Consider the following 57671-nt stretch of genomic DNA (forward strand, 5'->3'; position numbering starts at 1 on the left):
GTTTAGTTAGGGTTTAGTTAGGGTTAGTTTAGGTTTAGTATAGGTATAAGCTATACTAAACCTAACTTAAGGCTAAGCTATAGGTAAACAAAAACTAGATTAAGGGATAAGAGGGTAGTAACGCAAATCAACCGTACTTGGAGCGCAATGGCCTAGCGATGAAAGCAAAACCGAAAGGACATTATCCGAAACAGAAAAAGAAGCGACTATGCCATATAATCGAAGTTTGAATAATTGGTCATCGCAAGCGACTCGACTGCACGTACGAAAGTAAAAAATATGCCAGCGAAACCGTATATTCGTATAGTGATGATTAATCTTCTTACTCATTTTGAACGAACTTTTCAAAATCTATAAAATCGACGCCGATGAGGCACAACGTATTCAGCAATCCAAAAACGAAATACACCAGCATGATTTCGAGGAACTCATTATTGGCGTAGCGGGAAGGCTCGAACATTTTATTGACTTTAAAACGAAAACGTATACTGCCTCTTTTATAAGTTTTGTTACGCAGGGCAAAAACCACCGCGTAAAACCTCTTTTAAATAATAATCGTATTGAATTTTGGGTGATTCGTTTCAAGAGCGAATTTATTCCCGAAACTACCTTCCAACTCTACGCTCATTTTCATGAAAACGCAACATTGAGCTTCGCTAGCCCCTACTGCTTCGACAGGTTAACGATCTTGTGTCAGCTCATGCAGCAGGAAACGCTGCAGACGGCTATCGATTATGGTGTCATTAAGCAGCTGTTGAGTACGATTTTTACGATGATTGAATCTGAACGGAAAAGGCAATTTCCAGATGCACAGCAACAATTAAAAAATCAGGGAACAACTTTCAAGAATTTTCTATCGATCTTAGAAGAGAATTATCGACGACCGGAAGGCGTTAATTTTTATGCGGAGAAGCTTTTTATGTCTGCCCGAAACCTAAATTTAATTTGTCAGAGTATCTTACAACAAAGCGTTTCTGAGATTATTGAAACCAGGAAACTGATTGAAGCAAAAAATCTACTGTTGACAACGAATAAAACGATTTCGGAAATTGGCTTTGAACTGGGCTATCAAGAAAAAGCTTACTTTACCAATGTCTTCAAAAAGAAAGCTGGCATGACGCCTTCTGAATTCAGAAATGAAATTCAGAAGCTTATTTCCGAATAGTACAACAGTTTGACCAGATTATTATACCCCTGCCTCACCCCCAGCTTTTACCTTTGTACAGAAAATTGACGCTATTACAATATATTAAATGCGTAGAAAGGATTTTATTAAAATTATGGCAACATTACCTTTAGTTGGTGCAGCACACCATGTGAGCTCTTTATATAAATTTTCTGGCGAACTCGAAGCAACGGACAAATATCCGGTTCTATTTCTAGGCCATGGAAGTCCGATGAATGCCATCGAAGACAACGAATTTGTGCAGGGATTCAAAAAAATAGGCCAGACTTTCGAGAAGCCTAAGGCAATTCTCGTGGTCTCTGCACACTGGGAAACACGTGGAACATTTGTCACAGCGATGGAACATCCGGCCACCATACATGATTTTGGCGGCTTTCCTCAAGCTTTATTTGATGTGCAATATCCAGCCCCCGGAAGTCCGGCACTCGCTGCAGAAACGCAGCGTATTGTCAGCAAAGCGGATATTCACCTAGACGATAAATGGGGACTGGATCATGGATCTTGGTCAGTTGTTAAACATCTTTATCCCAATGCAGATGTACCCATTATTCAAATGAGCATCGATTATACGAAGCCGGCTGCATACCATTATGAGATTGCACAGCAATTAACCGAGCTACGGAAAAAAGGTGTTCTGATTATCGGCAGCGGAAATATGGTGCACAATCTGCGGATGGTGGCCTGGGACAAGCTGAATACAACTGGTTATGCCTTTGAGTGGGCTACAATAGCCAATGAAAAAATGAAAAAATTAATACAGGACGGCAACCACCAGGCTTTAATTGATTTTAGAAAACAGGGTAAAGAGTTTGACTTGGCAATTCCAACGCCTGAACATTACCTGCCATTAATCTATACGTTGGGCTTACAGGATAAAAATGAAGAACTCTTTCTTTTCAACGACAATTCTGTGGCAGGATCGCTAACGATGACGTCACTGAAAATTGGCTAAACTACCAAATGACAGCGTAACAATACCAAACAAATACAGGCTATTCCATATACCTACAAGCCATTCTGTTGAGCGCTTTGTCTGGATAATGGAATGGGCCTGTAGGTATATTAAAAAGCTGGAATTACGACAATCTCGAAATTTCTATGACAAAAATAGCTTTGATTCCAACAGTAGGATCAATAAATTTGTTTGAAACAAAACAATGTACCTCAACTTAACGCATGGCAACAAAACCTGTTATCGAAATTGAATATTGTCCAAAATGCAATTGGATGCTTCGCGCCGCCTATATGGCGCAGGAGTTGCTGAGTTCGTTTACGGAAGATATCCACGGGGTAATGCTCGTTCCCAGCGAAATTGCGGGACGTTATACCGTACGCGTGGCGGACAACGAGATCTTTGATCGAAAAAGAGCCGCTCGTTTCCCCGAGATAAAAGAGCTCAAACAACTGATCCGAGACATTGTCGCACCGGACAAGTCCTTGGGTCATTCAGACAAATCGACTTCATCCCACCTGTAATTTAGCATAAATCGGATTTTGTAGGCTTCTTCTTTTTAGCAACTTTGTATAAATTAAATGAACAATCATGACTATTCAACAAGAAGTGGATTTTCAACGTATCGCCAAGGCGATACATTTCTTACAGGAGAACTTTAAGATACAGCCTACATTGGGTCAGATTGCTTCACATGTTTATATGAGTGAAGCTCATTTTCAACGCATGTTTACCGCTTGGGCAGGAACGAGCCCCAAAAAATTTTTGCAATATGTAAGTATAAATCATGCGAAATCATTGCTCAAGGAAAGTACTATTGTCGAAACGACATTCCAGCTTGGTCTGTCCAGCAGCAGCAGACTTCATGAACTATTTATCAATATCGAGGGAATGACTCCGGCCGAATATAAAAATGAGGGCGCCAATCTTATTATATTGTACGATTATTATGAAAGCTTATTTGGTACCATGCTCATTGCGTCCACACCAAAAGGTGTTTGCCATATTGCCTATGCAGATGATCAGACTCAAGCCCTTGTATCGCTCCAGCAACGATTCCCCAAAGCAACCTATTTTCAACAGGGGAATGGCATGCACGATAGTGCCCTTAAGGCATTAAACCCTCAAAATAAAGATATCCGCCAGGTAAAATTACATTTAAAAGGAACTGACTTTCAATTGAAAGTTTGGGAAGCCTTGTTAAAAATTCCGATGGGTAACTTGAGCACTTATGGTGCTATTGCTTCTCAAATAGGTAACCCAAAAGCCTCCCGCGCCGTTGGTACTGCTATTGGAAGTAATCCTATTGCTTACCTTATCCCCTGCCACCGTGTGATACAAAACAGCGGTATGTTTGGTGGCTATCGATGGGATCCGATGCGAAAGACAGCGATGATCGGATGGGAGAGCTTTCATACAGCTGTTTAGAAAAAAAGATACTAATATGGAACTTTTCGACAATCTCTTCGATGGCAATAGAAATTTACTCCCTTACGACGGTACTGTCAATTATTATGGCAAAATATTATCTGTGCTGGAGGCAAACCGCTATTTTGATAGACTCATGGAGTCAATTGAATGGGTAAACGATCGGGCCGTTATTTTTGGAAATGAAATAATCACCAAACGAAAAGTGGCCTGGTATGGGGATGATGCGTTCGAATATAGTTATTCTAATACCACCAAAAAGGCGCTTCCGTGGACAAAGGAACTTCTTGAGCTGAAAAAAATAGCGGAAAAACAGACACTGGAAACATATAATTCCTGTCTGTTGAATCTTTATCATAATGGCGACGAAGGTATGGCCTGGCATAGTGACGCGGAGAAAGATCTTAAAAAAAATGGGGCAATTGCTTCGCTAAGCTTTGGTGCTGAACGCAAATTTGCTTTTAAGCATAAGACCAGTAAGGAAAAAATAGATATCATTCTAGGACATGGCAGTCTTTTGGTCATGAAAGATCTGACGCAAACCTATTGGCTGCATCGACTTCCACCTACAAAAAAGGCTTTCGGCGCACGGATTAATCTGACATTTAGAACCATCGATCAACCCTAACCCTCGTCGTTAATAATCGTACATACCAGTTACACGTGAGCACGCCCCCCTATTGGTTACATTGGACATAGGGCACAAAATTAGATTCTTCTATTGGGAATCAGGCATCAATCGCGTCAACCTTTTTGAAACATAAAAGCTGACACGAGCGACTGGACTACTATAAGTTGTCCAAACTATTATCTTTAGGGGTATAATCCATAAAAATACCTCCATCCAATGTAATATGCTTGGCTTGTTTAGCAGAGGACCAGGATATCGTTACCTGCTTTTCATTGGGCTGCCAAACCGCTGGTGTTTGATGTCTTGTTTCTATAGATCCATCTGTATAGGTTATCACTACATCAAATGGAATTGCAAATCCGCCCACATTGGAGACGGTGAGGGTATTTTTGCTGCTCAGTCGCTTAAAGCTATCTACCTTAAGATCGATGTAATGATTGCTGAAATACCAATTTTTCCAATACCAGTTTAAATTCTGTCCTGCTCCGGCATTAATGCTATAAAAGAAGTCCCAAGGCGTAGGATGTTTTCCATGCCATAGCCCCATATAATGGTGCAATGCCTTTTTAAACAATTCATCCCCAAGATAATCCCGTAGTGCAATGTAGGATAATGCCGCTTTAATATAGGCATTGTTACCGTAGCCTAAACCACTTAACTGAGAAGTCATGGTAATCAAGGGTTGGTCTTCTTCTGTAGCGGGGTCCAAAATATAGCGCTTTACGCGGGCATCCTTAAAAAGCGCTTTGTTTTTTTCGGCACCTATCTCTGCGTTCCCAATCCAGAATTCCAATGCCGTAGCCCAGCCTTCGTCCATATAACCATACCGCGTCTCATTGATACCCATGTAAAAAGGGAAATAAGTATGGGCAATTTCGTGGTCCGCCGTTTGTCGTGCATCCACAAGATTATCAGGTACGCTCGAATCGTTGATCATCATCGGATATTCCATATCGGCAAATCCCTGAACCGCCGTCATCGTTGGGTAGGGATAGGTGACTCCGGGCCAGTTTTTGGAGAACCAGTCGATACAGTATTGCTGCCAACCAATATAATGTTCAAAATCTGGCGTGCCGGCAACATAGCTGGACTGTACACTGACGCGTTTACTCCCCAGATCTACACTTCCCCCATCCCAGATGTAATTGTCACTCACGCTGAAACAAAAATCAGGGACATAGGTTGCTTTGAATTTCCACGTATTCCACGCTTGTTGTGCTGTCACTTTCCCCGATTTCATTTCCGCATCTGTCGCGATATGTATCGGGGTATCGCTGAGTTTAGATTTTTCGAAACGTTCCAAAACTGGTTTTTGTAGTACATCGGCAGCATTTGTCAATTCACCTGTCGCCCAAACGACAAAGTTCTTAGGAACGGATATCTCAAATTGGTAATCGTTGAACCCATTGTAGAATTCCTGCCGCCCATTGTGTTCCAGGAGATCCCAGCCATTGTAATCGTCATATACAGACACACGTGGATAGGAATAAGCGCAATAGAAGGTAGAGGCATTCAGCAGCCCTTCCCGGTCACTCTCTATAGAAAGCGGATATTCCCAGCTGATATCCAATGTTGCAGTAGTTCCCGGAAGGATTTTCTGTCCAAAATCGGCTAACTTTACGGTTCCCCAGTCTTTGCTGTTCACTTCATAGACTTGACCATTCAATTTAAACGACTTAATCTCCAGACCCGAAGTCAGGTAATCGTCCGAAGCGTACGCCGCACGCACTGCATTGGGTTTATGAACATTATTGACAAATCGAATCGCTATGCTTTTCAGTGTATCTGGACTATTATTGCTGTACAAGATGGTCTCTGTTCCACTTACTATCTTTGTGTCCGGGTCCAATTTTACCCGCACGTCATATTTCCCAAAATTTTGCCAATAATTTTTTCCCGGTAGCCCGGTCGTGGTTCGGGTTCCCTTTTCAATCGCTTGCTGAATATTTCTTGGTGTATACAACTCTTGGGCATGAGCCGCCCCTGTCAATAAAAGCAGGGACAATCCGTAATTAAATATCGTGCGTCCTATCATATCCTAATTTAAATAATCAAACTAAGATAAATTTGTTGTGATTTGCAAGTTTAATATTCCAGCTTGACAACAAAAATATCCCTATTGCCCCGTTGCTATTAACCATCGTTCACATGGCAAAAAGAAGACAGCTTTCAGCCGCTGGAAAACTTTTTATTTTTTTTAACGTTTATTTTTAAGATAAATTCAAAGGTATGCATCAACTTTTACGTTATAACGACTTCCTCCGACACGCTTTTTTAGGTATGCTTTTAATCTTAATCCCGACACTGCTTCGCGCTCAAACCGATACAAATACAGATTCTATTGCGCAGTATAAACATCAGCGCGACTCAGCTCTGGCGCGTCAATATGATATTTCTGATCTAATCGGAAGAATTATCCATCCCAAACGAAAGAAGGCCCATGCCAGCAAACGTTCGCCTATTACCTTAATGCCCAATATTGCATACAATCCGACCATTGGTGGTCAGATTGGCGTCAAGGCTGTCGCCGGGAAGATACTCGGAGATCCAAAAACAACGACCATGTCAATTGCCGCGACATCGGCCTCAATCACCACAAAAAATATTATGGTGTTCTATATCAGTCACAATGTGTTTACACCGAACAATAAGTTAAATTTCCAGGGTGCTTTTGCGCTTGTTAAAATGGTCGCTTTAGACGCTGGATTGGGTATGACTCCCCAGGGCAAATGGAACAATGCAGATGAGGAGATCCTTGCCAACCCAGAGCATAAGAAGTATGGGGCAAAATATAATGCATTTACATTTAATGAAAAAGTCTATAAGCGCATTGCCGACAATCTCTTTGTCGGGGCAGGACTGGCTTTTGACCTACGCCGTAAAATAACCAGTAGCGGTCCTAATGGCAACGTTACACCCAATACAATCTATACTGAAAAACACGGCTTCGAACCCGACAGTTACAATTCCAATGGACTCCTGCTCAATATGCAATATATGACAAGGGATAACCCCAATAGGCCTTATAAAGGAATCTATTCCGATATAGGTGTGCGATGGAATACAACGCTGCTGGGCAGTAGCAAAAGTGCTGTGCAGCTTACTACCGACTTCAGAAAGTACTTTAGCTTATCTCCCTCCGACCCTGCCCATGTCTTGGCTTTTTGGTATTGGGGTTCGTACAGACTTGGTGGCACACTTCCCTACTTTGACCTACCTGGAACAGGAAGGGACGTTGCTGTTAGAAGTGGCCGCGGTTATACCATTGGTTACTTCAAAGGAATTTCTTTCGGTTATGCTGAAACAGAATACCGGTTTCCAATTCTCAAGAATCGCTTTCTAAGCGGAGCTGCATTTTTTAACCTACAGACAGCCAGCGATGAACTGGGCACCAAACTTTTTGAACGGTGGCAGCCTGGTGGCGGTGCCGGATTGCGGGTGCTGTTTAATAAAGCAACACGCACAAATCTATGTCTGGATTATGCCTTTGGAAAATATGGCTCCCGAGGATTCTTTTTAGGGCTAAATGAAGCCTTCTAATCCGACCATGAGGGGTATCCTCATTTACCATAAAATAACTAAATTAGCCGATGTTTTTATTCTTTCCCTTCGCAAAGAGTGACTGAATAGGCTTTGACGGTACTTCATCATGAATTTAAAAATCTTTTTTCTATACATTCTATTATTATTGGGTCTTGTTTCGTGTCATCCGGTAAATAGGCCAACAACACTAAAAAGCGATGAAGGAAAGAAAGAACAAATAGCACCTGCTGTATCTCCAACACTTCGATTGGATACTTCAAGTTACGATAGCCCACTTTTTTCAGATAGAATAAAAGAACAAACGCAGCAGTTATTAAAAATGAACGACGACGGCATGTTTGATAAATTGCATCGGAAATTATCGGCGACACTAAAGGCGGATCAAAAGGATTATTTTCTTGGGCATCCTAACTTGGTTGTTTTAGCAATCGCTAAAGGGAATATTTTCGATAATGGCCCCGGTGACTTTGGCTATATATTGTACAACAAAGACAGTCACCGTATCGAAATAGTCCTTTTTAATCACAAGAATAAATCATTCGGTACTTTTTATAAGGAGTTAAAAGTTGTCAATACCCTTAAAAACCTGGATTGCTCATCCAGCTTGGCATCGCTCGATTATCTCGTTGCTTCAGAACTGATTTATCAAGAGGAGTATATTCGATTAAACAACTCCAATTACTTGATAGACGACAATTCCTTTACGGTAACTGATGTTTCTACGAATAAAAATTTTGATTTGCGGCGGGGCTGTCTCAACAAAGATTTTACAAAAGCCACGATGGCCAATAGTGTTTGTGTACCAACAAGCGCTGTTTATGCCAATTTTCGATGCCTAAAATACAATAAGAAAAAGCAGATTTTTGAAATTTATTTCAGTCAGGAATTTGCAGACTAAGCCGATCTAACAACGATGAAAAGATATTACATGTTCGCCGCCCTTGGTTTATGCGGAAAATTATATGCTCAGGAAGTAGATACAGCGACGAATAGGCTAGAACAGGTAGAGGTTAAAGCCTACTTCAATAAACAACCGCTACTACGACTGACCTCCTCGGCCGCTGTGCTGAGCCGCCAAATGATCCAATCCCAGCAATCTCCCAGCCTTGTATCGGCATTGAACAGGGTACCAGGATTACGGATGGAAGAACGCTCTCCTGGAAGTTATCGACTTGCACTCCGCGGCAGTATGATCCGTTCACCTTTTGGTGTTCGTAATGTCAAAATCTACTTGAACGACTTTCCTCTTACTGATGCTGGTGGAAATACCTATCTTAATTTGATCGATCCGTATGCATTGGGCCAGATCAATATCTTAAAAGGTCCCGATGGATCGATCTACGGTGCTAATTCGGGTGGTGTAGTCTCCTTATACAGTAAGGGATTCGACCAATCTTCCAAACCGGAAGTCAACCTGCAACTGACCGGCGGCTCTTATGGTCTTTTTCAAGAACAGCTTAACACCATATTACCCTTTAGCCAGACACAGCAGTTAGCCATCAATCAGAGCTGGACCCGAAGTGATGGATATAGACAAAATTCGGCTTTAAACAAAAAGAATATTCAGCTCAATTACAATTGGCAGTACGCCAAAACTTCCGAATTAAAATTCACCGGGTTTTATTCGGATCTTGGCTATCAGACTCCTGGGGGTCTCACCGCCGTACAAATGGAAACTGACCGCAGGCAGGCTAGGCCGAAGGGCGGGCCAAATCCTGGGTCTGTTGAGCAAAAAGCGGCTATCTACGATAAAACGTTCTTTGGTGGACTCAGCAACCAAACGCGTCTCAGCTCTAAAATGACCTTATTTGCCAGTATATTTGGTTCGTCAAATCAGATCAAAAATCCGTTCATCACCAATTACGAGAAACGAGACGAGAAAAACCTGGGAACGCGCTTATATCTATCTTATGCCGATCTATTGGGCAAGGATTTAAAATATGAGCTGCAGCTCGGCCTGGAAGCACAAAAAGGCTGGTATGCTGTTGACAACTATGATAATGAAAAAGGTGTCGCCACCAACCCGCAGGCTAAGGACAAGTTGGATAACAGCCAACAATCATTTTTTGCCCGCACCCAACTGGAATGGCTCGAGCGTCTTCAATTAGAGCTTTCGCTTGGATTAAATGAGAGTAAAATTGGCTACCGACAATATTTTCCTGTTGAACAGGAAGACAAAGCAAACATTGATTTTGGGAGTACATGGATGCCTAGAGCAGCTTTATCCTATTTAATTACCCCCATGTTTGCACTGAGAGCGTCAATCTCCAAAGGGTTCTCTACACCAACTGTTGCGGAGGTCCGTTCATCGGATAATTCAATTAATACGCTACTCAAGCCTGAAACGGGTACGAATCATGAACTGGGATTGCGCTTGCATTTGTGGAATCGCCGGGTCGTTTTAGATGCTGCGGCCTACACGTATCAAATGGACAACGCCATTATCAGACAGCTCAGGGAAAATGGTGCTGAATATTTCCAAAATGCGGGTAAAATAGACCAAAAGGGGTTAGAAGCATCAATACTGCTCTATTTGATCACACCGCAAGTGTCCGGTGTTGTCCGTAGCCTACAGTTCGCCAGTAATTTTTCCTTCAATGATTACAGTTTTAGAACCTATCAGGTGGGCGACAAAAATTATCAGGGTAATAAGCTTCCTGCGGTTCCGAAAACAGTATGGGTGAATTCATTGAATATACTTTTTCCGAATCAATTTCGATTCGACCTTTTGTCTAATCTAACCGCAGCAATACCATTGGATGATGCAAATTCTGTTTATGCCAAACGGTATCATCTTTTGCAGGGCAAATTATCTTGGACAAAATCTGTCGGATCCCGGTATCAAATCAGACTTTTTGGAGGTGCAGACAATCTGCTGAATGAAAAATATAGTCTTGGAAACGATATCAATGCCTTTGGGGGCCGCTATTTTAATCCTGCCCCCTTGCGTAATTATTATGGGGGTATGAGTTTTAACTTTTAATCAAGTCGTATGGAGTTTCATCAGCACGTATTGACCAATATTGATTTCAACAAAGTAAGCCGGCATTCTTATTTTCCTTGGATGGACTTGACACTCTCTCATTTCCATGTGAATGCACTGGAGATGGAGATCAATCAGGCAACGTTTAGTGTACAGGAAAATTATAACGACTTTGAGGTGATGATTATCCATACCGCTCCGGCGACAGCCGTATTCTGCAACTGTCTCCATACAGGATTTTGTCGTCATCAAAAGGCGGCTTTAAGTAAATTATTCATGCAGGAAAATTGGCTGGCATTCTTTGACGCCAATCGGTACAAAGATCTCCTGAAAAAAGTTGCGGCACAATATGGACTGGAAGATGAACCGGCTCTAGAAAATTATTTTTCTGCGCATATCAAAGCGGGTAAACTAGACTTCTCACTGAAAGACAAACAGTTAACATCCATTGATGACTTCGATCTGGTGGCGGAATCTCTTACCCCGAAAAGCAAATCTCCTATCGAACAGCTGCATTATTTTGTTGTATTAACACGCAATCGGTATTACAAAAATCTGCAGGTGCTCCTCTGTCAGGCTTCATTAACGAAATCCGGAATGCTCAAAAACCCGATTTCTGATGGTGATATCCAAACATGTGTCTGGCGGAGCCGCTCAATAGAGGAAATGCAATTTTACACGGCTGTGCTTCAGCTTTCGCAGGTAGTGCAACAAGATTTGGAAATTATGTCCAGCCTGAAGGCAATTGCAAAAAACCCGCTACAGATGGATTTTTACCTACATGATTATGAACAATATGAAAATATAACAGCCTCCTCCGTATCAGCAGTTCAGCTTAGTCTGAAGAAAGGTGATATTAAGCTCTTTATTACAAAAAAACGCTCATTTTATGCTATTCAGGGAGAAATTCATATCCATGCCATAGCCTACAGTTTACAGGATTTAGTTATTCTTTTGGATCATTTCATCTTCATCAGAAATCAGCTTTTTCTGATTGAAAATAAGCTTCACCTCAAGTTGATACGTTTGTTTAGCAACAAGGGTGAGCAGTTGTTGATTCATCAGCGGAAATTCAAAGAATTCAACAGCTTATTTTTGGAACCGCTCGCGCATTCGGTGGACTTGCATTTCCGGGATATTCCTAAAGCGAGCAAGCCGCAGTTAAAGGAAAATCTGTATTATCAAGACATGCAACCGATCCTATTTCTTGAAGAGTCAGCCGATTTTGTCAACCTTATTCCAGTGATGCGTTATGGAGAGGTCGAAATTCCTATTTTAAGCAAACGAAACATATTTGGAACGGATAGTAAGGGCAACCAGTTTTTGGTCGATCGGAAGCGCGAATCAGAAACTAACATAATTTCGCTTTTACTGAAGCAACATCCGTATTTTGAGGAACAGATGCACGATGGAAGCTTCCAGCATTTTTATCTCCATCGCCGCTATTTTCTAGATAAAGACTGGTTTTTAGATGCTTTCGATGAATGGCAGCATCACGGTATACAGATCATTGGATTTAATGCCCTTCGGGGGAATAAATTAAGTCGTTTTAAAGGTAAAATACATATCGAGGTACTGAGTGGTCAAAACTGGTTCAATGCCCATATACAGGTTAAATTTGGTCCTAAGAGCGTTTCGCTTAAAAAACTCGAAAAGGCCGTACGGAACCGTTCGCAGTTTATCACGTTAGACGATGGCACCCAGGGAATTTTACCGCAGGAGTGGCTCGATAAATTTGAAGCTTATTTTAATGCCGCCGAAACGATCACGGATGATTTCATTGAAATTCCAAAATATAAATTTAATGAGATTGACCATCTTTTTGAGCAGTCTGAGATAGATCCTACCGTAGTGGCAGAGCTTAGCATGCTGAGAAGTCGACTCACTAATTTTTCTTCGTTCTCCAAACTTCAGATTCCTTCATCCTTTGTTGGAAATCTACGCCCCTATCAGCAAGAGGGAGTACAATGGTTGCATTTTTTGGATGGGCTTAACTTTGGAGGCTGTCTTGCCGATGATATGGGGCTCGGCAAAACTATCCAAATTTTAGCTTTCTTGGCTACTCAAAAAGGACGGGGACAAACTGCAGCAACTTTACTGGTACTTCCCACGACCTTAATCTTCAACTGGCAGCACGAAATTCAGCAATTTCTTCCGTCTTTTGAAACGCTCGTTGTCGATGGTCCAAATAGCCTACAAAAAGCGCGGCAGCCTGAATCCTATGACCTGATTTTAATTTCTTATCACAACCTGTTGACAGCGATCAATATGCTGAAAAAAATAAAGTTCAATTATGTTATATTGGATGAATCGCAGCAAATAAAAAATCCAGATTCTCAGCGTTATAAAACAGTAAACTTACTACAATCAAGAAATCGTATTATTTTGACAGGAACCCCTATCGAAAATAACACAATGGATCTCTATGCGCAGATTTCCTTTATTGTGCCCGGTTTACTAGGAAGTAAAAAGTACTTCAAAGATGTTTACACCACCCCTATAGACGCCTTCCACGACCGCAAAAGAAAAGAAATGCTGAAAGAAAAAGTAAAGCCTTTTATTCTGCGCCGAACAAAGCAGGATGTATTACGTGATCTTCCAGCGAAGAATGAACTGGTTCTTTACTGTGAAATGAAAAGTGCTCAACGGCGAATTTATGATCTTTATGAAAAGGAGTTCCGCGAATTTATCTCGGCCAAAGATGGGGATGAAATCAGAAAAAGCCCTATGCATGTATTGAAAGGTTTAACCAGATTGCGCCAGATATGTAACTCGAGCAAACTGCTCCAAAATGAAGAGCTGACATCCACGGAGGACTCTGCCAAAATTGAAATGCTTATGGAGCAGATTGTGCATAAAAAAGAGCAGCATAAAATGATCGTATTTTCACAATTCGTAACGATGCTCAAACTGATTAAAGAGGCTTTGGATAAACGGGGTATCCGTTCATTGATGCTCACAGGGAAATCCAAAAATCGAGGTCAGCTGGTTAGCGATTTCCAGTACAATAAGGATATACCTGTTTTTCTGGTGAGCCTGAAAGCAGGGGGCACTGGACTCAATCTTGTCGCTGCCGATGTGGTGTATCTGGTGGACCCTTGGTGGAATCCTGCAGTCGAACAACAGGCCATTGACAGGATTTATCGCATGGGGCAGCAAAAAACGGTAACTGCAGTTCGGTTAATCAGCCCGAATACCGTTGAAGATAAAATTCAGACCTTACAGCAGCATAAAAAGGAAATAAGCAAAAGTATTCTGGATGAAGGCGGCAGCTTGGATACCTTTTATCTGGATAAAAGCTATTTAATGGAGTTGCTGCGATAACTTTGGCTTTCATGTGTTACCTTAAACGCTTTTGTTAATTTATCCGCTTTCTTTATCGTATATCACACAGCAACGAACTAGCTATTAACGCGCCGTAGCCATCATTCTACGATCTGTTTTCTGTACTTCGAATCGATTATATATTTTACTCCTCTGGCATCTACAAATACAGGTTTGCCGAGGTATTGCTCGTCTATACGTCGATCGATAGCGGCGCGATACCTAGTGGTTGAGCTGGAGGAACTATAGGTGATATTTTCAACTGATTTTGCGGGGCTACTGATTACTTCCGAACCTTCATATACTTGGTCACTCACCCTACCTTTAAAACGCTTTTCGTCGGTTGCACTTATTGTTTTATCGTGATTTTCAGTATCATCCTCGTGAATTACATTAAGATTCCCCCTGTCGACTTGTGGGTTTAAAGGAAAGAATGGATCTAACCAGCGATATACTCCATGAAATTCAGGTACTGAGTTATAAAAAGCATGCATCTGTTGCGCTATTACACTATGGATTCCGCCTACTACAATCAGCACCAACAGTAAGCAACGTCTAAAGATTATTAATTCAACTCCTAACATATCTCTTTTTTCTTTCGTTGAATTACGTTCAAATAAAATGCCATCCCCCCCTTAGCGCCTCATGTTTAACACATTTTTAACTAAAGGAAATTTCACTTTCTAGTTCCCATGTAATTAAAAAGGCCTTACAGATTCTGTTGTCGGAGTTAACTGATATATATTTCAGTTATATACTTGAATACGATACGATCGGAGATTGCGTACTTATCAAAGAGAATACGGAGATCATCATATAACGTTTTATTTTTGTCTTGTTCTTTTGGGAAATAGGAGGATGAACGCACTCTTCCCAAAAAAGATCGGAGGTCTAAGATCTGTTGATTTGGCAAAGTTATCTTTTTCATTGCCCGGGTTCCAAAAAAGTGTTTAAGATCGTCATCACCAATATTTTTGTGGCTGACCGGCTGATAACTGGGGATATGACTGCGTAAAAAATGTTCATACTCTTGCTGAAAGGCATCCGTGGGATCGCGCTGGTTCCAGACGATTACCATATGTCCATTTTCAGTAAGAATACGGTCAAACTCTTTTCGACAGGCCTGCCGGTCGAACCAATGGAACGATTGTCCGGCAAAAATAAGATCAACACATCCGGACTCAATGGTCGTGTCTTCGGCGGTGGCATTCACTGCAATTAGATTCCTATAGGTTTTAAAATGATGCAACAAAGATTCACGCATTTCACGATTGGGTTCTACGGCAAAAACGTCATTTCCATTTTCGAGAAAGAGTTGGGTAGAGAGCCCGGTGCCGCTGCCAATATCGGCAACCAACCATTTCTTATGTAACCCGATCTGTTCTTTTAGCACCTGAATAATCTCCTTAGGGTAATTAGGTCTAAATTTTTCATAATCGACAACCCTGTCTGTGAATCTATCAATACTGTTTTTGTCCATACTAAGCATACTATAACTAGTCGATGATACCCTCATCTTTAAAACTGTAATATCCGTTATCGGTAAAGATTAAATGATCGGCAACTCTAATATCCATAATTTTAGAGGCTTCGACAATTTTTTGCGTCAGGATTTTGTCAGCATTGCTCGGATACAAAGTACCTGAAGGATGGTTGTGAATAAGTATAATGGCGTGTGCTTTGAGGCTGATTGCCGTTCGTAAGATTATTCGGACATCAACTGGCGTAAAATCATTACCGCCACGGCCAATGAGCTGCTTGTCCAATATTTTATATGCGGTATTCAAATACATTGTCCAAAATTCCTCATGCGGGAGGTCTTGTAATATTGGTTTCATAAGGGTATATACATAGCGACTACTGGTCACCTGTTTACGCTCTTCGGCGGGCAGTTCGTTTTTGCGACGAGCGAGCTCCAAGGCGGCAAGAATGGAAATGGCTTTTGCTTCTCCTATGCCTTTATACCTGCTCAGTTCTGCGACATCCATTGTGGAAAGTGTCTGCAGGCTGTTATTGGCATCAGCTAATATACGCCGACACAATTCTACGGCACTTTCATTTTTGGATCCAGAGCCAATCAAGATCGCTAATAATTCGGCATCTGTAAGTGCCCTACGACCTTGCTTCAAAAGTTTCTCCCTCGGGCGATCGGCCTCAGCCCAATCCCGAATGACTAGTTTGTACGAGTTTGGCATTTGCAGTTAAGTTATAAAAGGCTAGCGTACATAAATATACAAAAAAAGCTACTTAATATCCTGAGAAATAAACAATCTATCAATTAAAAAAAATTGGCAATAGGGATTTACTTCACATTTCACTCTGAAACGTTATCTTTGTACTTCATAAAAATTTTTTGAATATGAGTAAAGCGATCATTAAAACAGAAAAAGGCGACATGACTGTGGAGTTCTACACAGCTGATGCTCCAAATACAGTAGCCAATTTTATTAAACTTGCTAAATCAGGATATTATGATGGATTAGCATTTCACCGCGTGATTCCTGATTTCGTGATCCAGGGTGGTTGTCCAAATTCACGAGAAGGTGCCGCAGGCACACCGGGAACAGGTGGTCCTGGTTATAAAATTGACTGTGAACTGACTGGCGAAAACCAATATCACGATAGAGGTGTATTATCTATGGCTCACGCTGGCCGTAATACAGGAGGTTCTCAATTTTTCATCTGCCATAGCCGCAATAACACTGCTCACCTGGATCGTAACCATACCTGTTTTGGAAAGGTAACTGAGAATGTGGATATTGTTGACGATATCAGACAGGGTGACCGTATCTTATCAATTGAAGTTATCGAAGATTAATTCTTGGAGATTTAAATATAGTTAAAATGAATTTAAGAGGATTAGTATCCGTAACTGGTAAACCAGGATTGTTCAAATTGGTTGGACAAAATAAAGGAGGTTTTATTTTAGAAACCCTTGATCAGGCAAAAATTAAAACTGTAGTCAGTTTATCTTCGACAAAAATGGCTACTTTGGAAGACATCACAATTTATGGTGAAGAAGAAGAAATTCGGTTATTGAATATTTTTGAAACGATCAAAGAGAAAGGAATTGCTTTACCGGATACAAAATCAGATGGCGAAACGTTGAGAAATTTCTTCCGTGAAGTAGCGCCCGGCCATGATGAATCACGTGTCTATTCATCGGATATTAAAAAGGTGATTACTTGGTATAATATTATCAAAGAATTTCCTTTATTTGAAGAAGAAGCTCCTGCTCCTTTAATGTAGATTTTACCTAAATCAAATAAAAAACGGAGTTGATTATTGATCAACTCCGTTTTTTATTTGACGTACTAATGAAACACGACATCAAGCACCCTTTGTTCGACGCTATATTGATCACTGGGGCCATCAGCCCTGGTACGCATTTTTGTCACTTCAAATTCTTTGGGTCCAAATTGCTTTTCAACGACAGCTGTTGTTGTAAAACGCAGTAGTGAATTCTCGTCATCCTTAAGATAGGCATCAATTTCGAGAATCCCTTCGTTTTCATCAAACACATAAGGATGCAGTCTATTAATTCCTTTTGGAATCCGTGGACTTTTCCAAATGACAAATTTAGGAAGTGCTTTATCCTTCGGATCAATTTTATTGTAAATGGCCTGTTGGCAGGTAATGCCGGCAATTACTTTTGTTTTCCCCGTTTTGTCGATCATATAGTCTTTGGGATTTATTCGTATCTGCACTTTGGCAAACCCATGGGAAATTCCCTCTGGAAAGTTAAGGGAAATATTAATATCCTCATTTTCTCGATTTGCTAAAAAGCCTTCTCCTGTACCTTTAATGTAATTCACATAATTTTGCAACTGATAGGTTAAACCTTCAGCAATGGATTTTGCTTGTTGCTGATCAAATCTAATTTCCATCTTGCGTAAGGGAACAAGCATAAGTTCCATGCGTTGGAGGGGATTTCCTATATCAAAGCTATCTGCCTCCTTTTTTTGGGATTCGGGCAGTGCGGATATCGTTTTCCACAGAACGGCAGGTGAGCTCTCTTTATTCAGATTCATCAACCTGAGGAGTTCAGCAAAAGGCATATTCGGAAAGGTAACTTTTTGTTCGATTACCGCAGCATTGATACGTTTTGAAGAACGGATGTCAGTTGTTGTATTTGATTCTTCGTGTAATTTAACTTCTTTGGGGGTAGAAGATTGACAATTACAAAAAAGCAGTGATAGGCCAAATAAAGGGAGAGATAAGGCGTACTTTATTAGATATTTTATCATATCTATTTTTGTTTAAATGTATTTTGTACAAATTTACCTTATTTGCTGCATATATCACAAAAAAGCTCCAGAAATAATATCTGGAGCTTTTTTTCTTCGATTTGCCACTCGGGCTCATCAGGTTATTTAATGTCCTTTTGGTTCGGCGTCGATACGTTTAATATCTGCACCTAATTTCCGTAAGCGCTCTTCGATATCTTGATAGCCGCGTTCAATTTGTTCGATGTTGTGGATCACAGACTTTCCTTTTGCCGATAAGGCTGCAATGAGTAGGGATACTCCGGCACGGATATCAGGGGAAGTCATTTCAATACCTCTCAGGTAATGTGATTTGTTCAATCCAATAACCGTGGCGCGATGTGGGTCACACAAAATAATCTGAGCCCCCATATCAATCAATTTGTCCACGAAGAACAAACGGCTCTCGAACATTTTTTGGTGGATCAATACATTTCCTTTTGCCTGCGTTGCTACCACGAGCACTATACTCAATAAATCTGGCGTAAAACCTGGCCAGGGTGCATCCGAAATCGTCAGAATAGATCCATCTATAAATGTATCAATCTCATAGGAGTCTTGTGCAGGAATAAAAATATCGTCACCACGTAATTCAAACTTGATACCCAAGCGCGAAAATACAGATGGGATAACACCAAGTTCTTCAAAACAGACGTCCTTAATTGTAATTTCCGAACCTGTCATTGCTGCCAATCCGATGAAGGAACCTATTTCAATCATATCGGGCAACATACGGTGTGAAGTACCGCCAAGACGTTCTACACCTTCTATGGTCAACAAATTAGATCCAATACCGGATATTTTTGCTCCCATGCGGTTTAGCATCTTACATAATTGCTGTAAATAAGGCTCACAAGCTGCATTGTATATCGTTGTTGTGCCTTTGGCCAATACAGCAGCCATTACAATGTTGGCAGTACCGGTCACTGAAGCCTCGTCCAATAGGATATAGCTGCCTTTTAGCGCTGTTGCATCAACATTAAAAAAATGATTGGTAGGATCGTAAATGAATTTAGCTCCCAATTTTTCAAAGCCCAAAAAATGTGTATCCAATCGTCTACGGCCAATTTTATCACCACCCGGTTTTGGGATAGCTGCCTTGCCGAATCGAGCCAACAAAGGGCCAACAATCATGATAGAGCCCCGCAACCCCCCTCCTTTTTCTTTAAATTCGGGCGATTGAAAATAGTCTATATTTATATCTTTCGCTTCAAAAACATAGGTATCCTTATCAATGCGATTGATTTTAACACCTAACGCTCCTAACAGATCAATCAACTTATTGACATCTTTAATATCTGGAATATTACTGATGGTCATGGGTTCTTCTGTCAGTAAAACTGCAGAAAGAATCTGTAAGGCCTCATTTTTTGCTCCTTGAGGAATAATCTCTCCCTTTAACGGTTTTCCACCGATTATTTCAAATGCGTTCATTTATTCTATAAGTGATATCTTCTTAATACATACTCTCCGCTTGTATTTCCCTTGGGTATTTGGTTTATTGTTCCTTAAAACAGCGCGTTTTTTAAAAAAAGCAGGCAATTGTAAAGAAATCTATTAATCACTTCGCAATTGCCTGCTTCTTTGAACAATCTTTAAGAACTAGCCTCGTTTGTTATTATAGTTACCCTGTGGCTTTCTGTTTCTGTTATTATTATTACTTCCGTAACTATTGCTATTGTTACTTCCGTAGCTATTACTGTTGCTTCCGTAGTTGTTGCGCTTGGTATTATTGTTATTGTTGTTTGCCATACGAGGCTTACCACCACCTTTCGACTGATGGCCGGGATTATTGTTATTGCTATTGTTATTATTTCCGCCAGAATTACTATTAGCTGGACCTTTAACGCGATTTCCCGGAGGCGGCGTTTTAAAGTCAAGTTTAGTCAATACGGTACCTTCTGGTAAGGTCAATTGATAACCTGATAATTCTTTTAGATCCTGGATGATCAACTCGTCTGAAACAGAATCCTTATTCCAGGTCAGGTAAGCCATTTTCATAAAATTAGCGATACCGATGACCATCTGCTCTCTTTTGGCTTCGTCATTGGCCAATAACGCCTTTTCAATCATTTTCTCTACCGTAAAACCGTAATGTTTGAATCGGATGGAATGCTGTGGATAGCCGAGGTGCTCCACTTCGTGTTTCACGCTTTTGGCAGTAGCAATTGGATAAGGCGAGTCGATATCCAATTTAAAATCAGAAATAATCTGTAGGTGGTCCCACAGCTTATGTTTAAAATCAGACACATCTCTCAGATGTGGGTTTAATACCCCCATCATATCGATTACAATTTGTGCGTGTTTATTTCTTTCTTCCTTTGTGGGTAAAGTACAGATGTAATCTACCATATTTTGCACATTGCGACCATATTCTGCAAGGATCAATTTTGGTCTAGTGCTGTTGTAGTCAAAGTTCATATAGCTAATATAAGTACCTAAGTAAACGATCAAGATGTCGTTTTGGTATTTTATTATTGAATTATTCTAAGTTTTGCAAATTTAAGCAACAATTGTTTCTGTCCCAACTCTTTAAAGAAAATAGTTGCTTTTATATCTCCTTTGTTTCCTTCGAGATTAACAACTTTCCCAAATCCGAAGCGTTCATGTTCAACTTCCATGCCGACTTGAAGGTTTGATGTATCGGAAGGAGCAAAACCCGCAGTAGGTTTGTGGGCTTTTGGCAGTATTGACGTCGTCTTCACCATCGGCTTAGGCTTAGGTTTAGAAAATGTGTCATCACTGTCCTTTTGTTGCCATGCAATTCGTTCGCCTTGAAAACTTCCGGCTGAGGCAGAAGTTTGTCGTGGTTTAAAATCCAATGCAAGACATGCCGGATTCAATTCATCCAAGAAGCGACTGGGTTCGCAATTATTGAGCGTTCCCCAACGATATCGCGAAGTAGCATACGAAAGTAGTAATTTTTTTTCAGCTCTCGTAACAGCGACATAAAAAAGTCTTCGTTCTTCCTCCAATTCCGACCTGGAATTCAAAGATAACTGCGACGGAAATAAGTTTTCTTCCAAACCAACAATAAAGACAATCGGAAACTCCAGCCCTTTAGAAGAGTGGATGGTCATTAAAGACACGGTATCAGCGTTTGGATCTTTATCGTTATCGTCGTTGGTCAACAAAGCGATATCCTGCATATAAACGTCCAGTCCGCGCTCTTCAATATCCTCTCGCTCCGAAAATTCCTTAATACCATTGAGGAGTTCCTGGATATTTTCGTAGCGCGCCAATCCTTCTACGGACTTATCTTCATACAATTCCTTTAGAATACCACAGTGCTGAGCAATGTGCATGGCCGTATCAAAAGCGCTATTGTTCTTAGCCAAAGCCTGAAAACTCTGTATCATCTGTGCAAAACCACCAACAGAGGTTGCACTACGTCCATCAAGAAACTGAGCCGCATTGGCAACAACATCCCAGATTCGGTATTGATTCTGATCTGCTGCGATCATAATCTTCTCGATTGTCGTATCTCCGATCCCGCGACGCGGATAATTGATAACGCGCTTTAATGCTTCCTCGTCGTTTGGATTAAAGGTGAGCCTGAAATAGGCGATCAGATCTTTAATTTCTTTCCGTTGATAGAACGAGGTACCGCCATATATTTTATAGGGAATATTAATTTTGCGTAAGGCCTCCTCCATTGCCCTGGATTGGGCATTGGTACGGTAAAGAATAGCAAAATCTTTATAATTAAGACCCTTTATCGATTTCTCTTCAATGATCAGATCGGCTACGATTTTACCTTCCTCATTGTCAGAGAACGCACGTGAAACCTTGATTTTCTCACCTTCTTCGTTATCAGAAAAGACATTTTTCTCCAATTGATTCTGATTGTTGGCGATCACCGAGTTAGCCGCATTTACGATCATTTTAGTAGATCGATAATTCTGTTCCAGTTTAAAGATCTTTACATCTGGATAATCCTTTTGGAAATTCAGGATGTTCTGAATATTTGCGCCACGGAACGCGTAGATGGACTGCGCATCATCCCCTACGACACAGATATTTTCATTTACTGCTGCCAGACGCTTGACAATGAGGTATTGTGAAAAGTTCGTATCCTGATACTCGTCGACCATCAGATAACGAAACTGGTGCTGATATTTATGCAGTACCTCTGGATGCTTATTGAGCAAGACATTTGTCTTGAACAGCAAATCGTCAAAATCCATGGCGCCTGCACGGTAGCAGCGTTGGGCATAGGTCATATAAATTTGTCCCAATTGCCCACGACCATTTGAAATATCTTCGGCCAAGATGGCTTCATTCTTATTATATTCCTGCGGTGATATCAGGTTGTTTTTTGCCTGCGAGATACGCCCGTATACATGATTGACATTATACAGCTTATCATCGAGATTCATTTCTTTTAGGATGGCACGCAACAAGCTTTTGGTATCGTCGGTATCGTAGATTGTAAAGTTTCTGGGATACCCGATCAATTCAGCTTCTACCCGGAGTATTTTTGCAAATACGGAGTGGAATGTTCCCATCCAAATATTTTTCGCTTCGCTCCCAACGACAGAAACGATACGCGCGCGCATCTCTTTGGCTGCCTTGTTGGTAAATGTCAACACCAAGATATTGAATGGATCAACACCTTTTCGAATCAAGTGTGCTACACGATAGGTAATCACCCGTGTTTTTCCTGAACCAGCTCCTGCAACAATCATCACAGGACCTTCTGTTTGCTCTACGGCTCCTCGTTGTGAAGGGTTTAAACCCGCTAAATAATCCAAATTAACTCCTTAAATTTTAAAACCTGAGAATAGGGTATAAAAGTACAAATTTCCTGTCGATCCCTCGGGCTATCCTGCTAATATTTTTACACAAAAAAAACCGATAATAAAGATTATCGGCTTTTATATCAAATAAGCAGTATTTAGCCTCTGCTATTATAATTTGGTGCTTCCTTCGTAATGGAAATATTATGTGGGTGAGACTCTCTCAAGCCTGCTCCTGTAATACGGACAAACTGAGCTTCCTGCAACTTCTCAATTGTTGCAGCACCACAGTAACCCATGGAAGCGCGCAGTCCACCGACATATTGATAAACGACTTCAGCCAGTGTACCTTTATAAGGAACACGACCAACAATACCTTCAGGAACCAGTTTTTTAATATCATCTTCCACGTCTTGGAAATAACGGTCTTTAGACCCTTTTTCCATCGCTTCAATTGAGCCCATACCGCGGTAAGACTTAAACTTACGTCCTTCGTAGATAATGGTTTCACCTGGGGCTTCTTCCACTCCTGCGAATAATGAGCCGGCCATAATCGTGCTTGCTCCAGCGGCAATTGCTTTTGCAATATCGCCTGTCTGTTTGATACCACCATCTGCAATCAATGGTACGCCAGTTCCTTTCAGTGCTTTCGCTACTTCATATATCGCATAAAGCTGAGGGACACCGACACCTGCGATAATACGTGTTGTACAGATTGATCCGGGTCCGATACCAACTTTTACCGCGTCTGCACCTGCTTCAGCCAAAGCGGTCGCAGCCGCACCTGTAGCAATATTTCCAACGATGACCTGAAGTTCAGGAAATTGGGCTTTCACTAATTTCAGCTTATCGATCACCCCTTTTGAATGCCCATGTGCCGTGTCAATGGTGACTACATCTACTCCCGCCTTCACCAACGCTTCAACGCGGTCCAATGTATCTGGCGTAACGCCTACTGCAGCGCCCACCAATAAACGTCCATGGCTATCTTTAGCGGCATTTGGATAATGCTTATATTTTTGAATATCTTTAAATGTAATCAAACCTTTCAAAATTCCTTCACTATTGACTACTGGAAGTTTTTCGATCTTTTCGTTTTGAAGAATCTCCTCAGCTTTCACCAAATCTGTTCCTTCGGGTGCCACGACAAGATTTTCTTTCGTCATCAATTCATTGATTGGTCGAAGCATATCTTTTTGAAAACGAAGGTCACGATTGGTTACAATACCGACTAACTGCCCATTTTCATTCACAACGGGAATACCACCGATCTTGTGCTCCTTCATGATATTAAAGGCGTCTCCCACTGTTGCTGTTGCCAATAAAGTAACAGGATCCTGAATCATCCCGCTCTCCGATCGCTTAACTTTGCGTACTTCAGCAGCCTGTTCTGCAATAGTCATGTTTTTGTGCAACATACCAATACCGCCAGCTTGTGCAATCGCTATGGCTAAATCAGCACCAGTTACCGTATCCATTGCTGCAGAAACCAATGGGATATTTAATTTGATTTTTTTTGTTAGCGAAGTACTCGTATCAACGTCACGGGGTAAAATTTCAGAATAAGCTGGAATTAATAAGACGTCATCGTAAGTGAGACCTTCTGCTACGAATTTTTGTGGATCTAATTGCATGGCAAATATGTATTGGGTTTTCTATTTGCCAGGCAAATTTAAGAAAAATAAGTAATATTAAAAAATAAAATTTAGAAATTACAATCGAAAGACAAATTAGAACCATTATGAATTAAACATTCCATTTCCTTTATTTCAGAACGCGATTATTTTTTGGCAAGCTATTTGCTTTCGGTAACACGAAAAGTTATTTTAATTAATGAAAATATAAAGATAAGATAATTATGAAAAAGACACTACTTTCATTAGCTGCTGTCGCAGCATTAGCATTTGGCACACAAGAAGTAAAAGCTCAATCTCCTCAACGCGCTGCAATCGGTGTGGTTTTCGACGGATCGATCGGTGACCTTTGGGGGGTTCAATACAAACAGTCAATGGGTGGCGCAAACAATGGTCAAGCGCAGGTAATGTTTGACGACCATGTGGTAGCCGTTGGTGCTGATTGGCAACATGCGAGACCTTTCCGTGGCGCTCCAGGTTTAGGTTGGTACGCAGGTGTTGGTGCACAATTAACGTTTGTAGACGTTGGCGACAACATTACTTATGTGGGATTGAGACCGCAATTGGGTCTTGAATTTAAAATTCCATCGGCTCCTATCGGTCTTCACGCTGACTGGAAACCAAATTGGACTTTAAACCATGGTTCTGATTTTGACGCTTCAACATTTTCATTTGGTATAAAATATACGTTGAGATAATAGAAGCAGCTCAAATAGCTTAAAAAAAAGGTTCTTCTCATCATGAGGAGGACCTTTTTTTATGAAATAAAATGCATAAGTATTTCTTTTTTTATTCAATTCTCCTATTTTTATGCCGTTGACCTAATTGGCATAAATAAAACTTTTCATTCTACAAAAATTTTATACCTTTGCCATTCTTGGTAAAATGTGATTAAACAAGAACTAATTATCAATTACATAAACAGTATTTAACATTATAATTAATACAATTAATAACAGACGATGCAAGGTAAAGGGCTGATTAAACTTTTAGTGATAGTGGTGTCATTAGCGTGTCTATACTCCCTATCATTTACTTGGGTGACCCGCAATGTGGAGCGAGATGCTGAGAATTTTGCCAAAGGAGACTTGGCAAAAGAGAAAAGCTATCTCGACTCAATGGCAGGTGAAGTAGTGTACAATTTAGGTTTTGCAAAATACACCTATCGGGAAGCTAAAGCAAATGAACTCGCTTTGGGATTGGATTTGAAAGGCGGTATGAACGTAACCATGGAGATCTCATTGGACGAATTGATCCGCAATTTGGCGAACAATCCAAAAGATGAGAAATTCAACAAAGCGTTGGAACAGGCAGTGGCAAAAAGTAAAACGAGTGCAAAAACAGTCGTTGCTTTATTTATGGAGGAATACAAATCCATCGGTGCGACAACGCCACTTTCAACATTCTTCTCAACAAAAGACAATGCTTCTTTAATTAAACCGGGTGATTCAGACTCAAAAGTTGAATCATTCCTTCAAAAAGAAGCAGACAATGCCATCCAAAATTCTTACAAAGTACTTCGTACGCGTATCGACAAATTTGGCGTTGCATCTCCAAACATTCAAATTCAACAAGGTACAAACCGTATTTTAATCGAATTACCTGGTGTAAAAGATGAAAGCCGTGTTCGTAACCTATTACAAGGTTCAGCTAAATTGGAATTCTATGAGACCTATACGAATCAGGAAGTTTATCCAATATTAGAAAATATCGACAAAACTTTAGCTTCAACGTTAAAAGCAGCCCCTGCTACAACAGGTACTTCCGTAGCAGACACAAGCAAAAAATCAGATGATTTGTTGTCCAACCTAACCGGTGGTAAAAAAGATGCGATAAAAGACAGTGCTGCTGTAAATCTTGGTCAGAAAAATCCACTGTTTGAAGTGTTGCGCCCAGCAGTTTATATGGGTGAAAACCAACAGATGGCACTAATGCCAGGTTCAATGGTGGGTATTGCTTCATTAAAAGATACAGCAAAAGTAAATGCATACTTGCAACGTCCGGAGGTAAAATCAATTCTCCCGGGAAACTTAAAACTTTTATGGGCTGTTAAACCTGAACAAAAGACACCTGAGCAACTATCTTTATACGCAATCAAAGGATCTGGGCAGGACAATGGTGCTGTATTGACAGGCGATGTGATCACCGATGCTACAGCGAACTTTGATGAGAAAAATCAACCAGTGGTTGGTATGCAAATGAACAGCGAAGGTGCACGTGAATGGAAGAAAATTACCGCAAAAGCGGCTCAGAACAGAGATGCCATCGCGATCGTTCTTGATAATGTGGTGTATTCTGCTCCTTCTGTAAATGGTGAAATTCCGAATGGTAGTTCTTCAATCTCAGGTTCTTTTACGGTAGAAGACACGAAAGATTTGGCAAACGTATTAAAAGCCGGCCGTCTTCCAACGACTGCTAAAATCGTTGAAGAAGCCATCGTGGGTCCTACTTTGGGTCAAGCTGCCATCGACGCCGGTGTTAACTCGGCTGTTATCGGTATTATCGTGGTGATGATCTTTATGATTGCTTACTACAATACAGCAGGTATCGTAGCAAACATTGCGGTGTTATTAAACGTATTTATCATTATGGGGGTATTGGCATCCTTAAATGCTGTACTCACCTTGCCTGGTATCGCGGGTATCGTATTGACGATGGGTACCGCAGTGGATGCGAACGTCTTGATCTATGAACGTATCCGTGAAGAACTGGGCTTAGGTAAATCGATCCGTCAAGCGGTTGCAGATGGTTACAAACATGCTTTACCTTCCATCCTGGATTCACAGATCACAACCTTCTTAATTGGTATCATTCTGTTCTTATTCGGTAGTGGTCCGATCTTAGGTTTCGCTACAACGTTAATGGTGGGTATTATTACTTCGTTGTTTACGGCAATCTTAGTGACACGCGTGATCTTTGAATGGATGTTGGCGAAAGACTTCAAAATTAAAGTCTCTTTCCCTTGGTCTGCAAAAACCTTGCAAAATGCAAACTTCAAATTTGTTCAGAAACGTAAAATCTTTTATGCGATCTCTATCGTTGCCGTGTTAATTTCTGCTGCATCCATTTTCACAAAAGGATTTAGTTTAGGTGTGGATTTCCAAGGTGGACGTACTTATACTGTTCGTTATGACAAACCTGTGGACTTAGAAGCTGTACGTACAAACTTGGATGATATCTTCAAAAAAACAACAGAAGTAAAAGTTTTTGGTGCAGCCAACCAGTTACGTATCACAACAACTTACCATATCGAGGAAACTTCGGACACTGCTGACAAAGAAGTATTGGATAAATTAAACCAAGGTCTATCAAAAGTAGACGCTTCCAATAAACATGAAATCCTTTCGTCTCAAAAAGTTGGGCCAAGTATTGCTACTGATATCAAGTCTAGAGCGACCAGTTCGGCAATTTTCTCTATCATCATTGTTGCTGCTTACATTTTGATTCGTTTCCACAAATGGGAATATTCAGTTGGAGCAGCTATTGCAACAATCCACGATGCGATTATTTTATTGGGCTTATTCTCTCTCTTGGATGGCATCGTACCATTCTCGCTTGATATTGACCAACACTTTGTGGCAGCGATATTAACGGTCATTGCTTACTCGGTGAATGATACAGTGGTTGTATTTGACCGTTTACGTGAATTCGTATCAAAACCAAATGCACATAATGAAGATCTTGGCGATGTCGTCAACCATGCGATCAACTCGACGTTAAGTAGAACGATCATTACCTCATTGACGATTGTATTTGTTCTTGCAGTCCTGTTTATTTTCGGTGGTGAAGTTATCCGTGGATTCTCATTCGCAATCTTAATCGGTGTAATCGTAGGTACATACTCATCGATTATTTTAGCGGCACCTTCGGTATATGACTTGCGTAAAGGAAAACATTTGGCTGAAGGTAATACGGCTAAAAAAGCTGAGGTCGTAAGACCATAATAAAGCTCTTTGCAGCAAAAAAACGCATTGAGTATTGGAGTGCCCCCAAAAAGTTAGCTACTTTCTGGGGGCATTTTTTATTGCATTCAAATTACTTGTCACACTAAATATTTTAAATATATTTGTTGTGCTAAATATTTGTATGCTAAACGAAAAATTCGACCGCTATTCTTTTATTCTCGACCAAACAGCCAAGAAAGTAAAGCAATTTGCCCAATCCTCTTTTGCGGAGAAAGGATTTGATATCACTGTGGATCAGTGGACCATTTTAAAGGCTTTGTATGAAACAGATCAGCTTTCGCAAAAAGAATTGGCGAAACGCTGCGGAAAAGACCAACCCACATTGACACGGATCGTTGATATCCTTCTTAAAAAAAATCTGGCTGAACGGGTCATTGACGAAACAGACCGTCGGAGCCTTTATTTGCACTTGACGGAAGAAGGAAAATTAAAAGTAGCATCGCTTTCACCAATTGTTGCGGAGATTCGTATGAAGGCCTGGGAAAATTTGACAGCGGAAGATTTTGACGCTTTTACAAGGATTTTGAACACAATATATAACAACTTAAATATAGAATAGCTATGATAAATACGGATATCTGTATCATTGGAGCAGGACCTGTTGGCCTATTCGCTGTTTTCGAAGCTGGGCTTTTAAAAATGCGCTGCCATTTGATTGATGTGTTACCTCAGGTAGGCGGACAGCTTTCGGAGATCTACCCGCACAAACCTATCTATGATATACCTGGTTATCCAAGTATAACCGCACAGGAGCTGATCGATAAGCAGCTTGAACAAATTAAACCTTTCGACCCTACTTTCACCTTAGGTGAGCGTGTAGAACAAATATCCAGACAGGACGATGGCTCTTTTATCGTGACAACTAATGAACATACAACTGTTCACACACAGGTTATTGTTATCGCCGGAGGCTTGGGCTGTTTTGAGCCGCGCAAACCGGAGATTCCGAATCTTCATCTCTTTGAAGGAAAAGGGGTAGACTATATGGTAAAAGATCCCGCCAAGTACCGGGATAAAAACATTGTTATTGCGGGTGGAGGCGACTCAGCTCTAGACTGGACCTTTCACCTCGCGGATATTGCGCAGCAGGTAACTTTAATACATCGGAGCGATTCCTTCCGAGGTGCCCCCGATTCGGCAGAGAAAGTATTCAAATTGGCCCAACAGGGGAAAATCAATTTATTGCTTTCCCACAGTCTGACCAATATTCACGGCAATGGCAGTTTATCACATGTTGAAACAGCAAGTAAAAACAAAGAAGTTATCGCTATAGAGGCAGACTATTTTATCCCTTTATTTGGCCTGACACCTAAACTTGGTCCAATTGCTGATTGGGGATTGCAAATTGATAAAAATGCCATTGAGGTCAATACTTTTGATTACTCCACCAACGTAGAGCGTGTTTACGCAATCGGAGACATCAATACGTATCCCGGCAAGCTGAAACTCATTCTTTGTGGATACCATGAGGCAGCCCTGATGTGTCAAAGCGCTTTTAAATTTGTCTATCCAGACCAGAAACTTACATTCAAATACACAACAGTAAACGGAATAAATACATTTTAGTTATGGAAGATAATTTAATTAAAATTGGTGTTGTTGACCGCGACGGGAGCGAAAATATACTGGAGATACCCACAGACATCAACCTTTCACTGATGGAAATTTTAAGAGCATCAGAATATGAAATATTGGCAACCTGCGGTGGGATGGCTTTATGTGCTACCTGCCATGTTGAGGTTATTGAAGGTCTAGAATCGCTTGCTCCAGCGAGCGATCAGGAGCTCGATATGTTAGACACGCTCCCCGATGCTGATGATCAAAGTCGGCTCGCCTGTCAGCTTTATCTACAGAATTGCAACAACGGTATGAAAATCAAGATAAAAGGTGCATTGCAGTCGTGATCTCATGGTGTATTTTATACACCATGAGATCACGACCAACATCTTTTTTTTTAGACAGTAACAGGTCGACATAAAAGACTAAAAATCAAACACCTACAAAACATATGATTGAAAGATTTAGCCTTTTCACAATAAATTTCACAACATATCGGCGCAATAAATAAATATTTTTTAGTTTTTTGAAGCAAAATTTAAGATATTTGCAGCTTAATTCGATTGTACCGAATTTTTACAACAAACTATTAAAAATATGCCAAGCAATAGTTCAAATAGAAAATTCCCAAGAGTAATCATTATTGGTGCTGGATTTGGAGGAATTGAAGTTGCTAAAAAGCTTAAAAATAAGGAAGTTGAAGTTCTGTTGCTGGACAGAAATAACTTTCATACTTTTCAACCTTTGATGTATCAGGTAGCCACGGGTACTCTTTCGGCGGATTCTATTTCTTTCCCTGTCCGCAAAATGTTCAAAGGCCAAGACAACTTCCGCTTTAGACTTGCTGACGTAAAGAGTGTAGATAATGAGGCCAAAATTGTAAGAACAGACGTTGGTGATTTTGACTATGATTATTTGATTGTTGCTACAGGTGCCACAACGAACTTCTTCGGCAATCAACAAATCACGAAATATGCTTTGCCAATGAAAAACATACAAGAAGCATTAAACATTCGTAGCTATGTTTTACAGAACCTGGAAGAGGCGGTACGGATAGAAAACCCGGCTGATCGTAAAGCCAATCTGAACTTTGTTATTGTTGGAGGTGGTCCGACAGGTGTAGAACTTTCGGGTGCAATCGCAGAAATCAAAAACAACGTTCTTGAAAAAGACTATCCAGAATTAAAAAAATCTGAGATGTCGGTTTACTTAGTCGAAGGACTTCCAAAAGTATTGGCCAATCTGTCTGAAAAATCTTCCAAAGATTCGGAAAGATACCTGAAAGATCTAGGTGTAGAAGTGTTATTGAATGTTCAGGTAACAGGATATGATGGTAATTCGATTACTTTCGCCGACGGCAGAAGCATTGAAACAAAAACTGTGATCTGGGGTGCCGGCGTAGCTGGCCAATATCCTGATGGCTTCAAGAAAGAAATTATCCAGCGTGGTAACCGTATACAGACTGACGATCAATGTCGCGTTATCGATATGCCAGGTGTTTATGCCATTGGTGATGTTTCGGCGTTTATTACAGATGATCTTCCTCGTGGCTTACCTGGTGTTGCACCGGTAGCTCAACAACAGGGAGCATATGTCGCTAAACACATCCTCCAAACGATTTCCAATCAACCAACTGAGAAATTCAATTATTTTGACAAAGGCTCAATGGCTACTATAGGCCGTAATAAAGCGGTAGTTGATATGGGAAAAATTCATTTTAATGGATTCTTTGGCTGGATGACGTGGATGTTTGTCCACTTGATGTCCATTTATGGATTCAGAAATAAACTAATCACTTTTGTAAACTGGTCAATTAAATTTTTCACAAAAAACAGTGGTGTACGTTTAATATTCCACAAGTATGATGAACCAGTTCCGGAAAAAAATCAGGCAGAAACAGTGCACTAGTCTTTTGATAGTATTTTCAACCTGAAATTAATCATTACCCCGACAGCGCCATGATAGCAAGATCATGGCGCTGTCTTTTTTATCCCCCTCTTATCTGCTTATCACTGGAGATAAGGTTGTACTCGCTGAATATCTAATCCACATCACAACATTAGCGTTCCACTGACTTGTCAACTCCAACCTCTATTTATTGGATTCTTTGTTTCGACTGTCATTGATTTCAAAAACAAATGTTTCATCCTTGTCTACAGGGTCATCCAATTTAAAATAACTTCGCCTAGCACGTAACATTTACAGATTATATTCGTTAAATTTAAAGACAGTTTTTTCCAGATAGAATTTACTTTCATAATATCTTTTTTTGATGTATAACCTCAAAAAGATTAATTTTTTTTGGTAGGTTTGCATATTATTCTAAAATAGCTTAAGGATTAGCAGATGGGCTTATTTAATTGGTTTACGCAAGAAGTTGCGATTGACTTGGGTACTGCAAATACCCTAATAATTCATAATGACAAAGTAGTAGTTGATGAACCTTCTATTGTTGCATTTGACCGCACCACAAATAAAGTGATCGCCATTGGCCGCCAAGCCATGCAAATGGAGGGTAAGACACACGACAATATAAAGACAGTACGTCCTTTACGTGATGGAGTAATTGCTGATTTTACGGCTGCTGAGCATTTGATCAGAGGAATGGTAAAATTAGTAAACAATGGCAAGAGCTGGTTTTTCCCTTCGCTTCGTATGGTTGTTTGTATTCCTTCTGGTATTACAGAGGTGGAAAAAAGAGCGGTACGCGACTCCGCTGAAATTGCTGGTGCTAAGGAAGTCTATTTGATTCACGAGCCCATGGCCGCTGCTGTAGGTATAGGGATTGATGTGGAAGAACCGATGGGTAATATGATTATTGATATCGGTGGTGGTACTACCGAAATAGCAGTCATTGCTTTGTCGGGTATCGTATGTGACCAGTCTATTCGCGTTGCGGGTGATAACTTTGACTCCGATATCGTTCAATACATCAGACGACAACACAACATCATGATTGGTGAACGTACGGCTGAAAAAATAAAAATTGAAGTGGGTGCTGCTCTTCCGGAATTGCAGGAACCACCCGCAGATTTTGCTGTTCAAGGGCGTGATTTGATGACTGGTGTTCCTAAACAAATCACTGTTTCTTATACCGAAATAGCCCATTGTCTGGATAAATCCATCTCAAAAATTGAAGAGGCGATCTTAAAAGCTTTAGAAATTACTCCCCCAGAATTATCAGCAGATATTTATCAAACAGGTATTTACCTGACTGGCGGTGGTGCGTTATTACGCGGTCTGGACCGTCGTATACAAGCTAAGACTAAACTTCCAGTGCACATTGCTGAAGACCCATTACGCGCTGTCGTAAGAGGAACTGGTATTGCACTTAAAAATATCGGACGATTTAAATTTTTGATGCAATCCTAACCGTTCGATAATTAATAACAATATTTTATTAAAGAGCGATATAATATGCAAAACTATTATATCGCTTGCTTATTAAATACCCACATTAAAAAATGAGAAACCTTTGGTTATTCCTAAGACGATATAATGCATTCTTTTGGTTTATCCTCTTTTTTGGATTCTCTTTATTTTTGGTCATCACCAATAATTCTTTCCAACGTAATTCGGTCTTAAATTCTTCGAATAGTATCATCGGAGGCCTTTATGCAAAAGTCAATTCCTGGAAAAGCTATCTTCACCTCGATGAAACTAACGATGCGCTCGCAAGAGAAAATGCGCAATTGAGAAAGGACTTACAGGCCTATCGGTCAACTGACAGCATCAACATTGGTCCTGTACCAGCTATTGATAGCAGCGAATTTGGGCGTTATGAATTTATTATTGCGAATGTCATCAACAACAGCATTCACCAAAAAGCAAATACAATTACACTTGATAAAGGGAGTAAGGATGGTATCGAGCGCGGAATGGGTGTGATCGCCCCCAATGGTGTAGTAGGTATTGTCTTAAATGTCTCACCCCATTTCTCGACGGTTCAATCATTGTTGCATCCTGACACGAGAATATCGGTTACGCTCGGTCATACTGAAGTATTTGGTTCGTTGGTGTGGGGCAATAGCATGGACTATCGCGCGGCAATGGTCAAGGAAATCCCAAATCACATTAAAGTCAACAAGGGGGACAAAGTATATACCTCAGGATATTCGGGCCATTTTCCAAAAGGGATTTTTGTTGGAACTGTCATTCAGACGGGTATCTCCTCCGGAGATGCTTTTTTAGATCTTAGAATACTGTTAAGTACCAACTTCTCCAACTTACAGCATGTGTATGTTGTAAAAGACCTGTTAAATAACGAATTAAAAACACTAGAAGAATCGACAAAGGACAATGGCTAGGATTTTAATATTTAATATTATTCGATTTATCGTGTTGATAGGCATGCAAGTTTTCCTATTTCAAAACATAGGTTACTACAATCTGGTCGCGGCATTTCCTTACATTTTGTTTGTTTTTTTGCTTCCAACGGGAACGCCTAATTTTCTGGTTTATTTGATCGCATTTCTAACTGGACTCACCGTAGATTCTTTTTATGATACTTTAGGTGTCAATACTGCGGCCTGTGTTGCATTAGCTGCTTTCCGCATTTTCTTCATGAAAATTACACTCGAAGTGGAAGAACGCGAATCTTTTTTCACCCCAATGTTGGGATTCATGAATATCCGTTGGTTCTTTTCTTATATCTTCTTCGGAACATTGATTCATCATACATTTTTGTATTTATTGGAATCTTTTTCCTTCCAACACATCCAATACACCTTATTGAGTATCGTTTTAAGTTGTATATTTACAGTAATTATCATGCTATTATTTAGCATATTATTCTACAAAAAGAAAGATCGGTTATAGTAGATCGATGGATAGAAATTCATTTCTATGAACAGTTTTTTTGCGCGCAAGTACGTCGTTTCCGGAATCTTTATCGCCATCACACTGACTCTGATGGCCCGCTTATTTTATTTGCAGATCATAGACGATTCCTACATACATTCTGCCAACAGTAATGTGATGCGCAAGGTCATTGTTTACCCTGCCAGGGGGGTTATACTGGATCGAAAAGGAAAGGTGCTGGTTCAGAACGAACCGGTATATGACCTTATGGTCACCCCACGTGAAGTAAAAGAAATTGATACGGCACTGTTTTGCAAATTGATAGATATCGATAAAGAAGGCTTTATCAAACGGATGGAAAAGGCTAGAATACACTCGCCTTATCGTGCATCTATCTTTGAAAAACAGCTTTCTGTACGGACATGGGCCCAATATCAGGAGTATCAATATCAATTTCGTGGTTTCTATGTGCAGAAGAGAACAATCAGAAGTTATCCCGATAGCATAGCGGCTCAATTTTTGGGTTATGTCAGTGAGGTAAATGACAAGGACATTGAACGCTCCAATGGATTTTATCGAAGTGGTGACTATATTGGCCGCAGCGGTGTAGAGCGTTCCTATGAAGACCTCATTCGTGGGAAACGCGGTGTTAATAACCTGATGGTCGACGCGCTGAATCGCCCCAAAGGTGTATTTATGGAGGGGAAATACGACACACTCGCCGTTGCAGGGGAAGGACTGGTTTCCTCTTTAGATAAAGACCTTCAAATCCTAGGGGAAAACCTGATGAAAAATAAATTGGGGTCCATTGTTGCTATCGAACCTTCAACGGGTGAAATCTTGGCCTATGTCAGTAGTCCGAGCTATAATCCAAACATGATGGTGGGACGACAATCTGGCAATAATTATATGAAATTATTGAAGGATGAAACGAAACCGCTGTTTAACCGTCCTATTCAAGCTTCTTACCCGCCAGGATCTGTATTTAAGGTGGTATCTGCATTGACAGCGCAACAGGCGGGTGTGATTGATCGCAACACGGTATTCTTCTGCCCGCATGGGTACAGTTATGGCGGTGGACGTGGATGGATGGGCTGTACGCACTATCATGGATCGACTACTTTACAGCGATCGGTAGCCGTATCATGCAATACTTATTATGGTTTTACGTATGCCAAAATGATTGATGGACGTGGCCTTTCGGGACCTAAAGCTTATGATTTATGGCGCAATGCAGTAACCCAGTTTGGGATTGGCCATAAACTGGGCATTGATCTACCCGGGGAGAAACCAGGTTTATTGCCGACATCAGATTTTTATACCAAACGATACGGTAACGATAAATGGCGTTCAAGTTTCAACATTTCCTTATCCATCGGGCAAGGGGAAATGGGAATAACGCCATTGCAAATGGCCAATATCATGGCTATCGTTGCTAATAAAGGGTTTTACTACAGACCGCATTTGATTAAAGGAATTGGAGAAAAGAAAATTGCCAAGAAGGAATTCACGGAAAAAATAAGTGCCGGTGTCGATGAAAAATACTATCCTGTAGTTATTCAGGGCATGAGCGATGCTGTTAATACACCTGAGGGAACAGCTTGGTCCAATCGTATTCCGGGGATCGAAATGTGTGGTAAAACAGGTACAGCTCAGAACCCGCATGGGGAAAACCATGCTGTTTTCTTTGCTTTTGCACCGCGGGAAAATCCTAAAATCGCCATTGCTGTCTTTGTTGAAAATGCAGGTTACGGTGGAACATGGGCGGGACCTATTGCAAGTATGATGGTCGAGAAATACCTCAAAGACACCATCACTGCTCCTAAGTATATCCAGGATCGCATCTATAATGCAAATTTTCTTCCTGCGCCTAAAAAAGTGGTGGATCCAAAGGCTACTAAGGATGTAAAAAAAACAGACTCAGTCAAATCCAAAACGGACACGTTAAAATCTAAACGGCAACTGGCCGCTGTGACGAAACCAAAAGAAACAATTGTTCACCATAGCGAGATAAAGAGAAGATATGAATAATCAAAAAACTAGTTTCTTTGGGAAGATAGACTGGCTGACCATAACCCTTTGGCTCGCGCTATGCTTAATTGGCTTATTCAATATCCGTGCTGCTGTGTTTAACCCCGAACTGCCCAATTTCTTTACATTGGGTACGAATTATGGAAAACAGTCTTTATATCTTGTTTCCGCTATTATCTTGGGGGTATCCATTTTGATCATAGACGCTAAATTTTTCAGCTCGGCTTCACCAATATTTTACGGTATAACTGCTGTACTGCTTGTGATCGTATTGGTCGTAGGACGAAATGTTGGTGGAAATCAGGCCTGGATCGACCTCGGTTTTTTCCGCTTACAACCTTCGGAGTTTGCGAAACTTTCGACCTGCCTGTTGCTGGCCAACTTTTTAAGTTCTCAAAGCAATAAGGCTCCAACCATGCAGACTTTGGCTATGGGGGCCGGTATTGTATTATTCCCTGTATTTCTGGTGATGTTACAACCCGATACTGGATCTGCGCTCGCATTCTTTTCGTTGATTTTTGTATTCTACCGAGAGGGCTATGTGAATAATGAGCTTCTGATATTTGGAGGTCTCTGCATTTTGCTTTTCGTCCTTGCTTTATTGGTCAATCCATGGATACTTATTTTGGTTTTGGCATTACTCATTGGCCTTGTGATGTGGAACTACCGCAAGAGAAGGAAATACATTATTAATCTCAGTATACTTTTTGCGGCGTGTGCAGTATTTATTCTCTGTGTGGACCTCGTGTATGACCATGTCTTACAATCGCATCAACGTGATCGTATTGACATCATTTTAGGCAAAATGGAAGATCCTAAGGGAAAGGGCTATAATTTGAACCAGTCTAAAATTGCAATTGGATCGGGACAGCTTTTGGGAAAAGGTTATTTACAGGGAACCCAGACAAAATATAACTTCGTACCTGAGCAAAGTACAGATTTTATTTTCTGCACGGTTGGAGAGGAATGGGGCTTTGTCGGATCGGTTACCTTATTACTGATCTATCTCACGCTACTGTTACGCATTATTCACATTGCCGAACGACAGCGTTCGGCCTTCGCCAGAATCTATGCATATGGTGTAGCCTCCATTCTATTTTTTCACTTGTTTATTAATATCGGCATGACAATAGGTATTGTACCCGTTATCGGGATACCACTACCTTTTATCAGCTACGGGGGCTCGTCTTTGTGGAGTTTTACGATTTTGCTGTTTATCATGCTTAAATTTGATTCAAATAGAAAAGGAATTGTTTAAAACAATTCCTTTTCTATTTGAATCTTGTCCACAGCATCAACTCCTTTATCGCATCCGCCGCGAAGCGGCTATTACACAAGTTGTTCTCCAAAAAAATTAAATGCGCGCTAAAACGAGCTGTATAGCCTTGTCGACAACTTGTTCGGGCGTGGAAGAAAAATGACCATCTACCCTGTTTGCCAAAATAGCATTGATGGATAAAGCTTGATGTCCAAACATTTTGGCCAATGCGTAAATACCAGCAGTTTCCATCTCCAGGTTAGTTAAGCGTAGCGCTTTATATTGAAAAGAATTTACTAAACTCACAAAATTAGGAATGTTATTATTTGCCCTCAAATGGCGCCCCTGGGGTGCATAAAAACCCGGTGCAGTTAATGTGATCCCCTTGGGTAGGTCAAAAGCGATCTGCTCCTGAAGACTCCTACTGCCTTTGGCAACGTAAGGCTGTAAGTTCAATGCTGAAAAATACTTATCTAATTCCGCCTGAAGCCCTTTCTCTTCATCGTCATAAGCAGCCTTATAATAGTTCATCAAGGCATCAAGACCTATACCGTAAGAAGAGGCCAAAATAGTTCCCATTTCAACATCTTGTTGTACAGCCCCTGAAGTTCCAATGCGTATTATATCCAGCGAGGTCAACGCGGACTTCACGGTTCTACTGGCAAAATCAATATTTGCAAGCGCATCCAGTTCATTCAATACGATGTCTATATTATCCGTACCTATACCAGTGGATATTACGGTTAGCCGTTTATTCCCCAAATACCCGGTATGTGTAATAAATTCACGCTTTCCTTTTTTGAGTTCAATGCGATCAAAGTGTGCCGAAACTTTCGCCACGCGGTCTGGATCACCTACGGTAATTACGGTATTGGCCAGGTCTTCTGGCAACAAATTCAGATGGTAAATACTGCCATCTGCGTTTAAAACTAATTCCGATTCGTTAATCATAGCGTATATAAATAAGTTAACTGACAACCCTCGATTTTAGCGAACCGATCAACAATTCGATTGACCTGCATTTTTCGGACTTCAAACTCCAGATAACACTGATTGTCAAATTCCTGCTTATCAACGTCGATCCCCTCTTCTTTAATTATCCGCATGACATCATTCATATGGAGGTAATCGAAGGTGACACCATAATGGTCATTGACTGTGCGTTCGCTAATTTCTGCTCGAATTAAAGCGTCCTGGGTGGCCGACTTGTAGGCATTAATCAAACCTGGTACCCCCAACAATGTACCGCCAAAATACCGTACAACAATCACGATAATGTTGGTGACATCCATAGACAATAGCACATTTAAAATAGGGCGTCCTGCCGTTCCCGACGGTTCGCCATCATCATTCACTCGAAAGACAGCTCGGTCTGGTGTTAAACGATAAGCCCAACAATGATGTCTCGCTTTGGGATGGATTGCTTTCACTTCCAAGAGCAACTCTTTGAGTTGATCTTCCGATTTAAAAGGAAAGGCGTAGGCAATAAACTTACTACCTTTATCCCTAAAAATCCCCTCATATTTTGCACCAATAGTCCGATAAGTATCTTCAAATAAACTCATAGATATGCTATGATTAAAACTGAAACAATAGAAAGCGCTATACCAAGATAATTTAATAGCGATAACCTTTCTTTAAAAAATAAGACGCCAATTAAAGCGCCCAAGGAAATCACGCCGATGTTCATACCGGTAAATACAACAGAAGGGTTTTCTGGCAAAGCCCGATGTGCTTTCATATAAAATAGAATATTACAAAAATTGAATACTCCCAAAACCAGTCCATATCCCACAGCTTTTTTCGAAAAACCTTGCCTTTCCACGAAAAGAAAATAGAGCAACAGTAACATTGCAATAAACATCGCCATTACAAAGATAATAAACATGGAGCTGATATAGGGTATACTGACATGTAGCGCGACTTGCTTAAAAAGAATATCAATGATACCCATACCAATGAATACCAACATGGGATAACGTGCTTTATAACGGCTATCTGTTGCCAATCTACTAGGCTTATTTCTCTGCCAACCAATCGAACATAAAATTGCCAATAAACCAGTCGCTATTCCAAGCATTTTATGGCCTTCCATTTTTTCATGAAACAAAAAAAAAGAAGCCAAAAGTGGTATAAATAACGACAAACGCTGTGCGACTTCTGTCTTGACCAAACCGCTGTACCGAATGGATAAAGCTATAAAAACAAACATTCCCGGGAGTAGTACCGCAAGGAATGTATACAAAGTAACCGGCATATCGTCCCATGCTAGCGATTTTAAGTCAGGTTTCAGCACGAAATAGGTCAGTGCAACGGCCATAGGGTAATTCCAAACAATAACTTGTTTGGTTTCGACTCCATTTTGTCTTCCCAATTTCAATAAAACCGCTACGGTCACACTACAAATAACACTTAATAAGACAAAAATCATTATTCAAAATCTATTTATTTCCAGCGTCCACGATTTCCCCCGAACGAGCTGATATTCCAATTTCAAAAATAAATATGCACACAGCATATGCTGTGTTGATGTGTAAGATATTAGATAGCCCTGTCCGACCAAATCCCGATTGATAAATTTTTCCCCAAGATACACATAAGCAATAAATCTTCCATACCGATCGTGCTTTCTTAGATTAAATATCAATTTCGCATGATATCTGCCTTTGATCGAATTGAAATATTGGCGTACCCCTACCCTTAATAACCTATTTATTCCATAAAAATGAATTCGCTTGACATACAACTCAGAAATTGATCCAAGGAAATGAGTTTCTTCTTCGCAAAAAACAAGGATAAAAAACTGTAAATATTAGCATAAAAAACACATTTTTTAAACAAAAAAACATAATAAAAAAAACATAATTTATATGAAATATTAAACGATAAAATCAATCAAAAAAAAGCTTAAAATAAATTAAAAAAACACATAAAATATTAAAAATCAATAATATAAAAAAAATTTGAATCAACAAATAATGTTATAAAAATGATTAAAAATGAGACTTTAAAAAGCTTAAAAAAAACACAATAATATAGAGGTAAAAATAGAATAAAATTTATTTTTTCTTTGATATATAAAAAACATTCGTACATTTGAAATATCAAACAATAGCAGGATGAACAAAACATATACATATTTCTATTTTAGCTTCTTTTATTTTAACCATAAGAGCCGGGATTAGATTGTGTATAAGTCATAAGAACACAAACAAAAGAGTCCCGGTTCGAATGATCGGGACTCTTTTTGTTTGGAGACAAAACAGCAAACAAAAAAACAATGAGTTTAAAAATTGCAATACAAGGCGCAAAGGCATCATTTCATGAAGAAGCTGCATTTAAATTTTTCGGAAGAGAAGTTGAAATTGTCGAATGTGATTCGTTTAAGAAAACTTGTGAATTGCTGAAGCAGAGAAAAGTCGACTATATCGTTATGGCGATCGAAAATTCAATTGCCGGAAGCCTATTACCAAACTATAATTTGCTAAGAGATTACAAGTTTCATATTACTGGCGAAGTCTACCTAAACATTCAGCAGAATCTCATGGTATTGCCTGGAGTGAAATTAAAAGATATCAAACATATCGAATCGCATCCGATTGCTATTCGCCAATGTGAAGAATTTCTTTCAGAGCTGGAAGGAGTACGTATAACGGAGGGTTCTGACACTGCGGCGACTGCAAAAATGATTGCTGAGCGCAAATTAACTGACACAGCTGCAATCGCAGGCACACTGGCCGCTGAGGTTTACGGGCTTGAAATCCTGGAGAAGAGAATCGAAACCAATAAAAAGAATGCTACCCGCTTTTTGGTATTATCGAATGAGGTAGTAGAACATAAAAATGCAAATAAAGCATCATTATCTTTCCAAACAGGCAATACGGTCGGATCTCTAGCAACCATTTTACAATGTTTTGCAGACCAAAATATCAATCTGAGCAAAATTCAGTCGATGCCCGTCATTGGGAAGCGCAATGAGTATGACTTTTTCGTCGACGTGGAATGGAAAAAGCAGACGGACTACGAAGCAGCTATCCGGAAAGTTCTCAAACATAGTATCAATTTCAATATTATGGGCGAATATGTCAAAAACGAAAAATTATAATTAACAATAGCATATATAACATAGATAATCAAACTTAACATGAAAAATACATTAGACATCACTCCTTTAAAATCTTGGTTGGACACAGGAGACAAACCTTTAATCATTGCAGGCCCTTGTAGTGCTGAAACAGAAGAGCAGTTGGTATCAACAGCACATTTGTTGGCAAATACAGGAAAAGTAAATATTTTACGTGCCGGCATCTGGAAACCACGCACTCGTCCTGGAGAATTTGAGGGTATTGGTTCAATTGGCCTAGAATGGCTAAAAAGAGCAAAAGAGGAGACTGGTCTATTAACAGCGACTGAAGTTGCTACAGCGAAACATGTGGAAGAAGCTTTAGCTGCTGGTGTGGATGTGCTATGGGTAGGTGCACGTTCAACAGCGAATCCATTTACTGTCCAAGAAATCGCTGATGCTTTACAAGGTATAGATATTCCGGTATTCGTTAAAAATCCTGTAAACCCAGATTTATCTTTATGGATCGGTGCATTGGAACGTATCAATCGTGCTGGTATTAAAAAATTGGGTGCTATCCATAGAGGCTTCTCTTCGTACGAAAAAACCGCATTTCGTAATGAACCGATGTGGGATTTAGCAATCCAATTAAAAACCGCTTGTCCTAACTTACCAATCATTAACGATCCAAGTCACATCTGTGGAAACCGCGAATTGCTACCGTATATCGCACAAAAAGCAATGGATATGGATATGCAAGGATTGATTATCGAATCGCATATCGACCCATCTGTTGCATGGACTGATGCTAAACAACAAGTTACTCCTGCTGCATTAGCCGATTTGATCGATCACTTAACTTTACGTAAGGCGGCGTCCGACAATCCTTCATTCGAAGACAAATTAGCTGAATTGCGTAGCAACATCGATAAATTAGATGACTTAATCATCCAAAAAATTGGGGAACGCATGAAAATTGCAGAGAAAATCGGAGAATACAAAAGGGATAACAATGTTACTATCTTACAAGTAAACCGTTGGGATGAGATTGTTCAAAAACGCACCAAATTAGCAGAGGCGCTTTCGTTGGGAAGTGAATTTGCGACAAAATTCCTCGAATTAATTCACAACGAATCTATTCGCAAACAAAATGTGGTCATGAACACTCAGGAACAACCAACAGCAGAAGCATAATGAATCAACAAGTCATCACGCTGACGCATCCTTCAAAAAAAATACAGGGTACGGTTCAACTCACAGGTTCAAAATCTGAGAGCAACCGTGCTCTTATTATCCAATCATTGAGCAAAGGACAAGTTGAAATAGCCAACCTTTCTGAAGCTGCAGATACGGTAACGTTAAACCATGTGCTGCAGATTGCTTCCGATCCGAAACCAGGATTCAACACGATTGACATCGGTCCCGCAGGAACGGCCATGCGATTCTTAACGGCTTACCTCAACCTTGTCAAAGGAAATTTTATCCTTACAGGTACGGAACGCATGCAACAGCGTCCTATAGGTATATTGGTTGATGCCATGAAAGAGATTGGCGCTGACATCCACTATGAAAAGAAAGTCGGATACCCTCCTTTGAAGATTGAGGGCGGGCTGTTTCAAGGAAAAGACCGTGTCAAGATTAAGGGAGATATCAGCAGCCAATATATATCAGCCCTCTTATTAATTGCACCAGCATTAAAAAAAGGGCTTACTTTAGAGATTGAGGGTGAATTAACCTCCAAACCTTACGTATCCATGACGTTGGATATGTTAAAAAGTGTAGGAATTCAACATGAGTGGACGAACAACGCGATTAAAATTGCGCCGCAGACATTTGATAAACAAACAATATATGTCGAGCCAGATTGGAGCGCTGCTTCCTATTGGTACGCTATCGTCGCACTGGCAGATGCGAATGCATCGATCGTATTGCCTGGATTAAGAAAAAATAGCTTACAGGGTGATATTGCGATTATAAGCATTATGGAGCATTTCGGTGTACAGTCAAGCTTTGAATCAGACGGATTACATTTAAATAAAAAGTTAATCGATTCGGACATAAGCTTATTCAACTTTAAAGAATGTCCCGATCTCGCACAAACTGTGGTTGTTGTCGCGGCTGCGTTAAAACGCGATGTATCCTTTACGGGCTTGGAAACTTTAAAAATCAAGGAGACTGACCGTATTGCAGCACTGCAGAAGGAAATTGCGAAATTTGGAGCCGAGCTGATTGAAGATGGCGATACCTACCACCTGAAAACAGCACGGGTATATCAGCCTGAAGAGGTCACCTTCGATACTTACGAAGATCACCGCATGGCGATGGCGTTCGCACCACTGGCATTAGTTTTTGACCAGATTAAGATCGCTGAACCTCAAGTTGTAGAAAAATCATATCCTGATTTTTGGAATCATTTACAAGCGCAAGCTTTTGTCATTGACTAGTAGATTAAAACAGGGATTAAATCAACATTAATCCCTGTTTCCACCTATTGTACCCCAACAGGCTTTTCGCCTGGGACAAAATCATGTAATACAATCCTTAAGGTTTAGGACAGGTGGCAAATCCATAAATTTGTATTCCTTCTCAAGCTTTACAATTGCATATAAAGGCAAATTTATTTAAGTTTATTGAAATTTAATTTTTATGGCAGGAAATTCATTTGGCGACTTATTCAGAATAAGCACTTTTGGCGAATCACATGGCAAAGCTATCGGTGTAATTATTGATGGTTGCCCTTCAAATATAATAATAGACGAGGATTTTATCCAATCCGAGCTCGACAAACGAAAACCAGGTCAATCCAAAATCACGACGCAAAGGAAAGAGAGTGATACAGCGCAAATATTATCCGGTGTATTCGAAGGAAAATCAACAGGTACACCTATTGCGATTGTCATTCCAAATGAAGATCAGCGTTCGAAAGATTACACACATATCAAAGATATTTTCAGACCTTCTCATGCTGATTTCACCTATCAGATGAAATATGGCATCCGTGACTATCGCGGTGGAGGGCGTTCTTCTGCAAGGGAGACTGCTGCTCGTGTTGCTGCTGGTGCTGTTGCGAAGAGCTTTCTAAAACAATTTGGTATAGAAATCTTTGCCCACGTTTCTGGAGTTGGTACTATTGAAGCACAAAATGTGGATACAAAAGATCTAAAGAGCCTTCTTGATTTACGGGAATCCAACATCGCACGTTGCGCGGATCCAGCAACAGCAAATGAAATGGTTGAATTTATCGATTCTATCAGAAAAGCTGGTGATACTGTTGGTGGACGTATATCGGCTGTCATCAGACATGTCCCCGTAGGCTTAGGCGAACCCGTCTTTGATAAACTACATGCGGATCTGGCCAAGGCAATGATGAGCATCAATGCTGTACATGGTTTTGAATATGGTTCAGGTTTTGCTGGATCAGAGTTGCGAGGTTCCGAACATAATGATATATTTGTAGCAGATGACCATGATTTAACTCGAGTGCACACGCATACCAACTTCTCTGGAGGTATTCAGGGCGGGATTTCAAATGGTATGGATATTACGTTCAAAGTAGCATTTAAGCCTGTTGCCACTATCATGAGAGATCAAGAGACGGTAGATGTCCATGGCAAACCTGCTATTGCTAGTGGCAAGGGAAGACATGACCCTTGCGTTGTTTCGAGAGCAGTAATTATTGTGGAAGCCATGGCAGCACTTGTAATCGCGGATCATCTACTTAAAAATCAAAGTTACAAACATGCTGCAAGATAATTATGTCGTAGGTGTTGATATTGGAGGCACACATATTTCTGCCTGTATCATTGACACAAAACAATGGAATATATACCTAGAAAACGTGGCCAGAAACCACGTTTTTTCTCAAGGAGATGCTAAAACGATTTTACAAACCTGGGCGTCAGCTATTAGTGATATCATAGCCACCTCTCCTGCTCCTATTCAGTTCATCGGAATTGCCATGCCAGGACCATTTGACTACGAAAATGGAATATCCAAGATACAAGGACAAAGCAAATATGACCATCTTTACAACCAAGATATCAAAACTCTGTTAGCTAAGGAACTGGGACTTTCTCCTATGTCTATTCACTTTATCAATGATGCAGCTGCTTTCTTACAAGGCGAAATATTCGTACAACAACTGCAAACGAATAAGCGGATACTAGGAATTACATTGGGCACTGGGCTTGGGTCTGCGGTTTGGAATAAAGGCGAGAAGGCTTTTGATGCGGCCTTATGGAATAGCCCTTATGAAGATTGTATCTTTGAGGAGTTTCTGGTTACGCGATGGTTCGTAAAACGTTTCAAAGAAATAGCAGGTAAGGATGTGACAGGACTGAAAGAAATTTTAGATCATTATAGGGAAACTGCGGAGTTTCAAATCATCAAAGATGAATATGCTAAACATCTATTTGATTTTATGCAGTTTTTCTCGGACAAACATTCATCTGAACTATTTATTGTAGGTGGCAATATTGCAAAAGCACTGCCTATTTTCATCGCGGATCGAAAAGAATTTGAAAGATTCCAAATTTACACGGCCATACTCGGCGAAAAAGCGGCAATGATCGGTGCTGCAAGTATATTCAGCTAAGAAATCAATCCAACGCTTAGCATATTGGCATTGGTCATTCAGAAAAATACCCATCTATTAAAACATAGATGGGTATTTTTCTGGATTAGCTTCATGCATAATCGCATAAACTGTCTCAACAACATCGTCGGAGGATGGCTTGGAGAAATAGTCTCCATCTGAACCATATGGCGGGCGATGTGCCTTTGCAGTTAGTGTTCGTGGTTGACTATCCAACAAATAGTAGCCATTTTGCTTCTCTAATATCTCTTGTAAGATAAAAGCAGAAGCGCCACCAGGGACATCCTCATCCACAATTAACAGTTTATTTGTTTTTTTCAAAGATTCCGCACAAAGTTTTCCTTTGTCAAAAGGTTGTAATGTTTGTGCATCAATTATTTCAATAAATATTCCCAAGCGTTCCAATTCAACGGCCGCTTCCTCAACGACACGTAAAGTTGAGCCATAGGATACCACAGTAATATCCTCCCCCTCTTTCACGCATTCCGCATAACCGATTGGCACTGTAAATTCACCGACGTTTTCTGGTAAGCGTTCCTTCAGACGATAACCATTCAGACATTCAATGACAATAGCTGGCTCATCTGAGCGAAACAAGGTATTATACATACCTGCTGCCTGGGTCATATTACGCGGCACGCATACATGTAAACCTCTCAGGGCGCCTAAAATTACCGACATCGGCGATCCGGAGTGCCATATACCTTCTAATCGATGGCCGCGCGTACGAATAATTACGGGTGCTTTCTGTCCAGCAAAGGTACGGTAACTTAAAGTTGCCAAATCGTCACTTGCTACTGTAATGCCGTAAATTAGGTAGTCTAAATATTGGATTTCGGCTATCGGACGGAAGCCGCGGATCGCCAAACCAAGCCCTTTACCTATAATTGAATTCTCCCGAATACCGGTATCAAATACACGATGTACACCAAGTTTCTCCTGTAATCCCGCAAAACCCTGATTCACATCTCCAATTTTACCCACATCTTCTCCGAAAGCCAACAGCCTTTCGTCACGTCTAAAGTTCTCCTCAAAGCATAAATTCAGGACTTCACGGCCGTCGACAACTTTAGCCTCTTCACTGTACAAAGCAGGAACAATCTTTACATGGGCAGGAGAATCGACACCAGCTGTAAACAACTTCGAGTTATAACGTTTCTCATTAACCGCATGCTTTTCTTTGTACCAACTTAATAATTGCTGACGTTCTTCACTATGCTGTCCTTTCAGCTCATGCAGCACCTTGCGAACCTGACCGTACACCTCTTTTAAAGAAGGTTCAACCATCGATTGCAATTTTTTGGAAGCAAAATCGGCGCGTTCGTTCGGAATACCCTGAAGTAAATCTATGGCTTCCTTTGCCTCTATGCTCAACGTTTTGATATAATCGGTCCAAGCTCGCTTTTGTTCTTGACGAACATGATCTTTAGCCTGTTGATCCAGTTGCTCCAGCTCTTCTAAGGTGGCGATTCCCGAACTTATTATCCACTCTTTCATTTTTGCGATGCAATCGAAGTCAGTCTCCCATTGTAATCTTTCCTGAGATTTATAACGCTCATGTGAACCTGAAGAAGAATGCCCTTGGGGCTGTGTCAGTTCGGTCACGTGGATCAAACAAGGAATATGTTTCTCACGGGCAATATGGGCAGCCTGTTCATAAGTTTCACATAATCCTGCATAATCCCATCCTCTCACTTTGAATATTTCAATCCCGTTGGTCAATTCTTCCTTCTGAAATCCTTGAAGCACTTCTGAAATATCTCCTTTCGTTGTTTGAATTTCGTTCGGTACAGATATGCCATATCCGTCATCCCAAATGGAAATCACGGTCGGAATCTGGTGAACCCCTACTGCGTTAATGACTTCAAAAAATACACCTTCAGAAGTAGCAGCATTGCCGATAGAACAAAAGGCAACTTCGCTTCCTTTATTTGAAAAATAAGATAGGTAATCTAAATTTCTATTCTGCTTATACAGTTTGGAAGCCAAGCCCAAGCCTAGCAGCCTTGCCATCTGCCCTCCTGTTGTCGAAATATCTGAAAACGAATTTTTTTGAGCCATTTGATTCAACCAGTTTCCCTGATCATCCACAACGCGTGTCGAAAAATGGCAATTCATTTGTCTTCCTGCAGAAGAAGGATCTGCCTCTACATCGGGATGGGCATACAGTTGAGAGAAAAAATGGTAGACATTACTGATGCCTGAAGCAAATATAAATGTTTGGTCACGGTAATATCCCGATCGCCAATCTCCGTTTCTGAAAACTTTGGCCATCGCGATTTGTGCCAATTCTTTTCCATCGCCAAAAATACCAAACTTAGCCTTACCTGTAAGTACTTCTTTACGTCCCAATAAACTCACGTAACGACTTTCCAAGGCAGTTCGATAATCATTCACAATAATCTTCTTGAACTCATCAAAGCTCAAAGTGGAAATAGATTCATTGTTTTGGTCAAATGCAGTATCAAACATATTCTTTTTTGTTTCAACAAATTTAACAAAAATATTATTCTATATAATTGGTGTTTGTCAAATAAATTGACAATCGACAGTCCTCATTTGAAATAGAATATTCTAATTTATCAAATTAGTACTTTTTGATAAAAAATCCTAATTTACATAGACTTTTTTATACCTATAACGACGTAAAACCAGCTTTGTCCTTTTTAATTTCTATTTTTGGATTTTATATTCATTATTTTGAATTTTTCAATACTAAAACTCGATAAATCCCTTAGCGCTAATCTTGAAAAACGAAAGCTTTCTTCGCTTACACCTGTTCAAGAAAGAGCTATCCCTGCCATTTTAGAGGGCAGGGATTGTTTAGCGATTGCACCGACCGGAACGGGGAAAACTGAGGCTTACGCGATTCCAATTATTCAGCGTTTACGAACTAAAATTACCGCTGACCGTCTATCGGTACTTGTACTGCTCCCGACCCGGGAACTTTGTATTCAAACCCAACAGCGCATAACGAATCTTATCGAAGGTATGGATTTGATCATCGCCAGCTTCTATGGCGGTGGAACTTATGAAAGTCAATTGGAGGTTTATCCGAACGCGCATATGATCCTTGCCACTCCGGGTCGTTTGCTGGATTTTCTGGATCGGGGGAGTATTGATTTGAAGACGATAGATACCTTGGTGGTCGATGAATTCGATCAATTGCTTGATCTCGGCTTTGCGGCGGATATCAACAAAATCATCAATAAATTACCCGCTGAGAGACAATCTATTTTTAGTTCGGCCACAAAAACCGCCGAAATCGAAAAAATTGTTCGAAAAAAGTTAAACAACCCTGTCGAGATCATTATTGATAGAGCCTTAAAAAAGGGCCGGATAGTGGAATCTGTAATGTATGTCGACAAGAATGATAAAAAGAGCCTATTGGGCCATCTGCTTGAAAACAGGATTTCACGGCAGGCCATCGTTTTCACGCGAACAGTGCAAGGAGTCGAACGGATTGAAAAAGCATTAAACCGAAGTGGTGTTTCTTGTTTGGCTTTGTATGGCGATAAGTCGCAGCAAAAACGAGAAGAGATCATTGCTCAGTTTAGACGAAAAGAAGAACGTATTTTAATTGCAACAGACCTGTTGGCACGTGGAGTAGATTTTCCGGATCTGGAGGCAATCATCAACTACGAAGTTCCAGATTCGCCAGAGCTATATACCCATCGGATCGGCCGGACTGGTCGTTCTGAGGCTGATGGAAAAGCCTTTACATTTTGCGACGCGGAAGACAACGAAAAATGGATCAAATTGCAACTCGCCTTAAAACGGCAAATTAGAATTGACGATCAGCACCCTTACTTGCTAAGCTGGGAGAAAATGCTTTCCAGTAGTCAAACCAATCCTCGGAAAGGCTCTTCAAAATCGAGAAAACGTCGTTAATTAATAAATATTCTTTTACTTTTACCTGCAAATCATAAAATCACAATTCGAGATGAATACAATACATTTATTTGATGATAGTAATAACGGCGATGATAACCGTCTAGGAGACCTGGAAAAAACAATCATCGTGAATAGTCTGATGGAGATTCCTTTTGAAGATCGGGATGAGGAATGGCGGGATGCATTTTTAACAAATATTGCTGAATGTACCTTAAAATTAGCCGAGACAGAAGTAGTTGTTGGTCCGGACGGATTTCCTTATTTCCAACTTGAAAGCGCTCCAAAAGATCAGAACTTTCAAGCATTCGTCATCAAAAATCGACTGAAAGATTTTGTGTTACCAAGGGGATTTGGTATTGCAATTAATACACAGCATGAAAATCCAGATTGGGTGTTCACCTATGGCGATTTGGTCAACTTCTTTCTGAATGAGGAATTTTACACGGATGAGAGTATTTTTTCGAAGAAAAATACACCAACAATTATTGGCGAAGATGAAGAAATATTAGTTGGGCAGCCAGCTGAAACTATTCTTCCGCAAACAGTACGTACACAACTGCGTGAATTTTTGGATTACTATGGGGTAAAGAATGCTAAAATTATGCTGCTTGCACGCAATTATAAAGATGAAGAAAATGCTACACAAGATTTAGCATTCAATATCGTTGCCAACCAATTCAGCACAGAAAAAGAGTTTACGAACATTATGGAAGCGATAGGCTGGTTCCTTCCTAGACATTATTCTTATATTGGATTGGACGAACTTGCTATTGACAACGGCTTTATGCCACTATAAATAAAAAAGACTTAAATATATACAAACATAATTAACTCATGTTTCCATTTAACGTAAGAGTGTACGGAATATTGATCAATGAAAAACAGGAGGTGTTGATCAGTGACGAAAGGACGGAAAATGTTTCATTTACCAAATTCCCCGGCGGGGGCTTAGAATATGGAGAAGGTTTATTGAATGCCTTGATCCGGGAGTATCAGGAAGAGTGTAATTTTGAAGTTGCTGTCGTTAAGCACATTTATACCACTGACTTTTATGAGAAATCAAGCTTTAATGATAGTCAAATAATATCCATTTACTATCAGGTCAAGAACACTTCACCAATTCAAATCAGAACTACGAACAGAGCTTTCGATTTTGATCCAGATCAAAAACCGGAAGACAATAAACTTCAATCGTTTCGATGGTTGCCAATCGAATCGGTTCTCATTGATGATCTAACTTTCAAAACAGATCAAATCGCTTGGAAGGAATTCTTGAAAACGATTAGATAATAATAATTTTTCAATTTTCATGATTTTTATTTGTATTTAAAAAATAAAGATATATCTTTACGTAAACCAATGGAAATGCTTGTTTTTTTTAAAGTATTGACCTCAATAATTACATTTTATTATTTATTTAACATCTCACATGTGACTGGGAATAATGTTGGAAGAGCGTGGGATAAGACGGAAATTGGTTTATTGAATATGTAAAATCCTAGTCCTATAGGTTTTTTAATAGTTAGTGTGATTTTATGGCGATACTCCCCGTATCGCCTTATTTATTTAACTCTATTGCTCCAGCCCGTTATTTAAAGGCTACATACGAGGCGAAACATAAATTCTTGTGCAAAACATCCACATTGTTAAAACCAACATCGGTCAATAAATTGAGCTGGTAAACTAGAGATCTAGGCGTATCCTCATGTTCAATATAGCCAAAAACATGATCGCGATATTCCTCATCCTTCAATTTAGTTAAGTATGCGCCATATTTCTCCTTATAAATTAGCTTTTGAAGATGAACATTATTCTGTTCTATCAAATCAAAAATCCATACACTTCCACCTGATTTTAGCAGACGGAATAACTTTTTAAAAGTGCTTAACCAATCCTCGTCATCCCGTAAGTGATGTAAAACCGAAGTAGCAATAATGACATCGAATTTTTCCTCTTCCAAGGAAACTTCCCTAAAGTCTCCCTTTATCAACTGAATTTCTCCTTTTGTCAGAGCACTTACACGCTCTTGTGCTCTATTTAACATGGGTTGACTTAAGTCTACAAGACTAAAATTTGGATTAGATTTCAGTTTTTGCAATAACTTAACATCGTAATTTCCAGCGCCACATCCAATATCCAATATATTTTTTGCATTTGAATAAACACTTGCAATGGCATCTGTAATTAGCTCCATGTTCCAAACCGCATCAAGTGTGGTGGCCTGGCCTGTTTCTAAATTTGAAAAACGTTCTACATCATTGTCAAACCGTGCTTCAATTTCCTGTAAAGTTGCTTTATTCATCTGTAAATTATTTTTTTTTTAATTCGGACGAGTCTCATACGGCATGACCATATGCAGACTGATTGTATTGTGGCCCACCCGTTATTTTTTAATAATTTAAATGTAAGACTAACTGGAATTCATTAAAAATATTTATTTTGTCAAGAATTCATACCAAAAAAGTATCGATGGAAATACGACATCTTATTTATTTTAAAACAGTAGCCGAGGAGCTTCATTTTGGCCGAGCAGCAGAACGTCTATTTATGTCCCAGCCGCCGTTAAGTCGGCAGATTAAAGACCTTGAAGACGAGTTGGGTGTCATCCTTTTTTTCAGAACCAACAAACGCGTCGAACTAACAGAAGCGGGTAAATACTTTTTGGAGGAGGTTTTGGAAATCCTTCAGAATTTAGAACACAGCAAAACAATCACGAAGCAGATCCACAACAATATTTCTGGAGAATTCAAATTGGGTTACGTTAGTTCAACGCCTAAGAAAATGCTCGCCACAGTATTGAAACACATTCAACAGAAATTTCCATACTTAAGAGTGAGTCTTTTTGAAACCTCGACACACAAACAGAAATTGGCACTAGAAAACGGTAAACTGGATCTAGGTATAATGCGTTCTCCAATTTATTCGAGCGAATTATTGACCACTCCTCTTTTCGAAGACCCCATGGTCATTGTAGGCCCGACACATATAGCGTTTAGTGATATTAATTTCTTTAATGAAAGTTTTATTTCTTTTAATCAAAAATATGCGTCCGAATACCATCGCCATGTTATTAACACGTGTAATCGCATGGGGTTCGAACCTAAGATTGTACATCAGAGCAACTCGATGTCTTCTATTCTCGAATTGGTTTCACAAGGGCTGGGATTAGCAATAGTCCCCGCTTCCACTATCAAACAGTATCCACATTTAAAACTAAAAACCATGGAAATTGAAGACATAGATAGCAAAACAGAAATTATACTTGTCTCCAATAAAAAAAGTAAAAACAGCGCTTTAGGCGAATTTATGGATTGCATCCAAAAAGAATACAGCAAATTCAACGCCTCCTAAAGAATTGTTGGACTGATTATTTACATCAGTATCTCTGCTGAATAATCACTTGCATCAATCGCCATGTTGTTTATCCGCTACCTATGGATAAGGTTTTCACAGCATTGAATCAATGATTATTGCAGTTAATTAGACAGGATTTCCTTACATTTATACGATTACTAAAATCTCAACAAATCAATTCATGAGAAAGCATGTTCTCTTACTCCTTTTCTTGATTACTCAATTGCTTCCAACATTTTTATCTGCACAGTCCGCATCGGTGGATCTGGATCTTACAGAAGTGATGCGTCGGTATAAAGCGATTGGCCTCAGCGTCGTCGTTGTCAAAAACAATCAGATTGAGTACCACAAAAATTATGGATACAAAAATTTGGAAACAGAAACTCCGCTCTTCGAAAATGACATCTTTAGAATCGCTTCTATTTCAAAGTCTTTCACCGCAACATCCTTTATGCAATTATTGGCAGATGGTCGTTGTAGGCTAGACGACGACATTGGTGATCTCATAGGTTTCCCTGTCAGAAATCCAAACTATCCAGACAGAGCAATCACACTCCGGATGATTCTTTCCCATACGTCCAGTATCAACGATAAGAACGGTTATTTTAATCTCGATGTTATTAACCCTGTCAAGAACCCAAATTGGCAAAAATCGTATAATCTGTATGCCCCTGGTTCACAGTACCAGTATTGTAATCTCAATTTTAATATGGCCGGGGCCGTTCTTGAGAAACTGACCAATAATCGTTTCGACAACTATGTTGTTAGTCATATCCTTAGACCGCTCAACCTCTATGGTGGATATTGTGTCGACTCTTTGGATAAAACAAGATTTGTCCCGTTGTATTCATATGACCAGACAGGAAAACCACATGAGGAGCTTAGCGCCTATCACCCTCGCCGCGAAGAACTTATCCAGTATAAGATGGGATATAGTACGCCCATACTCTCCCCAACAGGTGGAATGAAAATATCAGCATTAGATTTAGCAAATTATATGATGATGCATATGAACTATGGGCTTAGCCAGGGAAAAACCATCATCAGAAAAAAGTATGCAAGGATTATGCAAACACCTGTAAATAAAGAATCCGGCTATGGATTGGCGATTATGAATGACACCAAAATTGTACCGGGAGTTACTTTAACCGGACATACTGGGTCGGCTTACGGGCTCTATAGTGCCATGTTCTTTCACCCAAAGCAGAAATATGGTTTTATAGTCATCACAAATGGCTGCAATATTCCCGATAGTGAAGAATTTAATCCCTTACTGAAAGATTGTATAAATGTGCTTTACAACGCCTATATAAAGGCAAAATAAACATATCAATTACAATGAACTAATAAAAAAAGCTGCGAAATCGCAGCTTTTTTTATTAGTTCATTGTATTACTTTTAGTTTTTAACCCAGTTTACAATTGCTGGATCGAGTGGATTGGTCGCTGAACGGAAACGGTGTACAAGCTTACCATGCTCATCGATTAGGAATTTTTCAAAATTCCACTTAATCTCTCCTTTAAAATCGGGATTTTCCTGTGCGGTTAGATACTTAAATAATGGATCAATTTGATCACCCTTCACATCCACTTTCTCTGCCATTAGAAAATCAACACCATAATTTTGTTCACAAAACTCTTGAATTTGCGCATTTGAACCTGGCTCTTGTTGTCCGAAATTATTTGCCGGAAATCCTATAATGACCAGCTTATCACCAAAAGTTTTGTGCAATTCTTGGAGGTCTTTATATTGTTTTGTAAAACCACACTTAGATGCAGTATTAACAATCAATACTTTTTTTCCTTTGAAATCAGACATTTTGACTTCCTTACCATCAAGCGATGTAAACTTAAAATCATAAAAATTGGGATTGCCAAATAACATTGACATATACACCATAATAGTAGCGATAATCATATTTAATTAGTTTAAAGACTTAGTAATGAATTACTCTCTCTTTCCAATACTGCGTCGAACAGCTCGTTAATAGGAGATTTTAAAATGGTGCCTACCTTGATCTGATGTGTATCACAGACTTCCCGTAAAATTAGATCAAAACTATATGCAATAGACCCCACAAAGTGACATTCATATTTATTATAATCCGGATAGGTCAAAATTGATGCCTGAACAAATTCCTCAAATCCGCTCTTTACCAGATCAATGATAAATGGATGGGTAATATTATCTGACATGAAGGGTGCAAAAGATGCTAGGAATGCATTTGGGCGCTCCTTTTGATACACATTTTTGATAACAATCTCTTTATTGATTCTATACTTATTCGCAAATTTTTCATTCAGATCCTTGGGCATACGTCCGTACAGAAAAAGTCTGACTAAATTTTTTCCGAAGTAAGCTCCCGAACCTTCATCACCCAATACATAGCCATTTCCATTGTGTGAAGGCATCAACTCCTCTCCATCAAAGAAACTGAGATCCGACCCAGTTCCTAAAGTTGCTACATAACCTTTTTTATTACCGCATGTCGCTAACGCACTTCCAAAAAGATCATTTTCAACCGAAATATAGGCATTTTCAAATAAGGGGGTCAATGCATTCGATACCATTTCCCTACGATCAGGGGTGATGCACCCCGCACCAAAGAAATACAATTCTGTAACCTCATCAGCGTATGGAATAATTTCGGGTATTTCCTTGATAACACGTGTAATTTCCTTTTCATTGACAAAAAAAGGATTAAGTCCATTTGTACTGAATGAGATAGGCGCACTATCTGGCAATTCCAACTTCCAATCCGACTTTGAAGAGCCGCTATCAACAACTAAGATCATACAAATTCTTGATTATTTTCCCCAATAAACTATTGTATCAAACTTAGCAAAAATTCTGATAAAAAACAGATTTTTTGCTTCTTTCAACAAACCTCAGAAATAGGGTTTCAGTCGAAAGCAACAATAATAATTGTTCAATTTATATTATATTTCTTACTGAAAAATAGTATATTGGAGAGAACTTCAATATCTCCCTATAGCGTACTATTTTATACCTATTGTAGTTATTAAAGAACCAATAATATATTTTTTTGTTTGATTAATCATACGATACTTTCTAGCTTTGTGAGCTCATACTAAATTTATTTTTCATGGATAGTGACCATTTAAACATACCCAAAATACATTTTGAAGTATCATTTCCCGAAGTGCAAGCTCATTACATTGAGGTGAAAATGAGCGTAACAAATCTCAACCAGCCTTATGTCGACCTAAAAATGCCGGTATGGTCTCCTGGATCCTATTTGATTCGCGAATACGCTAAAAATGTAGAACGATTCCGATCACTTGATAAAACGGGAAATACAATCACCTATCAAAAAATTTCTAAAAACACCTGGAGAATACCTACAGAATCGTTGGATCAAATTGAAGTAGTTTATGCCGTCTATGGGTTTGAAACTTCAGTACGCACTAATTTTTTTGATAGCGACCATGCTTTTATTGTACCCACAG

50 protein-coding genes (1 of these 50 running past the window's edge) are annotated in these 57671 nt (G+C 39.9%); 33 read left to right on the plus strand and 17 right to left on the minus strand.

All coding sequences use genetic code 11. The features are described from left to right. Positions 1-331: 331 nt before the first annotated feature. From J2X77_RS19960 to J2X77_RS19980, 5 genes are all read left to right on the plus strand, one after another. On the plus strand, positions 332-1165 hold the full coding sequence (locus J2X77_RS19960) for a helix-turn-helix transcriptional regulator (protein WP_310082181.1): 834 nt from the start codon (positions 332-334) through the stop codon (positions 1163-1165). A gap of 115 nt (positions 1166-1280) precedes the next feature. Continuing rightward, positions 1281-2138 carry a 4,5-DOPA dioxygenase extradiol gene (gene ygiD, locus J2X77_RS19965; RefSeq protein ID WP_209578770.1) on the plus strand — a complete coding sequence of 286 codons (858 nt, stop codon included), beginning with the start codon at positions 1281-1283 and terminating at the stop codon, positions 2136-2138. 224 nt (positions 2139-2362) lie between these two features. Continuing rightward, positions 2363-2662 (plus strand): SelT/SelW/SelH family protein, encoded by a 300-nt coding sequence (locus tag J2X77_RS19970; RefSeq protein WP_209578771.1) that lies wholly within the window; start codon positions 2363-2365, stop codon positions 2660-2662. 67 nt (positions 2663-2729) lie between these two features. Continuing rightward, entirely contained in the window at positions 2730-3566 is an 837-nt protein-coding gene (locus tag J2X77_RS19975) for a methylated-DNA--[protein]-cysteine S-methyltransferase (RefSeq protein WP_310082184.1), read from the plus strand. A 16-nt stretch (positions 3567-3582) separates the two neighbouring features. Next, complete coding sequence (locus J2X77_RS19980) at positions 3583-4194, plus strand: alpha-ketoglutarate-dependent dioxygenase AlkB (RefSeq protein WP_209578773.1); 612 nt, start codon at positions 3583-3585, stop codon at positions 4192-4194. 160 nt (positions 4195-4354) lie between these two features. Here the strand turns inward: J2X77_RS19980 and J2X77_RS19985 are convergent, their stop codons facing one another. After that, on the minus strand, positions 4355-6232 hold the full coding sequence (locus J2X77_RS19985; RefSeq protein WP_209578774.1) for a M1 family metallopeptidase: 1878 nt from the start codon (positions 6230-6232) through the stop codon (positions 4355-4357). A gap of 194 nt (positions 6233-6426) precedes the next feature. Here J2X77_RS19985 and J2X77_RS19990 point away from each other — a divergent pair, with 194 nt between their 5' ends. The 4 genes from J2X77_RS19990 (at position 6427) to J2X77_RS20005 (ending at position 14047) form a co-directional block, all read left to right on the plus strand. Continuing rightward, positions 6427-7737 carry a BamA/TamA family outer membrane protein gene (locus J2X77_RS19990; protein WP_310082186.1) on the plus strand — a complete coding sequence of 437 codons (1311 nt, stop codon included), beginning with the start codon at positions 6427-6429 and terminating at the stop codon, positions 7735-7737. Between the two features lie 109 nt (positions 7738-7846). Continuing rightward, entirely contained in the window at positions 7847-8638 is a 792-nt protein-coding gene (locus tag J2X77_RS19995) for a hypothetical protein (protein WP_310082188.1), read from the plus strand. Positions 8639-8653: 15 nt separating this feature from the next. Beyond that, entirely contained in the window at positions 8654-10723 is a 2070-nt protein-coding gene (locus J2X77_RS20000) for a TonB-dependent receptor domain-containing protein (protein ID WP_310082190.1), read from the plus strand. A 9-nt stretch (positions 10724-10732) separates the two neighbouring features. Beyond that, positions 10733-14047 (plus strand): DEAD/DEAH box helicase, encoded by a 3315-nt coding sequence (locus J2X77_RS20005; protein WP_310082192.1) that lies wholly within the window; start codon positions 10733-10735, stop codon positions 14045-14047. Between the two features lie 101 nt (positions 14048-14148). On the opposite strand, the gene J2X77_RS20010 is transcribed toward J2X77_RS20005, so the two are convergent. The 3 genes from J2X77_RS20010 to radC all read right to left on the minus strand — a co-directional run bounded on the left by J2X77_RS20010 (position 14149) and on the right by radC (position 16242). Further along, positions 14149-14631: a hypothetical protein gene (locus J2X77_RS20010; protein ID WP_310082194.1), complete on the minus strand. Its 483-nt coding sequence runs from the start codon at positions 14629-14631 to the stop codon at positions 14149-14151. A gap of 146 nt (positions 14632-14777) precedes the next feature. Then, positions 14778-15527, minus strand: coding sequence for a class I SAM-dependent methyltransferase (locus J2X77_RS20015; RefSeq protein WP_209578779.1), 750 nt, complete (start codon positions 15525-15527; stop codon positions 14778-14780). Between the two features lie 16 nt (positions 15528-15543). Next, the gene (gene radC / locus J2X77_RS20020; RefSeq protein WP_310082196.1) at positions 15544-16242 is read right to left on the minus strand and encodes a RadC family protein; all 699 of its coding nucleotides are present in this window, start codon (positions 16240-16242) and stop codon (positions 15544-15546) included. Between the two features lie 164 nt (positions 16243-16406). Here radC and J2X77_RS20025 point away from each other — a divergent pair, with 164 nt between their 5' ends. Together J2X77_RS20025 and J2X77_RS20030 are read left to right on the plus strand one after the other, a co-directional pair. After that, on the plus strand, positions 16407-16865 hold the full coding sequence (locus J2X77_RS20025) for a peptidylprolyl isomerase (RefSeq protein WP_209578781.1): 459 nt from the start codon (positions 16407-16409) through the stop codon (positions 16863-16865). Between the two features lie 26 nt (positions 16866-16891). Then, entirely contained in the window at positions 16892-17296 is a 405-nt protein-coding gene (locus tag J2X77_RS20030; RefSeq protein WP_310082198.1) for a DUF5606 domain-containing protein, read from the plus strand. 65 nt (positions 17297-17361) lie between these two features. Here the strand turns inward: J2X77_RS20030 and J2X77_RS20035 are convergent, their stop codons facing one another. From J2X77_RS20035 to guaB, 5 genes are all read right to left on the minus strand, one after another. Then, entirely contained in the window at positions 17362-18294 is a 933-nt protein-coding gene (locus J2X77_RS20035) for a hypothetical protein (RefSeq protein ID WP_310082200.1), read from the minus strand. A 126-nt stretch (positions 18295-18420) separates the two neighbouring features. Next, complete coding sequence (murA, locus tag J2X77_RS20040) at positions 18421-19746, minus strand: UDP-N-acetylglucosamine 1-carboxyvinyltransferase (RefSeq protein ID WP_209578784.1); 1326 nt, start codon at positions 19744-19746, stop codon at positions 18421-18423. A gap of 168 nt (positions 19747-19914) precedes the next feature. After that, positions 19915-20733, minus strand: a complete 819-nt coding sequence (locus J2X77_RS20045; protein WP_310082202.1) for a DUF4290 domain-containing protein — start codon at positions 20731-20733, stop codon at positions 19915-19917. A gap of 53 nt (positions 20734-20786) precedes the next feature. Then, entirely contained in the window at positions 20787-23066 is a 2280-nt protein-coding gene (locus J2X77_RS20050; protein WP_209578786.1) for an ATP-dependent helicase, read from the minus strand. Between the two features lie 143 nt (positions 23067-23209). After that, positions 23210-24685, minus strand: a complete 1476-nt coding sequence (gene guaB, locus J2X77_RS20055) for an IMP dehydrogenase (RefSeq protein ID WP_293957806.1) — start codon at positions 24683-24685, stop codon at positions 23210-23212. 224 nt (positions 24686-24909) lie between these two features. Here guaB and J2X77_RS20060 point away from each other — a divergent pair, with 224 nt between their 5' ends. From J2X77_RS20060 to rodA, 11 genes are all read left to right on the plus strand, one after another. Further along, positions 24910-25383, plus strand: coding sequence for a hypothetical protein (locus J2X77_RS20060; RefSeq protein ID WP_209578788.1), 474 nt, complete (start codon positions 24910-24912; stop codon positions 25381-25383). 264 nt (positions 25384-25647) lie between these two features. Next, on the plus strand, positions 25648-28629 hold the full coding sequence (gene secDF, locus J2X77_RS20065) for a protein translocase subunit SecDF (RefSeq protein WP_310082204.1): 2982 nt from the start codon (positions 25648-25650) through the stop codon (positions 28627-28629). A 142-nt stretch (positions 28630-28771) separates the two neighbouring features. Next, entirely contained in the window at positions 28772-29209 is a 438-nt protein-coding gene (locus J2X77_RS20070; RefSeq protein WP_294186187.1) for a MarR family winged helix-turn-helix transcriptional regulator, read from the plus strand. A 2-nt stretch (positions 29210-29211) separates the two neighbouring features. Continuing rightward, a complete protein-coding gene (locus J2X77_RS20075; protein ID WP_209578791.1) occupies positions 29212-30216 on the plus strand; it encodes an NAD(P)/FAD-dependent oxidoreductase in 1005 nt (334 codons plus the stop codon). A gap of 2 nt (positions 30217-30218) precedes the next feature. Beyond that, positions 30219-30554, plus strand: coding sequence for a 2Fe-2S iron-sulfur cluster-binding protein (locus J2X77_RS20080; RefSeq protein ID WP_209578792.1), 336 nt, complete (start codon positions 30219-30221; stop codon positions 30552-30554). A 250-nt stretch (positions 30555-30804) separates the two neighbouring features. Next, positions 30805-32115: an NAD(P)/FAD-dependent oxidoreductase gene (locus J2X77_RS20085; RefSeq protein WP_209578793.1), complete on the plus strand. Its 1311-nt coding sequence runs from the start codon at positions 30805-30807 to the stop codon at positions 32113-32115. Positions 32116-32553: 438 nt separating this feature from the next. Next, a complete protein-coding gene (locus tag J2X77_RS20090) occupies positions 32554-33579 on the plus strand; it encodes a rod shape-determining protein (protein ID WP_046671815.1) in 1026 nt (341 codons plus the stop codon). Positions 33580-33671: 92 nt separating this feature from the next. Continuing rightward, positions 33672-34514, plus strand: a complete 843-nt coding sequence (gene mreC, locus J2X77_RS20095) for a rod shape-determining protein MreC (RefSeq protein ID WP_209578794.1) — start codon at positions 33672-33674, stop codon at positions 34512-34514. Then, positions 34507-35025 (plus strand): rod shape-determining protein MreD, encoded by a 519-nt coding sequence (locus J2X77_RS20100; protein WP_209578795.1) that lies wholly within the window; start codon positions 34507-34509, stop codon positions 35023-35025. The genes mreC and J2X77_RS20100 overlap by 8 nt, the downstream gene beginning before the upstream one ends. 27 nt (positions 35026-35052) lie before the next feature. Continuing rightward, positions 35053-37038, plus strand: coding sequence for a penicillin-binding protein 2 (mrdA, locus tag J2X77_RS20105; RefSeq protein ID WP_209578796.1), 1986 nt, complete (start codon positions 35053-35055; stop codon positions 37036-37038). Further along, positions 37031-38296 (plus strand): rod shape-determining protein RodA, encoded by a 1266-nt coding sequence (rodA, locus tag J2X77_RS20110; RefSeq protein ID WP_209578797.1) that lies wholly within the window; start codon positions 37031-37033, stop codon positions 38294-38296. Before mrdA ends, rodA begins: the two co-directional genes overlap by 8 nt. A 96-nt stretch (positions 38297-38392) precedes the next feature. Here rodA and J2X77_RS20115 read toward each other — a convergent pair whose 3' ends face one another. From J2X77_RS20115 to J2X77_RS23795, 4 genes are read right to left on the minus strand one after another with little or no spacing between them, the layout of a single operon-like run. Beyond that, the gene (locus J2X77_RS20115; RefSeq protein WP_310082220.1) at positions 38393-39247 is read right to left on the minus strand and encodes a nucleoside phosphorylase; all 855 of its coding nucleotides are present in this window, start codon (positions 39245-39247) and stop codon (positions 38393-38395) included. After that, positions 39244-39861, minus strand: coding sequence for a YigZ family protein (locus tag J2X77_RS20120; protein WP_209578799.1), 618 nt, complete (start codon positions 39859-39861; stop codon positions 39244-39246). Before J2X77_RS20120 ends, J2X77_RS20115 begins: the two co-directional genes overlap by 4 nt. Beyond that, a complete protein-coding gene (locus J2X77_RS20125; protein ID WP_293885661.1) occupies positions 39858-40727 on the minus strand; it encodes an EamA family transporter in 870 nt (289 codons plus the stop codon). The genes J2X77_RS20120 and J2X77_RS20125 overlap by 4 nt, the downstream gene beginning before the upstream one ends. Positions 40728-40730: 3 nt before the next feature. Further along, positions 40731-41042, minus strand: a complete 312-nt coding sequence (locus J2X77_RS23795) for a thermonuclease family protein (protein ID WP_409050321.1) — start codon at positions 41040-41042, stop codon at positions 40731-40733. Between the two features lie 534 nt (positions 41043-41576). Between J2X77_RS23795 and J2X77_RS20130 the strand changes: the two genes are divergently transcribed. The 5 genes from J2X77_RS20130 (at position 41577) to J2X77_RS20150 (ending at position 46953) form a co-directional block, all read left to right on the plus strand. After that, positions 41577-42401 carry a prephenate dehydratase gene (locus J2X77_RS20130; RefSeq protein WP_209578802.1) on the plus strand — a complete coding sequence of 275 codons (825 nt, stop codon included), beginning with the start codon at positions 41577-41579 and terminating at the stop codon, positions 42399-42401. Between the two features lie 39 nt (positions 42402-42440). Further along, complete coding sequence (locus tag J2X77_RS20135) at positions 42441-43553, plus strand: chorismate mutase (protein WP_209578803.1); 1113 nt, start codon at positions 42441-42443, stop codon at positions 43551-43553. After that, entirely contained in the window at positions 43553-44803 is a 1251-nt protein-coding gene (gene aroA, locus J2X77_RS20140) for a 3-phosphoshikimate 1-carboxyvinyltransferase (protein ID WP_209578804.1), read from the plus strand. Before J2X77_RS20135 ends, aroA begins: the two co-directional genes overlap by 1 nt. Before the next feature lie 202 nt (positions 44804-45005). Next, a complete protein-coding gene (aroC, locus tag J2X77_RS20145) occupies positions 45006-46112 on the plus strand; it encodes a chorismate synthase (protein ID WP_310082223.1) in 1107 nt (368 codons plus the stop codon). Continuing rightward, the gene (locus J2X77_RS20150) at positions 46099-46953 is read left to right on the plus strand and encodes an ROK family protein (RefSeq protein ID WP_209578806.1); all 855 of its coding nucleotides are present in this window, start codon (positions 46099-46101) and stop codon (positions 46951-46953) included. The genes aroC and J2X77_RS20150 overlap by 14 nt, the downstream gene beginning before the upstream one ends. 57 nt (positions 46954-47010) lie before the next feature. Here the strand turns inward: J2X77_RS20150 and J2X77_RS20155 are convergent, their stop codons facing one another. Beyond that, entirely contained in the window at positions 47011-49425 is a 2415-nt protein-coding gene (locus J2X77_RS20155; protein WP_209578807.1) for a thiamine pyrophosphate-dependent enzyme, read from the minus strand. A gap of 228 nt (positions 49426-49653) precedes the next feature. Between J2X77_RS20155 and J2X77_RS20160 the strand changes: the two genes are divergently transcribed. The 3 genes from J2X77_RS20160 to J2X77_RS20170 are packed head-to-tail and all read left to right on the plus strand — an operon-like array spanning position 49654 to position 52137. Continuing rightward, positions 49654-50844, plus strand: coding sequence for a DEAD/DEAH box helicase (locus J2X77_RS20160; protein WP_209578808.1), 1191 nt, complete (start codon positions 49654-49656; stop codon positions 50842-50844). A gap of 52 nt (positions 50845-50896) precedes the next feature. Further along, positions 50897-51643, plus strand: a complete 747-nt coding sequence (locus tag J2X77_RS20165; protein ID WP_209578809.1) for a hypothetical protein — start codon at positions 50897-50899, stop codon at positions 51641-51643. A 38-nt stretch (positions 51644-51681) separates the two neighbouring features. After that, entirely contained in the window at positions 51682-52137 is a 456-nt protein-coding gene (locus J2X77_RS20170; RefSeq protein ID WP_209578810.1) for an NUDIX domain-containing protein, read from the plus strand. 298 nt (positions 52138-52435) lie between these two features. Here J2X77_RS20170 and J2X77_RS20175 read toward each other — a convergent pair whose 3' ends face one another. After that, on the minus strand, positions 52436-53149 hold the full coding sequence (locus tag J2X77_RS20175) for a class I SAM-dependent methyltransferase (protein ID WP_209578811.1): 714 nt from the start codon (positions 53147-53149) through the stop codon (positions 52436-52438). 167 nt (positions 53150-53316) lie between these two features. On the opposite strand from J2X77_RS20175, the gene J2X77_RS20180 reads away from it, so the two are divergent. Together J2X77_RS20180 and J2X77_RS20185 are read left to right on the plus strand one after the other, a co-directional pair. Continuing rightward, the gene (locus J2X77_RS20180) at positions 53317-54198 is read left to right on the plus strand and encodes a LysR family transcriptional regulator (RefSeq protein ID WP_209578974.1); all 882 of its coding nucleotides are present in this window, start codon (positions 53317-53319) and stop codon (positions 54196-54198) included. Positions 54199-54382: 184 nt separating this feature from the next. Further along, positions 54383-55525 (plus strand): serine hydrolase, encoded by a 1143-nt coding sequence (locus J2X77_RS20185; RefSeq protein WP_209578812.1) that lies wholly within the window; start codon positions 54383-54385, stop codon positions 55523-55525. Positions 55526-55599: 74 nt separating this feature from the next. Here the strand turns inward: J2X77_RS20185 and J2X77_RS20190 are convergent, their stop codons facing one another. After that, on the minus strand, positions 55600-56118 hold the full coding sequence (locus J2X77_RS20190) for a glutathione peroxidase (RefSeq protein WP_209578813.1): 519 nt from the start codon (positions 56116-56118) through the stop codon (positions 55600-55602). 11 nt (positions 56119-56129) lie between these two features. Continuing rightward, a complete protein-coding gene (locus tag J2X77_RS20195; protein ID WP_209578814.1) occupies positions 56130-56996 on the minus strand; it encodes an N-acetylglucosamine kinase in 867 nt (288 codons plus the stop codon). A gap of 311 nt (positions 56997-57307) precedes the next feature. Between J2X77_RS20195 and J2X77_RS20200 the strand changes: the two genes are divergently transcribed. Further along, on the plus strand, positions 57308-57671 hold the beginning of the coding sequence (locus J2X77_RS20200) for a M61 family metallopeptidase (protein WP_209578815.1). It continues 1382 nt past the right edge of the window; 364 of the gene's 1746 nt are visible here — the first part of the coding sequence; its start codon is at positions 57308-57310; the stop codon falls past the right edge of the window.

The organism is Sphingobacterium sp. 2149 (assembly GCF_031455655.1).
Lineage (GTDB): Bacteria > Bacteroidota > Bacteroidia > Sphingobacteriales > Sphingobacteriaceae > Sphingobacterium.

What these genes read in the sequence shown, in the direction of transcription:
- ygiD (WP_209578770.1), top strand. Translation starts at nt 1,281, where the DNA reads ATGGCAACATTACCTTTAGTTGGTGCAGCACACCATGTGAGCTCTTTA.
- J2X77_RS19970 (WP_209578771.1), top strand. Translation starts at nt 2,363, where the DNA reads ATGGCAACAAAACCTGTTATCGAAATTGAATATTGTCCAAAATGCAAT.
- J2X77_RS19975 (WP_310082184.1), top strand. Translation starts at nt 2,730, where the DNA reads ATGACTATTCAACAAGAAGTGGATTTTCAACGTATCGCCAAGGCGATA.
- J2X77_RS19980 (WP_209578773.1), top strand. Translation starts at nt 3,583, where the DNA reads ATGGAACTTTTCGACAATCTCTTCGATGGCAATAGAAATTTACTCCCT.
- J2X77_RS19985 (WP_209578774.1), bottom strand. Translation starts at nt 6,232, where the DNA reads ATGATAGGACGCACGATATTTAATTACGGATTGTCCCTGCTTTTATTG.
- J2X77_RS19990 (WP_310082186.1), top strand. Translation starts at nt 6,427, where the DNA reads ATGCATCAACTTTTACGTTATAACGACTTCCTCCGACACGCTTTTTTA.
- J2X77_RS19995 (WP_310082188.1), top strand. Translation starts at nt 7,847, where the DNA reads ATGAATTTAAAAATCTTTTTTCTATACATTCTATTATTATTGGGTCTT.
- J2X77_RS20000 (WP_310082190.1), top strand. Translation starts at nt 8,654, where the DNA reads ATGAAAAGATATTACATGTTCGCCGCCCTTGGTTTATGCGGAAAATTA.
- J2X77_RS20005 (WP_310082192.1), top strand. Translation starts at nt 10,733, where the DNA reads ATGGAGTTTCATCAGCACGTATTGACCAATATTGATTTCAACAAAGTA.
- J2X77_RS20010 (WP_310082194.1), bottom strand. Translation starts at nt 14,631, where the DNA reads ATGTTAGGAGTTGAATTAATAATCTTTAGACGTTGCTTACTGTTGGTG.
- J2X77_RS20015 (WP_209578779.1), bottom strand. Translation starts at nt 15,527, where the DNA reads ATGGACAAAAACAGTATTGATAGATTCACAGACAGGGTTGTCGATTAT.
- radC (WP_310082196.1), bottom strand. Translation starts at nt 16,242, where the DNA reads ATGCCAAACTCGTACAAACTAGTCATTCGGGATTGGGCTGAGGCCGAT.
- J2X77_RS20025 (WP_209578781.1), top strand. Translation starts at nt 16,407, where the DNA reads ATGAGTAAAGCGATCATTAAAACAGAAAAAGGCGACATGACTGTGGAG.
- J2X77_RS20030 (WP_310082198.1), top strand. Translation starts at nt 16,892, where the DNA reads ATGAATTTAAGAGGATTAGTATCCGTAACTGGTAAACCAGGATTGTTC.
- J2X77_RS20035 (WP_310082200.1), bottom strand. Translation starts at nt 18,294, where the DNA reads ATGATAAAATATCTAATAAAGTACGCCTTATCTCTCCCTTTATTTGGC.
- murA (WP_209578784.1), bottom strand. Translation starts at nt 19,746, where the DNA reads ATGAACGCATTTGAAATAATCGGTGGAAAACCGTTAAAGGGAGAGATT.
- J2X77_RS20045 (WP_310082202.1), bottom strand. Translation starts at nt 20,733, where the DNA reads ATGAACTTTGACTACAACAGCACTAGACCAAAATTGATCCTTGCAGAA.
- guaB (WP_293957806.1), bottom strand. Translation starts at nt 24,685, where the DNA reads ATGCAATTAGATCCACAAAAATTCGTAGCAGAAGGTCTCACTTACGAT.
- J2X77_RS20060 (WP_209578788.1), top strand. Translation starts at nt 24,910, where the DNA reads ATGAAAAAGACACTACTTTCATTAGCTGCTGTCGCAGCATTAGCATTT.
- secDF (WP_310082204.1), top strand. Translation starts at nt 25,648, where the DNA reads ATGCAAGGTAAAGGGCTGATTAAACTTTTAGTGATAGTGGTGTCATTA.
- J2X77_RS20070 (WP_294186187.1), top strand. Translation starts at nt 28,772, where the DNA reads ATGCTAAACGAAAAATTCGACCGCTATTCTTTTATTCTCGACCAAACA.
- J2X77_RS20075 (WP_209578791.1), top strand. Translation starts at nt 29,212, where the DNA reads ATGATAAATACGGATATCTGTATCATTGGAGCAGGACCTGTTGGCCTA.
- J2X77_RS20080 (WP_209578792.1), top strand. Translation starts at nt 30,219, where the DNA reads ATGGAAGATAATTTAATTAAAATTGGTGTTGTTGACCGCGACGGGAGC.
- J2X77_RS20085 (WP_209578793.1), top strand. Translation starts at nt 30,805, where the DNA reads ATGCCAAGCAATAGTTCAAATAGAAAATTCCCAAGAGTAATCATTATT.
- J2X77_RS20090 (WP_046671815.1), top strand. Translation starts at nt 32,554, where the DNA reads ATGGGCTTATTTAATTGGTTTACGCAAGAAGTTGCGATTGACTTGGGT.
- mreC (WP_209578794.1), top strand. Translation starts at nt 33,672, where the DNA reads ATGAGAAACCTTTGGTTATTCCTAAGACGATATAATGCATTCTTTTGG.
- J2X77_RS20100 (WP_209578795.1), top strand. Translation starts at nt 34,507, where the DNA reads ATGGCTAGGATTTTAATATTTAATATTATTCGATTTATCGTGTTGATA.
- mrdA (WP_209578796.1), top strand. Translation starts at nt 35,053, where the DNA reads ATGAACAGTTTTTTTGCGCGCAAGTACGTCGTTTCCGGAATCTTTATC.
- rodA (WP_209578797.1), top strand. Translation starts at nt 37,031, where the DNA reads ATGAATAATCAAAAAACTAGTTTCTTTGGGAAGATAGACTGGCTGACC.
- J2X77_RS20115 (WP_310082220.1), bottom strand. Translation starts at nt 39,247, where the DNA reads ATGATTAACGAATCGGAATTAGTTTTAAACGCAGATGGCAGTATTTAC.
- J2X77_RS20120 (WP_209578799.1), bottom strand. Translation starts at nt 39,861, where the DNA reads ATGAGTTTATTTGAAGATACTTATCGGACTATTGGTGCAAAATATGAG.
- J2X77_RS20125 (WP_293885661.1), bottom strand. Translation starts at nt 40,727, where the DNA reads ATGATTTTTGTCTTATTAAGTGTTATTTGTAGTGTGACCGTAGCGGTT.
- J2X77_RS20130 (WP_209578802.1), top strand. Translation starts at nt 41,577, where the DNA reads ATGAGTTTAAAAATTGCAATACAAGGCGCAAAGGCATCATTTCATGAA.
- J2X77_RS20135 (WP_209578803.1), top strand. Translation starts at nt 42,441, where the DNA reads ATGAAAAATACATTAGACATCACTCCTTTAAAATCTTGGTTGGACACA.
- aroA (WP_209578804.1), top strand. Translation starts at nt 43,553, where the DNA reads ATGAATCAACAAGTCATCACGCTGACGCATCCTTCAAAAAAAATACAG.
- aroC (WP_310082223.1), top strand. Translation starts at nt 45,006, where the DNA reads ATGGCAGGAAATTCATTTGGCGACTTATTCAGAATAAGCACTTTTGGC.
- J2X77_RS20150 (WP_209578806.1), top strand. Translation starts at nt 46,099, where the DNA reads ATGCTGCAAGATAATTATGTCGTAGGTGTTGATATTGGAGGCACACAT.
- J2X77_RS20155 (WP_209578807.1), bottom strand. Translation starts at nt 49,425, where the DNA reads ATGTTTGATACTGCATTTGACCAAAACAATGAATCTATTTCCACTTTG.
- J2X77_RS20165 (WP_209578809.1), top strand. Translation starts at nt 50,897, where the DNA reads ATGAATACAATACATTTATTTGATGATAGTAATAACGGCGATGATAAC.
- J2X77_RS20170 (WP_209578810.1), top strand. Translation starts at nt 51,682, where the DNA reads ATGTTTCCATTTAACGTAAGAGTGTACGGAATATTGATCAATGAAAAA.
- J2X77_RS20175 (WP_209578811.1), bottom strand. Translation starts at nt 53,149, where the DNA reads ATGAATAAAGCAACTTTACAGGAAATTGAAGCACGGTTTGACAATGAT.
- J2X77_RS20180 (WP_209578974.1), top strand. Translation starts at nt 53,317, where the DNA reads ATGGAAATACGACATCTTATTTATTTTAAAACAGTAGCCGAGGAGCTT.
- J2X77_RS20185 (WP_209578812.1), top strand. Translation starts at nt 54,383, where the DNA reads ATGAGAAAGCATGTTCTCTTACTCCTTTTCTTGATTACTCAATTGCTT.
- J2X77_RS20190 (WP_209578813.1), bottom strand. Translation starts at nt 56,118, where the DNA reads ATGATTATCGCTACTATTATGGTGTATATGTCAATGTTATTTGGCAAT.
- J2X77_RS20195 (WP_209578814.1), bottom strand. Translation starts at nt 56,996, where the DNA reads ATGATCTTAGTTGTTGATAGCGGCTCTTCAAAGTCGGATTGGAAGTTG.